Annotated in this window: 56 protein-coding genes and 10 pseudogenes; 18 read left to right on the top strand and 48 right to left on the bottom strand. The window is 60.0% G+C overall.

From position 1 onward, the window contains the following. Positions 1-216: 216 nt before the first annotated feature. Both J6497_RS29670 and ftsZ read left to right on the top strand, forming a co-directional pair. Positions 217-393: a hypothetical protein gene (locus J6497_RS29670; protein WP_225707788.1), complete on the top strand. Its 177-nt coding sequence runs from the start codon at positions 217-219 to the stop codon at positions 391-393. Positions 394-541: 148 nt separating this feature from the next. Next, on the top strand, positions 542-1,618 hold the full coding sequence (ftsZ, locus tag J6497_RS29665) for a cell division protein FtsZ (protein ID WP_225707787.1): 1,077 nt from the start codon (positions 542-544) through the stop codon (positions 1,616-1,618). Between the two features lie 655 nt (positions 1,619-2,273). On the opposite strand, the gene J6497_RS29660 is transcribed toward ftsZ, so the two are convergent. Both J6497_RS29660 and J6497_RS29655 read right to left on the bottom strand, forming a co-directional pair. Beyond that, positions 2,274-3,302: an IS110 family RNA-guided transposase gene (locus J6497_RS29660; RefSeq protein WP_225707786.1), complete on the bottom strand. Its 1,029-nt coding sequence runs from the start codon at positions 3,300-3,302 to the stop codon at positions 2,274-2,276. A gap of 48 nt (positions 3,303-3,350) precedes the next feature. Then, positions 3,351-3,908 carry a hypothetical protein gene (locus J6497_RS29655; protein ID WP_225707785.1) on the bottom strand — a complete coding sequence of 186 codons (558 nt, stop codon included), beginning with the start codon at positions 3,906-3,908 and terminating at the stop codon, positions 3,351-3,353. A 160-nt stretch (positions 3,909-4,068) separates the two neighbouring features. Between J6497_RS29655 and J6497_RS41325 the strand changes: the two genes are divergently transcribed. Then, positions 4,069-4,197, top strand: a complete 129-nt coding sequence (locus tag J6497_RS41325) for a hypothetical protein (RefSeq protein ID WP_283845282.1) — start codon at positions 4,069-4,071, stop codon at positions 4,195-4,197. A gap of 131 nt (positions 4,198-4,328) precedes the next feature. Here J6497_RS41325 and J6497_RS29650 read toward each other — a convergent pair whose 3' ends face one another. From J6497_RS29650 to J6497_RS42130, 6 genes and pseudogenes are all read right to left on the bottom strand, one after another. Beyond that, entirely contained in the window at positions 4,329-4,490 is a 162-nt protein-coding gene (locus J6497_RS29650) for a hypothetical protein (protein ID WP_225707784.1), read from the bottom strand. A gap of 165 nt (positions 4,491-4,655) precedes the next feature. Then, complete coding sequence (locus tag J6497_RS41320; protein WP_283845280.1) at positions 4,656-4,787, bottom strand: hypothetical protein; 132 nt, start codon at positions 4,785-4,787, stop codon at positions 4,656-4,658. A 170-nt stretch (positions 4,788-4,957) separates the two neighbouring features. After that, on the bottom strand, positions 4,958-5,233 hold the full coding sequence (locus tag J6497_RS29645) for a hypothetical protein (protein WP_225707808.1): 276 nt from the start codon (positions 5,231-5,233) through the stop codon (positions 4,958-4,960). Between the two features lie 424 nt (positions 5,234-5,657). Next, complete coding sequence (locus tag J6497_RS29640; RefSeq protein WP_225707783.1) at positions 5,658-6,572, bottom strand: LysR family transcriptional regulator; 915 nt, start codon at positions 6,570-6,572, stop codon at positions 5,658-5,660. A gap of 1 nt (position 6,573) precedes the next feature. Further along, on the bottom strand, positions 6,574-6,999 hold the full coding sequence (locus J6497_RS29635; RefSeq protein WP_225707782.1) for a threonine/serine exporter family protein: 426 nt from the start codon (positions 6,997-6,999) through the stop codon (positions 6,574-6,576). 130 nt (positions 7,000-7,129) lie between these two features. After that, positions 7,130-7,768: pseudogene (locus J6497_RS42130) on the bottom strand (threonine/serine exporter family protein); the annotation flags it as partial. A gap of 221 nt (positions 7,769-7,989) precedes the next feature. Here J6497_RS42130 and poxB point away from each other — a divergent pair. Then, positions 7,990-9,726, top strand: coding sequence for a ubiquinone-dependent pyruvate dehydrogenase (poxB, locus tag J6497_RS29625; RefSeq protein WP_225707807.1), 1,737 nt, complete (start codon positions 7,990-7,992; stop codon positions 9,724-9,726). A gap of 526 nt (positions 9,727-10,252) precedes the next feature. Here the strand turns inward: poxB and J6497_RS29620 are convergent. Together J6497_RS29620 and J6497_RS29615 are read right to left on the bottom strand one after the other, a co-directional pair. Further along, a complete protein-coding gene (locus J6497_RS29620) occupies positions 10,253-11,278 on the bottom strand; it encodes a reverse transcriptase domain-containing protein (protein WP_225707781.1) in 1,026 nt (341 codons plus the stop codon). Between the two features lie 617 nt (positions 11,279-11,895). Then, on the bottom strand, positions 11,896-12,486 hold the full coding sequence (locus J6497_RS29615; protein ID WP_225707780.1) for a hypothetical protein: 591 nt from the start codon (positions 12,484-12,486) through the stop codon (positions 11,896-11,898). A 125-nt stretch (positions 12,487-12,611) separates the two neighbouring features. Between J6497_RS29615 and J6497_RS29610 the strand changes: the two genes are divergently transcribed. After that, a complete protein-coding gene (locus J6497_RS29610) occupies positions 12,612-12,755 on the top strand; it encodes a recombinase family protein (RefSeq protein WP_225707779.1) in 144 nt (47 codons plus the stop codon). Positions 12,756-12,897: 142 nt separating this feature from the next. Here the strand turns inward: J6497_RS29610 and J6497_RS29605 are convergent, their stop codons facing one another. The 3 genes from J6497_RS29605 to J6497_RS29595 are packed head-to-tail and all read right to left on the bottom strand — an operon-like array spanning position 12,898 to position 16,299. Beyond that, positions 12,898-14,097, bottom strand: a complete 1,200-nt coding sequence (locus J6497_RS29605; RefSeq protein ID WP_225707778.1) for a hypothetical protein — start codon at positions 14,095-14,097, stop codon at positions 12,898-12,900. Between the two features lie 30 nt (positions 14,098-14,127). Beyond that, positions 14,128-15,483: a hypothetical protein gene (locus J6497_RS29600; protein WP_225707777.1), complete on the bottom strand. Its 1,356-nt coding sequence runs from the start codon at positions 15,481-15,483 to the stop codon at positions 14,128-14,130. 27 nt (positions 15,484-15,510) lie between these two features. Next, complete coding sequence (locus J6497_RS29595) at positions 15,511-16,299, bottom strand: autoinducer binding domain-containing protein (protein WP_225707776.1); 789 nt, start codon at positions 16,297-16,299, stop codon at positions 15,511-15,513. Between the two features lie 433 nt (positions 16,300-16,732). Here J6497_RS29595 and J6497_RS29590 point away from each other — a divergent pair. Then, positions 16,733-17,729: pseudogene (locus tag J6497_RS29590) on the top strand (IS3 family transposase); the annotation flags it as partial. A gap of 138 nt (positions 17,730-17,867) precedes the next feature. After that, a complete protein-coding gene (locus J6497_RS29585; RefSeq protein WP_225707775.1) occupies positions 17,868-18,305 on the top strand; it encodes a hypothetical protein in 438 nt (145 codons plus the stop codon). Here the strand turns inward: J6497_RS29585 and J6497_RS29580 are convergent, their stop codons facing one another. The 17 genes and pseudogenes from J6497_RS29580 to J6497_RS29505 form a co-directional block, all read right to left on the bottom strand. After that, complete coding sequence (locus J6497_RS29580; protein ID WP_225707774.1) at positions 18,306-18,476, bottom strand: transposase domain-containing protein; 171 nt, start codon at positions 18,474-18,476, stop codon at positions 18,306-18,308. It lies immediately after the preceding gene. Continuing rightward, positions 18,422-18,943: an IS66 family transposase gene (locus tag J6497_RS29575; RefSeq protein WP_225707773.1), complete on the bottom strand. Its 522-nt coding sequence runs from the start codon at positions 18,941-18,943 to the stop codon at positions 18,422-18,424. The genes J6497_RS29580 and J6497_RS29575 overlap by 55 nt, the downstream gene beginning before the upstream one ends. 30 nt (positions 18,944-18,973) lie before the next feature. Further along, a complete protein-coding gene (gene tnpC / locus J6497_RS29570) occupies positions 18,974-20,617 on the bottom strand; it encodes an IS66 family transposase (protein ID WP_225707806.1) in 1,644 nt (547 codons plus the stop codon). Between the two features lie 31 nt (positions 20,618-20,648). Next, positions 20,649-20,996: an IS66 family insertion sequence element accessory protein TnpB gene (tnpB, locus tag J6497_RS29565; RefSeq protein ID WP_225707772.1), complete on the bottom strand. Its 348-nt coding sequence runs from the start codon at positions 20,994-20,996 to the stop codon at positions 20,649-20,651. Further along, positions 20,993-21,388: an IS66-like element accessory protein TnpA gene (gene tnpA, locus J6497_RS29560; RefSeq protein ID WP_225707771.1), complete on the bottom strand. Its 396-nt coding sequence runs from the start codon at positions 21,386-21,388 to the stop codon at positions 20,993-20,995. The genes tnpB and tnpA overlap by 4 nt, the downstream gene beginning before the upstream one ends. A gap of 29 nt (positions 21,389-21,417) precedes the next feature. Then, positions 21,418-21,690 carry an IS66 family transposase gene (locus J6497_RS29555; RefSeq protein WP_225707770.1) on the bottom strand — a complete coding sequence of 91 codons (273 nt, stop codon included), beginning with the start codon at positions 21,688-21,690 and terminating at the stop codon, positions 21,418-21,420. Between the two features lie 111 nt (positions 21,691-21,801). Beyond that, positions 21,802-22,989 (bottom strand): SGNH/GDSL hydrolase family protein, encoded by a 1,188-nt coding sequence (locus tag J6497_RS29550; protein WP_225707769.1) that lies wholly within the window; start codon positions 22,987-22,989, stop codon positions 21,802-21,804. A 32-nt stretch (positions 22,990-23,021) separates the two neighbouring features. After that, positions 23,022-24,026 carry an SGNH/GDSL hydrolase family protein gene (locus J6497_RS29545; protein ID WP_225707768.1) on the bottom strand — a complete coding sequence of 335 codons (1,005 nt, stop codon included), beginning with the start codon at positions 24,024-24,026 and terminating at the stop codon, positions 23,022-23,024. Positions 24,027-24,121: 95 nt separating this feature from the next. Continuing rightward, a complete protein-coding gene (locus J6497_RS29540; RefSeq protein ID WP_225707767.1) occupies positions 24,122-25,957 on the bottom strand; it encodes a carbamoyltransferase family protein in 1,836 nt (611 codons plus the stop codon). Between the two features lie 3 nt (positions 25,958-25,960). Beyond that, positions 25,961-26,113 carry a DUF5989 family protein gene (locus J6497_RS29535; RefSeq protein ID WP_225707766.1) on the bottom strand — a complete coding sequence of 51 codons (153 nt, stop codon included), beginning with the start codon at positions 26,111-26,113 and terminating at the stop codon, positions 25,961-25,963. Positions 26,114-26,120: 7 nt separating this feature from the next. Further along, positions 26,121-26,522: an SxtJ family membrane protein gene (locus J6497_RS29530; RefSeq protein ID WP_225707765.1), complete on the bottom strand. Its 402-nt coding sequence runs from the start codon at positions 26,520-26,522 to the stop codon at positions 26,121-26,123. A gap of 952 nt (positions 26,523-27,474) precedes the next feature. Then, on the bottom strand, positions 27,475-27,639 hold the full coding sequence (locus J6497_RS29525; RefSeq protein WP_225707805.1) for a transposase domain-containing protein: 165 nt from the start codon (positions 27,637-27,639) through the stop codon (positions 27,475-27,477). A gap of 81 nt (positions 27,640-27,720) precedes the next feature. After that, positions 27,721-27,894, bottom strand: a pseudogene (locus tag J6497_RS41035) (IS66 family transposase); the annotation flags it as partial. Positions 27,895-27,902: 8 nt separating this feature from the next. Further along, a pseudogene (locus J6497_RS41030) lies at positions 27,903-27,965 on the bottom strand (hypothetical protein); the annotation flags it as partial. A gap of 139 nt (positions 27,966-28,104) precedes the next feature. Beyond that, positions 28,105-28,419 (bottom strand): HipA domain-containing protein, encoded by a 315-nt coding sequence (locus J6497_RS29515; protein ID WP_225707764.1) that lies wholly within the window; start codon positions 28,417-28,419, stop codon positions 28,105-28,107. Positions 28,420-28,457: 38 nt separating this feature from the next. After that, entirely contained in the window at positions 28,458-29,318 is an 861-nt protein-coding gene (locus J6497_RS29510) for a HipA domain-containing protein (RefSeq protein WP_225707763.1), read from the bottom strand. After that, a complete protein-coding gene (locus tag J6497_RS29505; RefSeq protein WP_225707762.1) occupies positions 29,315-29,605 on the bottom strand; it encodes a helix-turn-helix transcriptional regulator in 291 nt (96 codons plus the stop codon). Before J6497_RS29505 ends, J6497_RS29510 begins: the two co-directional genes overlap by 4 nt. Before the next feature lie 463 nt (positions 29,606-30,068). Here J6497_RS29505 and J6497_RS29500 point away from each other — a divergent pair, with 463 nt between their 5' ends. Further along, a complete protein-coding gene (locus J6497_RS29500; protein WP_225707761.1) occupies positions 30,069-30,662 on the top strand; it encodes a hypothetical protein in 594 nt (197 codons plus the stop codon). Between the two features lie 159 nt (positions 30,663-30,821). Here the strand turns inward: J6497_RS29500 and J6497_RS29495 are convergent. Further along, positions 30,822-31,400: pseudogene (locus J6497_RS29495) on the bottom strand (transposase family protein); the annotation flags it as partial. 32 nt (positions 31,401-31,432) lie between these two features. Between J6497_RS29495 and J6497_RS29490 the strand changes: the two are divergent. Continuing rightward, positions 31,433-31,777: pseudogene (locus tag J6497_RS29490) on the top strand (metal ABC transporter solute-binding protein, Zn/Mn family); the annotation flags it as partial. 144 nt (positions 31,778-31,921) lie between these two features. Here J6497_RS29490 and J6497_RS29485 read toward each other — a convergent pair. The 3 genes and pseudogenes from J6497_RS29485 to J6497_RS29475 all read right to left on the bottom strand — a co-directional run bounded on the left by J6497_RS29485 (position 31,922) and on the right by J6497_RS29475 (position 33,947). Then, positions 31,922-32,479 carry an LbetaH domain-containing protein gene (locus J6497_RS29485; RefSeq protein WP_225707760.1) on the bottom strand — a complete coding sequence of 186 codons (558 nt, stop codon included), beginning with the start codon at positions 32,477-32,479 and terminating at the stop codon, positions 31,922-31,924. 192 nt (positions 32,480-32,671) lie between these two features. Next, a pseudogene (locus tag J6497_RS29480) lies at positions 32,672-32,885 on the bottom strand (thioredoxin reductase); the annotation flags it as partial. Between the two features lie 131 nt (positions 32,886-33,016). Further along, positions 33,017-33,947: pseudogene (locus J6497_RS29475) on the bottom strand (hypothetical protein). Between the two features lie 248 nt (positions 33,948-34,195). On the opposite strand from J6497_RS29475, the gene J6497_RS29470 reads away from it, so the two are divergent. The 6 genes from J6497_RS29470 (at position 34,196) to J6497_RS29445 (ending at position 42,905) form a co-directional block, all read left to right on the top strand. Further along, positions 34,196-35,422 carry a GTP-binding protein gene (locus J6497_RS29470; RefSeq protein ID WP_225707804.1) on the top strand — a complete coding sequence of 409 codons (1,227 nt, stop codon included), beginning with the start codon at positions 34,196-34,198 and terminating at the stop codon, positions 35,420-35,422. 170 nt (positions 35,423-35,592) lie between these two features. Further along, the gene (locus J6497_RS29465) at positions 35,593-36,294 is read left to right on the top strand and encodes an ABC transporter ATP-binding protein (RefSeq protein WP_225707759.1); all 702 of its coding nucleotides are present in this window, start codon (positions 35,593-35,595) and stop codon (positions 36,292-36,294) included. Continuing rightward, positions 36,294-37,811, top strand: coding sequence for a DUF3526 domain-containing protein (locus J6497_RS29460; protein ID WP_225707758.1), 1,518 nt, complete (start codon positions 36,294-36,296; stop codon positions 37,809-37,811). The genes J6497_RS29465 and J6497_RS29460 overlap by 1 nt, the downstream gene beginning before the upstream one ends. After that, positions 37,705-39,120 (top strand): DUF3526 domain-containing protein, encoded by a 1,416-nt coding sequence (locus J6497_RS29455; protein ID WP_225707757.1) that lies wholly within the window; start codon positions 37,705-37,707, stop codon positions 39,118-39,120. The genes J6497_RS29460 and J6497_RS29455 overlap by 107 nt, the downstream gene beginning before the upstream one ends. 171 nt (positions 39,121-39,291) lie before the next feature. After that, entirely contained in the window at positions 39,292-41,439 is a 2,148-nt protein-coding gene (locus tag J6497_RS29450) for a TonB-dependent receptor (protein ID WP_312010384.1), read from the top strand. 2 nt (positions 41,440-41,441) lie between these two features. Continuing rightward, positions 41,442-42,905: a PepSY-associated transmembrane domain-containing protein gene (locus J6497_RS29445; RefSeq protein WP_225707755.1), complete on the top strand. Its 1,464-nt coding sequence runs from the start codon at positions 41,442-41,444 to the stop codon at positions 42,903-42,905. Between the two features lie 411 nt (positions 42,906-43,316). Here the strand turns inward: J6497_RS29445 and J6497_RS29440 are convergent, their stop codons facing one another. The 5 genes and pseudogenes from J6497_RS29440 to J6497_RS29425 form a co-directional block, all read right to left on the bottom strand. Continuing rightward, positions 43,317-43,478, bottom strand: a complete 162-nt coding sequence (locus J6497_RS29440) for a transposase domain-containing protein (protein ID WP_225707803.1) — start codon at positions 43,476-43,478, stop codon at positions 43,317-43,319. Positions 43,479-43,579: 101 nt separating this feature from the next. Then, a pseudogene (locus J6497_RS41315) lies at positions 43,580-44,046 on the bottom strand (IS66 family transposase); the annotation flags it as partial. Then, the gene (locus J6497_RS41310; RefSeq protein WP_283845265.1) at positions 44,021-44,299 is read right to left on the bottom strand and encodes an IS66 family transposase; all 279 of its coding nucleotides are present in this window, start codon (positions 44,297-44,299) and stop codon (positions 44,021-44,023) included. The pseudogene J6497_RS41315 and the gene J6497_RS41310, both read right to left, overlap by 26 nt. After that, positions 44,250-44,510 (bottom strand): annotated as a pseudogene (locus J6497_RS29430) (transposase); the annotation flags it as partial. The pseudogene J6497_RS29430 and the gene J6497_RS41310, both read right to left, overlap by 50 nt. A gap of 142 nt (positions 44,511-44,652) precedes the next feature. Next, positions 44,653-45,789 (bottom strand): autotransporter outer membrane beta-barrel domain-containing protein, encoded by a 1,137-nt coding sequence (locus J6497_RS29425; RefSeq protein WP_225707754.1) that lies wholly within the window; start codon positions 45,787-45,789, stop codon positions 44,653-44,655. A 260-nt stretch (positions 45,790-46,049) separates the two neighbouring features. Here J6497_RS29425 and J6497_RS29420 point away from each other — a divergent pair, with 260 nt between their 5' ends. Both J6497_RS29420 and J6497_RS41660 read left to right on the top strand, forming a co-directional pair. Further along, positions 46,050-46,433: a recombinase family protein gene (locus J6497_RS29420; RefSeq protein ID WP_249793794.1), complete on the top strand. Its 384-nt coding sequence runs from the start codon at positions 46,050-46,052 to the stop codon at positions 46,431-46,433. Further along, a complete protein-coding gene (locus J6497_RS41660) occupies positions 46,361-46,522 on the top strand; it encodes a recombinase family protein (protein ID WP_312010386.1) in 162 nt (53 codons plus the stop codon). Before J6497_RS29420 ends, J6497_RS41660 begins: the two co-directional genes overlap by 73 nt. 257 nt (positions 46,523-46,779) lie before the next feature. Here J6497_RS41660 and J6497_RS29410 read toward each other — a convergent pair whose 3' ends face one another. The 5 genes from J6497_RS29410 to J6497_RS29390 all read right to left on the bottom strand — a co-directional run bounded on the left by J6497_RS29410 (position 46,780) and on the right by J6497_RS29390 (position 52,144). Then, positions 46,780-46,953 (bottom strand): hypothetical protein, encoded by a 174-nt coding sequence (locus tag J6497_RS29410; RefSeq protein ID WP_225707753.1) that lies wholly within the window; start codon positions 46,951-46,953, stop codon positions 46,780-46,782. A gap of 209 nt (positions 46,954-47,162) precedes the next feature. Then, entirely contained in the window at positions 47,163-48,203 is a 1,041-nt protein-coding gene (locus J6497_RS29405; protein ID WP_225707752.1) for a 4-hydroxythreonine-4-phosphate dehydrogenase PdxA, read from the bottom strand. 213 nt (positions 48,204-48,416) lie between these two features. After that, complete coding sequence (locus tag J6497_RS29400; RefSeq protein ID WP_225707751.1) at positions 48,417-49,526, bottom strand: substrate-binding domain-containing protein; 1,110 nt, start codon at positions 49,524-49,526, stop codon at positions 48,417-48,419. A 3-nt stretch (positions 49,527-49,529) separates the two neighbouring features. Further along, positions 49,530-50,618, bottom strand: coding sequence for an ABC transporter permease (locus J6497_RS29395; protein ID WP_225707750.1), 1,089 nt, complete (start codon positions 50,616-50,618; stop codon positions 49,530-49,532). Between the two features lie 11 nt (positions 50,619-50,629). After that, positions 50,630-52,144, bottom strand: coding sequence for a sugar ABC transporter ATP-binding protein (locus J6497_RS29390; RefSeq protein WP_225707749.1), 1,515 nt, complete (start codon positions 52,142-52,144; stop codon positions 50,630-50,632). Between the two features lie 207 nt (positions 52,145-52,351). Here J6497_RS29390 and J6497_RS29385 point away from each other — a divergent pair, with 207 nt between their 5' ends. Continuing rightward, on the top strand, positions 52,352-53,017 hold the full coding sequence (locus J6497_RS29385; protein ID WP_225707748.1) for a GntR family transcriptional regulator: 666 nt from the start codon (positions 52,352-52,354) through the stop codon (positions 53,015-53,017). A 105-nt stretch (positions 53,018-53,122) separates the two neighbouring features. Here J6497_RS29385 and J6497_RS29380 read toward each other — a convergent pair whose 3' ends face one another. The 4 genes from J6497_RS29380 to J6497_RS29365 form a co-directional block, all read right to left on the bottom strand. Next, on the bottom strand, positions 53,123-54,049 hold the full coding sequence (locus tag J6497_RS29380; protein ID WP_225707747.1) for a YncE family protein: 927 nt from the start codon (positions 54,047-54,049) through the stop codon (positions 53,123-53,125). Next, a complete protein-coding gene (locus tag J6497_RS29375) occupies positions 54,042-54,989 on the bottom strand; it encodes an SMP-30/gluconolactonase/LRE family protein (protein ID WP_225707746.1) in 948 nt (315 codons plus the stop codon). The genes J6497_RS29380 and J6497_RS29375 overlap by 8 nt, the downstream gene beginning before the upstream one ends. Before the next feature lie 239 nt (positions 54,990-55,228). Further along, on the bottom strand, positions 55,229-55,723 hold the full coding sequence (locus J6497_RS29370; protein WP_225707745.1) for a substrate-binding domain-containing protein: 495 nt from the start codon (positions 55,721-55,723) through the stop codon (positions 55,229-55,231). Between the two features lie 5 nt (positions 55,724-55,728). Beyond that, positions 55,729-56,026, bottom strand: a 298-nt coding sequence (locus tag J6497_RS29365; RefSeq protein ID WP_225707744.1) for a transposase, incomplete at its 5' end; no start/stop codon positions are given.

The raw sequence follows: 56,026 nt of genomic DNA, 5'->3' as shown, positions 1-56,026 counted from the left end.
CATTGAGGCGCTGACATATGTCGCACTTGGTCCCGGCTGAAAATCTCACCGGAGGCCGCCCGATCGGTTGCCAAGCGGCTCCGGTTGCCGCGCGCACTTTCGGATAATGGCAAAGCACTAGTGTACGTTGATCTCGCTGAAATAAGGCATACTCCCTGCCCACGAGGTGGTCGTCGGGCGGGCGACATCGTCCCATTAGTGGAAAAGATTGAGGCGTTGCAGGCGGAAATTGTGCAGCTCGAAGCAAGGGCAGCCGGTCACCGCGCAGATTTCGAGTGCGAACGCGAGCGTGCCGAGCGCCTGATGGTTGAAGTGCAGGCGACCGCAGAGACCATGGCCGCTAGAGAGGCGACGGCGCGGCTTGAGGACGAGGTGGGCTCTACGGACCGGTGACCGAGTTGGCGCCTCGATCGACAGCCACGGACAGGCCGCACGTCGACTAGGATATCTAGCTGCGACCCTGGTAGAGCCAGACCGCAAGGCTCGTCGGTAGCAATCCGGGTCCGCTATTCCAGCGTGCCGGAGAAATCGTGAGGTAAAATTGACCGACATCACCGACATTCGCGAGATGAAAGCCCGTATTATTGTGTTTGGGGTCGGTGGCGCCGGAGGCAATGCCGTCAACAACATGATCGCGGCCGGGCTGGAAGGCGTCGACTTCGTCGTCGCCAATACCGACGCACAAGCGCTCACCATGTCCAAGGCCAAGCGCCTCATCCAGTTGGGCACAAAGGTGACCGAGGGGCTTGGCGCCGGCTCCAACTCCAAAGTAGGGTGCGCCGCGGCCGAAGAGGCAATTCATGCGATCCAGGATCATTTGACCGGCGCAAACATGGTGTTCGTTACCGCTGGCATGGGCGGCGGTACCGGAACTGGGGCGGCGCCTGTTATAGCCAGGATCGCGCGTGAACTTGGCATTCTCACCATCGGTGTCGTCAGCAAGCCCTTCCACTTCGAGGGCCAGCGCCGTATGCGCGTTGCTGAAGCGGGCATTGCGGAACTGCTGAACGCGGTTGACACCCTGCTGATCATCCCAAACCAGAATCTGTTCCGAGTGGCCAACGAGAAGACCACATTCAACGATGCCTTCGCCATGGCCGATCAAGTGCTCTATTCGGGTGTGGCCTGCATCAGCGACCTTATAGTCAAAGAAGGTCTGATCAATCTCGATTTTGCCGACGTTCTCTCCGTCATGCGCGAGAAGGGCAAAGCCATGATGGGCGGGGGTGAGGCTTCTGGCGAGAAGCGCGTGCTCACAGCCGCTATAGCCGCGATCTCCAATCCATTGATCGAGGATCCCTCGCTCAAGCGCGCCAGTGGCCTCATAATCTCAATCACCGGCGGCAAGGACCTGACGTTATTCGAGGTCGATGAAGCTGCTACCCGCATTCGCGAAGGGGCCGACCCGGACGCCAACATCATCATCGGCGCCACTTTCGATGAACGCCTGGAAGGTCTCGTCCGTGTCTCGGTGGTGGCAACTGGCATCGATAATCTGGACTCGGCGAATAAGTCGATTGCTGGGACAAGCATCTTCCAACTACCAAATGATTCGAAGTCGCAATTCGATGCAGCAATGTTGAATCCACCGAGGATGCGGCAAGCGGTTCAGGCTTGATGATTCTGACCGAGCTGTGCTGCGTGAGTTTCTGCTCACGTCGACAACCGACTGCAGGAGAATTTCGGAATCAAGTTTCGATCCCATGCGGAATCGAATCGCAGGGATCCCCAAATGGACGTTGTATCGACAGCCGGTGTTGGCGCTAGGCCAGAACGAAAATCGTCCAGTTTTCGTCATGCACCTCGAATCGACAGACAACGAGTGCGCCGATCGCAGGGTCTTGTCCGTCGCAACGTAGGCGCGCGTTCATGCGGGGTCCTTCTTCAGGATCGACCGTGACCAGAACATAGGGTGTCATTCGGCCCTTTAATTGCGGTTGATTGTCAAGCGATCCTTCTGGTTTTGCCTCCGGCACGACGGTAGCGCTCGCGCCGTCGGAGCTGGCCAGGGTTGCGGAGACGGCGCGAGCGCGGTTGATATATGATTGTCAGCCAAGCGTCGCACGCGCCCCGACCGGCTGATGCCATCGCTGGGGTCATGGTCCTTTCCGAGGTCGCGCAGCGCCTCATGATGATGTCCGGGGCGGACGCCTCAACGTCTGCAGCGGAGTACGGTCGAGCCGCCACCAGCCGAATGAACGAGGTCGTCACAACCACCGTCCCAGCGGGACATCGCTAGTCCGGCGGACCGGACCAGGAGCTGATAAATAGGATCAGGCTTCCTTCGCCTGACCCCAGTCGAACGATGTGCCATCGACCCAGATGCAGTGAAGAACTAAGGCGATCTTCCGCGCAATGGCGACCTTTGCCTTCCTCATGCCGATCCGCTTTGCGAGCTTCATGCCCCAGGCCTTGAGGGAGGACCATTTCTTCGTTCGATAAAGCAGGACGGTAGCGGCTTCAAACAAGTAGGTTCGGAGAAGCCGGTCGCCCCATCGAGAGATCTTGCCAATGGTGTCTGTTGCGCCGGACTGACTGCGCCGCGGTGTAAGGCCCAGATAGGCGCCGACGGCTGATGCCGATCGGAAGCGCGATGGGTCATCAATCGTATATCGGAACGTTAAGGCCGTCACCACGCCGACACCAGGAACCGTCATCAGGCGGCGCGCGGTCTCGTCCAGTTTTGCCAGTCGGCGGACCTCGTCATCGAGCTTGCTCTGTTGTTGGCAGACGTTCTCGTGGATCAACAGGAGCGGCGATATCACGCCGAGCAGTGGATGATCGTCACCCAAGGTTTCGCGGACCTGGTTACGGAACTGCAGGCCGATGGCGCGTGGGAACAGCAATCCGTATTCTTTGATCAGACTGCGGATCTGGTTCTCAATATCCCGCCGAATGGTCACGAGACGAGATCGCGTAACGAGTATTGCGCGGACCTTTTGACTTTCTTCGCTCTTGACCCTTACCTCTCGATACCAACCGACCCGCACGAGTTCGGCGAGGCCTCGCGCGTCGTTCTGATCGCTCTTGTTCATGCGGACCGACAAAGCTGCATGCGCATGCCGAGCGTCGATCCAGACAACCGGCAGATCAACCCTGCGGAGTTCATGCCATAGCGAACTTGCCATCGCACCCGTCTCAAAGCTGATGCGCTCGGCATGAGGCGCATGTTTGCGAAGCAAATTGGTCAAAGCGCCCGGATCAGATTTTACCTTTCCTTCGAAGATCACTTGTCCCGTCTCGCCGACCACACACACTGCGGTTTCTCTTTGCGAGACGTCCAACCCAACGTATTGCTTCATGGCAGTTGCTCCGAATCGGTTATTTGCGGGAGCTCGACCATACCGTGATCATTTTGTTGCCCGAGCCCCGGCCGCAATTACGTCATCGTCTGCAATATTGGCTCTCGCACCGTCGCGATCGGTGCACCGGCGATGATCATCGTCAGCCGGGACGCCGGCGGGAAGCTGGCGAGGCAGTACGCCGTGCCGATACATCCCATGAACACGAGCAACGCGACAGGCGCGCAGGCTCGGCTCTACAGCCCTGAACAGCGCCAGGATCCAGAACACGAAGCCCGCGTTGAGCACCACCGCTACCAGCCGGGTTCTGACGAGCCCGCGGTACGCCTCCTCCGGTGTGAAATCGATCCCCTTCAGGCGGATCCACTGGACCAGCCGAAGGAGACAGATCGCAAGGAGAGCGGCCGGCAACGCGAATCTCAGCCATGGCGACACCGTAGACGGGAGGACCAGCCCTACGCTGATACTGTCGACGAGCAGCACGGTGTAGAGAACCGGCACTTGCTTCCGGAGCACACGAAATTGTTCCATGAGCAGCGAACGACCGAGCGGATCGGTCAGGTCGCCCACGCTGAAAGCGGTACGGAGTCGCGCAAATAAGCTCATTGAGATTGCCCCAGCCGTTCCACAGGCTAGGGCCGAGAGGCGAAAGACGCGTAAAGGCGCTTGGTGGTCTTCGGCATTAACGGCGCCGCTGCAATTGCGTAGAACTTGTCCCCTTCGCAGGTGCCGAACCTCATCCGCTACAGCACGGCCTCCGAGTGACATGGCTCAAAGCGAACGGCCGGGTCTGGTTCTCGGATTGGGCCGCATCAGTCGCTTCGGCGCCCATGCCGTGGTGGCTGCCGGCAACCTGCACATCTTCGACAAGGCATCGGTCAAGCTCACTCAGTGACGTATTTGTTTGACGCGAGTCAAAGCGTTCCGGCGAGCGCGCGGCATAGAGTGCATTCCTGCGTACGCTGGGCCGCAACTTCATCGGCCCGCCGCACTTGGGCAGCCCCTTGCCATCGAAAGAGCCGCCGGTCAGGCGCCGCTTTTCGCATGCGCCTGCCGCGCGCTCGGGTCGCCGAGCAGCGTCGTCGTGTTAGCCAGATGCAACGAACCGCAGGCTGGACACCACACCGACACGTGCGTGTCCGCGGCGCCGATGGCCGGCGTATTGTCTAGCTCGTGCTGCACGTTCATTCCCGTCTGCGGCACTTGAACTGGATCGGGCGCTTCATGCGCAGAATATGACGCAGGAGGCGCCGCCGCGACATTGCGGATGTTCACTTAAGGGACAACGCGGTCGAAGCCACTACGAGCTCACGCCCGAGGAGGCATCCGCGAGGCGCGGCACCGCAGCGCGCACTACTTCGCCGGCGGCTTCAGCGGACTGTCCACCCACTTGCGGGCTGCGGGGTCGTGCAGCGGGTCGTCATCGCAAAGGGTGCAGACGTAGCGCTCCCTCCCCGCACCGGCGTCGTCCTTGACGAGCTTCATGGGCCTTCCGCAGACCGGGCACGCTGTCCGGATCGGATACAGCACCGCCATGTCGAATTTTCCTGCCGCCGGCAGCTTAGGCCCGCCGGACGCGCCGACACAAGCGCATGCCGGAAAGTTGTCCGGGGCAACGTCATGGCGCTCGCGCTACTTGACTCTCCGAATTCGAGCTATTCAACTCCGGGCAGTGATGTCGTGGGGTTGCGTGATGGAGCAGGAGTTCTATCGGGGTCTCGCGCATCACCGGCGTCCTGGTCGCCAAGGCCGAGAATGCGCTCGCCGTCGCTAAAGACGATCACGCGAACCCGGTCGAAACGCGGGTCGGCGAGAATCTCCCGAATACGGTGCCGGTTCGGATAGCTGAGAAACAGGCCGCGGGGTTTGCGCCAAATCTCGCTGAAGCGCTGGCAGCCTTCGCCAACGGTCGGCGTATAGACTAGAGGCAGGAGCTCTTCGATATGCTACACGAGTAGGACCTAAAACAGGGTTTCGTTCAAATCCTGCAGATCGCGCAGGAAGGGGATATCGCTCGAAATCGGTCTCGAAGCTGCGCACCGCCTTGAGGCGTCGGCTCACCTGCTCTTCGAGCGTGCCGAGATGGGGCGGAAGCAGGCCATGCAGCCGAAACGCATCGCGCTCTTCCTCAGTGAAGGCCGTACCCTTGTTGAACAGCGGCTGATTGATCAGGTCGAAGCCGGTGAGATCTGTCGCTGCCGGATCGTCCAGGCCGGGTATCGAGAAAGTTGTCATGTCACACCTCCGTTCGTTCGCCGACGTGGCGATGCATGCAAGGATGGGGAAACCGGGTCGATACGTCCAATATCCGGCTTCCGCGAAATCGATACGCGGAAAGTATGACCGCGGCGGCCTTCAGCGGGTTGTCCGTCTCCTATGCGCCGCGCGCCCCGACTGGCGCGCCAACTCGACGAAGTTGCGGACGGCGGGCGAGTGATCATCTCGGCGGTAGGCCAGGCTGATCGGCGCGACGGGACCGTCGCCTTTTATTGGCAGGTACCGCACGCCTTCCGCCCGGATCCGGTCAGTCGACTGCGGCACGATCGACACGCCGAAGCCGGCGGCGACCATATAGACGATGGAGGGGATCTGCGGCGCCTCCTGCCCCAGATTAGGACTGAACCCCGCCCGCTGGCAGGCCGCAATGATGGCGTCGTGTAAACCGGGACCGATCGCCCGCGGGAAAAGAATCAGAGTCTCCTGCGCAAGCGCGGCGACGGGCACCGCATCCCGGTTCGCAAGAGAATGGACGGCCGGCAGCACGATTAGCATCGGCTCCTCGATTAGAGGAAGGATTGCAAGTTCTTCGCTGTCGCTGATCGGCGGCCGGATGAACGCCGTGTCGATCTCGCCGGTGCGGAGCTCCGAGACCAGTTGTGGCGTATTGCTCTGTTGGGGCGAGAGAAGGACACCGGGATAGCGTTCCCGGTAGGCCCGGATGATGCCAGGAACGAGCGGCTGGAAATATGTCGCACCGGCGAAGCCGACGTGAATGCCCCCGCTCTCGCCGCGCGCGCGGCTCAGCACGCTGGCCTTTGTCCGCTCGACCTGATCGAGGATGCGGCGGGCGTCATCCAGCAGCAGCATCCCGGTTTCGGTGAGCTCGATACCCCGCGTCAGACGACGGAAGAGCCGTGTGCCCAACTCGGTCTCCAGTTGCCGGATCTGCAGGCTGAGCGGCGGCTGCTTCATGCCGAGCCGTTCGGCCGCGCGGGTAAAGTGCAGCTCCTCGGCCACGGCCACGAAATACCGGAGATGCCGCAGCTCCATTTCAGCCCTGCCTATGGATGTCGTGCAAGGCCCAGGCCTTGTCCGTCAGGATTCGGGCGACGCCCAAGTCCATTGCCATGGCGCCGAGGATGAAAGCGGCCTGGACGCCCGTCTTGAGCGCCGCAATCACATCGCCGCGATTGAACAATGTCATCGTGTCGTAGGCGAGGAGGCCGGGAATCATAATGCCCGGCACGGTCAGCGCAATGCGCGGTTTCTCCACGCGCGGGCCAACCCAAGTCGCCGCCAGCCCGACGACGAGAGCACCGAGGAAGGTCGCCGACGCGAGCGCCAGCCCGGCATCGTGGAAGGACAGCCGCAGTAAATTGCCGACGACTGCAAGGCCACCGACCGCGAGCGCCGCGCGCCATGTGCTGTTGTAGAGAATGGCAAAACCCGACGCCCCCGGCGAAACTTGCGAGCGCATCGATCAGAGTTGTCCAGGCCGGACCGCCGCTGGTCGCCCCCGGGATGGTCGGAACCAGTCCGGCCGCCCCCGTCACCAGCCCCAGTCCCGCAGAGCCGGCCAGCAGAAGCATGAAGCCGTAGGCGATGCGCGTCAGGCCGGAGGTGAAGTGGAGCCGAATCAGATCCAGCAATGCCGTTACAAGCGGAAATCCGGGCACTAGGAACAACACGGCCGATATGAATCCTGCTGCGTCGTCGAGCCGCCCCGGGCTCGTCCACAGCACTACCCTGGCGACCATCCAATAAAGTGCCGAGGCGACCACGGCGCATAGGGCCGAGACGAACAGCTGGTTGAGGCGGCAGCCGAGCAGAACGACGCGCAGCGCCTGACCGGCCGCGGCGCTTACGGCGGCCACGCAGCACGCGATGAGACCGCCGCCGTTCAGCGCCGCGAATGCACCGCAGGCGGTGCCGACGGCGATTGCAGTAACGGGAAGAGCATGCAACGGCGCCATGCGCTCCACATCATCAAGCTGAGCATCGATCGCGGCTGGGCTTGCTCCGACATCCACCTTCGCCACCAGCCGATCGAGCACGGCAAGCCGATGGGCGTTGAGGCCCATAAGGGTGTTTTCACGCACTAGCGTCACCACGCGATCGGCGCGTGTCGCCGTAGCGGCGATCCCGTTCAGCGTGACATGCGTGTCGAGCGTCTCGAGCCCGAGCTTGTCAGCCAACAGGTTCATGGCCTGAGTTACGCGAAAATTCGTCGTGCCGCTTCGGAGCATAAGCAAACCCAGCCGCACGACGACGCGTAACGCGTCGACGAGCATGGATTCGGCTGAATTCCGAGCGGTCTCGCTATCCATGTTATGCGCCATCACCCCACACAGCCTACGATACCGCAAAAGTATGAAAGACACCTAGCCGACATATTGGACCTAACGACGCCATCACTCCATTTCGGTTAGGTCGGACGCGTCCTTGCGTCGGCACGGCAAAAAGGAGCCTGGTCATGAAGACGGTCGCGGATCAATTTGCGGAAACCCTCTCTGCGGCGGGCGTCAAACGAATCTACGGTATCGTTGGCGACAGCCTGAACGGGCTGACCGATGCGGTGCGTCGCCAGGGCAAGATCGAATGGGTTCATGTCCGGCACGAGGAAGTGGCGGCCTTCGCGGCCGGCGCCGAGGCCCATCTGACCGGCGATCTGGCTGTGTGCGCGGGCAGCTGCGGGCCGGGAAATCTGCACCTGATCAACGGATTGTTCGACTGCCACCGGTCGCGCGTGCCGGTGCTCGCGATCGCGGCGCATATCCCCTCGCCCGAGATCGGCTCCGGCTACTTTCAGGAGACGCATCCGGAAAGCCTGTTCCAGGAATGCAGCCATTACTGCGAGCTGGTCTCCGGCGCAGCACAGATGCCGCGGACCTTGGAGGTCGCGATCCGAACGGCCATCGGCAAGGGCGGTGTGTCGGTCGTTGTGATTCCCGGCGACGTCGCATTGCAGCCCGCCACCGACGCGCCGGCCCCAAATCCCGACAATCTGCTGCCGCCGAGGGCGGAGGTCGCACCATCCGCGGCGGATCTGCAGAAGCTTACCGATCTGCTGAACGGCGCCAGCCGGGTCACGGTCCTGTGCGGATCGGGTTGCGCCGGCGCGCATGAGCAGCTCGTTGCACTGGGCGAGCGGCTGAAGGCGCCGATGGTTCATGCACTCAAAGGCAAGGAGCACGTCGAGTGGGACAATCCCTATGACGTCGGCATGACCGGACTGATCGGCTTCACCTCCGGGTACTACGCGATGAACGACTGCGATGCGCTGCTCATGCTCGGGACAGATTTCCCCTATCGCCAGTTCTATCCGCGAGGGTCGGCCCGCCTCGCGCAAGTCGACCTGCGGCCGGAGCAGCTTGGGCGGCGGGCGCCGATCGATGTTGGCCTCGTCGGCGATGTCCGGCTGACACTCAAGCTGCTGCTGCCGCTGCTCGAGGAGAAGCAGGATAGCCGCCATCTGAACAAGGCGCAGAGCCATTATCGCAACACGCGCAGGGCGCTCGACGACCTTGCCGTCGGCACGCCGGGCAGGAAGCTCATCCACCCGCAACAGGTGGCCAAGGCGTTGAGCGACCTCGCCGCCGAGGACGCGGTGTTCACCTGCGACGTCGGACTGCCGACCGTCTGGGCTGCGCGCTACCTCGCCATGAACGGCAAGCGCCGGCTGATCGGCTCGTTCTGGCATGGCTCGATGGCCAATGCCATGGCGCAGGCCGTGGGCGCACAGGCGGCCTTCCCGCAGCGGCAGGTGATCTCGATGTCCGGCGATGGCGGTTTCACCATGCTGATGGGCGACTTCCTCAGCCTCGCGCAGTTGGGACTTCCGGCGAAGGTGGTCGTCTTCAACAATGGCGCGCTCGGTTTCATCGAGCTCGAGCAGAAATCGACGGGCTTCCTCGATACCGGCACGGAGCTGCGCAACCCGAACTTCGCAGCAATGGCCGAAGCGGTCGGCATTCGTGGCATTCGGCTCGAGCACGCAGCCGATGTCGAGCTGGGTATTGCGGCCGCGTTGGCCCATGACGGGCCGGTGCTGATCGATGCCGTGGTTAATCGCCAAGAGCTCGCCATCCCGCCCAAGGTGACCACCGAGATGGCCAAGGGCTTCACTCTCTACATGGTCAAGGCGATCCTGAACGGCCGCGCGGATGAAGTGCTCGACCTCGCACGCACCAATCTTTGGCGCTGACACTGGATCGAAGAGGACGGATCAGTCTACTATCATCCTGACGGCTCTCGTGCCCATCCTGTTCGTCGCCGCTCTGGGCTGGCTGGCGGGCCGCATGAAGATATTCGGTCCGGAAGCAACTGTTACGCCCACATTCGCCCTGATCCCAACGCGTGGCGGTTCGCGACACCCGCTTCGTGCGACAGAGAGCACGCATCCGCGATCCGCTGCATAGCGTGAGCGTTGCCCTCCGAAGGCAAAGGTCACACGTTCGAATCTTGTCGGGTGCGCCAGCAATATCAGCAGGTTACATGCTACTTGCGGAGCTTAGCAACGTTCGCTGTCCGCAGCATGGATCCGCGTATCCTGTTCTAGCTGCGTTCGGGGTGGGCATCGCCTCTACGCCTTTGGAATTCCAGTTCTCCAATAGCCAACCGACAAATTCGCTTGCCGAGTTTTTCTGTCTCGGGAGCTAACCCGTATGCCGACCAGAAACACCGTAGCCGATCCAATACCCTCAGCACGTCGTCAGCGGTGCTCGCCTCAATTAGTTGCCCGGTGAATTCCAATTCTTTCCACCTTGAGACGCTGCTCGGAGTGAAACCCTCGCTCGCTGACCGGCGTTCGCGGGCTTGAAGTAGATACCGAGGAATTCGAACGATTGCCCGGCGAGACGAGTTCGATCGGTAAGACGATATGGACCGGCGCGATGCGTTTCGAATGCATTCTTTAGACTTTCTACCAGGTCGCCTGCGTCTTGGTTGTGCGGCACGAAGCTACCCCAATTGTCAGAATAAGCGTGGATACAACGTAGCTCCAGGAATAGGTCGGCTATCTCCCTAAGAACATCGGCCATCACCATTTCTGCCACCAACGACGAGGCGGCCAATCCCTGAGGTAAGCCGCGCCGGTCCGTCGTAGAACCAATTCCCTTAAACGTCATACGCCAGTTATCCATGAACAACGTGCTGCGTATTACGGCCTTGGGCGCTGGTATTGCCTCCTCGACATATTCGCGCGAGATCGATCCGAAGAAGTCGACCACGTCGAATTGAACGAACATTGTATTTTGCATGTGCGGCTCGTTCATTGTTTGCCAGAGGCTCTTGCAAGCTGCCGCCCACCCCCGGCGCAACGCAAATTGCGAAGGGTGTAAACTTGCAAAAGGCTTGACGGCATTCACGAAGAGCATTTGCTTCGCAACGCCGAATTCGTCTGGAGAGCAGACTAGCCGAAAGCCGCCGCTCTTTTTTGGTTCAGCATGAATGATGACGCTGGCGGGCGCGGGATCTGCAAGCCTCTCCGCAGTCCGCCAAGCGCGAGCGACGTTCACTGGAACGGAAGCGGGTGAACTGCCTTTTGCGCGTTGTTGCTGACGCTGCCGCCGACGAACCTTCCACTCAGCTTGACAAGCGGCAACAAAGCGGGAAGCAAGACTTTCGAACAAACGTGTTTGATATTGCCGCGCAACGCGTGTGCGCCCACGTCGGTGCTCTCTTGTGGCTTCCTTCGACCACCTTCGAACTAGCTCCAGACAATGACGCTTCATTGCGTCATTTTCAGCTTCATTCAAGGAAGTAGGGTCCAGCCGCGCGCAGCAGAGCCCCCGATATACATCAGGCGCAGCGCGAGCGGTTCGAGCCATTTGTGCGGTATTGAGCATGCAGGCATTGTACTGAAGCCCCCGACAGCAAATCAATCATCGCAGATTGTTTGCACTTAGCAGCTTCCATATGCACTGCGGCCTTCATAGCTCGTCTTACGCGTCCTCGATGTAAGACAACTTTGTAAGACGTAGCATTGCAGGTCCCTGCAAACGCGACTTCTAGCGTCTTGTTACCCGTTTCTTCTTGGCAGGAAGCTCGGGACGATGGCCGCCCCTTGCAAGCAGTGTTGGCGGCGAGATGATGCTTGCAACCGGCGACCTCGCACTGAGGGTCTGGTCGCCGCAGTGAAGCCGACAGGAGCTGCCGAGCTGTCATCAGGTCGTTCGTGGGAGACGACATCTCAGCCTATTGCGAGCGCGCCCGGCTCGGGATCGAGGACGTCAGGAGTTCGACCGGCGTTCTCTGCCGAACAATCGGATACTGCTGATTGGGTCTGAAGGTTCGTTAACCTGCTCGGCGGTTGCAGGAACCTGCAATCCAGATTGCTTCCGTATTCATCGCGTATCGAAGGCGATGGAGCTCGCTAGCTCGCGCCGAGCCCGAGATGCGAACTTAGGTTTTCGGCCATTTTCTGCGCTCTGAAGTCAAGAAACTCGTCAAAGGCCTCCTTTCTAAGCAGGTCCTCTCTGCCGACAAAGAATAGCTGCTGCGAAGCGCATTCGCGCTGGTTCGCCTTCAAGGAGCGCCACACATCGAAAGGATCGCGGTCGCCGAGCTCCGCGTTATCTGCTTGAGAAAGAACGGCGTAGTTGGCGGCTGTATTCAAGAGGTCGACGGGAATGTCGAACTCCTGCATATGCTGTTTCGGGAAGATATGGTGAACCGCTAAGGGATCTGCTTGGAGGTTCTCATGCAGAACATGTCGCAATAACCGACCAGACGGCCAACTCTTGGCATCATTTGCATAGAGGAAAGCGAGGTAGGCTTGCATAAGAGGCGAATACAAGCCCGGTGCGTTCCGCACGTCTTCTTTCCGAATCTTAAATAGTCGGTTGTTCGGAATACGGTCAAACAGCATGCGACACGATTTCACTTGATCACCCTTTGCTTTCGCAATCGCATTTACGAAGCCGTTGACGGCGGTTTCGGAGGACCCGCGAAACAGACTGCGCAATCCGGAGATCAGCAGATACCGACGAACATATTCAGCATCCTTGCCCTTCAGCGATATCCTTCCGCTCTTCGCGAGCAGATAAACAATAGGGATGAGTGCGTTGGTAGAGGGAAGCCACCGACGAGTTGTCCATCCGAAGCGACGGCACGACCTCTGCCGGCAAAATAGCTGCGGTGCTTAACGAACGGGGTATTACAGCCCCTCGTGGGGGTGCGTGGTCGCCAGCACAGGTGCGGCGCGTTCTCTCACGAGCCGCATTCGTCGCCTAAATCGGCAACTTTGCCAGCAACAAAACCGTGAAAGCGCACAGACCCCCTCCCCCTATGTAGCAAGACAAATTTGCTCGGGAAACCTTCCAAAAAGGCTCGTGCACCGGTCGCGATTGATAGCACGCGTATGAGAAGCATCCACTTAGGCGCGGATGCCCGCGCCTTCGATGCCGTGGTAGCCGGCCTTGATGTAGAGGATCACACCGAAGTCGCCCGGCTTGCCGCCGTCGGCAGCCGGATAGTCGATCTCGCCGATCGCGTGGTATGGATAGCCTGCGCCGATGATGCCCTTTCTCGGGCGCATCTTCAGCATGTCGAGGCCGTGAAAGCGGATCGTCACGCCAAGGTCGATCGCGATCTTGCGCACTGCGTTGCCGAGATCCTCGAATCCGTAATCCGGATCCTGGCCGGCGTCGACCACGATGATGTGGCGGCAGCGCCGGCGGACCATCTCATACAGGCCGAGATTTTCGAAATGGCCTCCGTCGGACAGATAGACGTAAGGGTTCTCGTCGGTTGTGAGCCCGAACGTCTCGTCGACCAGCGGACGCAGCGCGAATGCGGGCCCAGGGAGGTGATACGTTTGCGCGCCCTCCGCGCCCGGATTGCCGAACCACCAGCCGAGCCGCACGTTGAACAACGCGAGCAGGAAGGTGATCGCCGGCGAGGAGTGATATCCCATGTTGGGACTGGCGGCAGCACCCGAGATCGCTATCGCGGTCCCGAGCGAGATGCCCTTCTTGCCGCCGTATTCGTCGCTACGGCGATAGGCCTTGCAGGCGCTGCCGGAATGCAGCGGGCTCACGGTGAACGACTCGGCCTTGCGCTCCTGCCAAGACAAGTGACGGGTCGAGACGATGTTCAGCGCCATGTTGATGACGTAAAACGGGCGCCACTCCTTCATATCGCGCTTCGGCCAGCTCCCGTCCGGTTTCTTCGGCCACAGCGCGGCCATCGCGGGGTTGTCATCCTCGTCAAATCGGCTGAACGCGTCCGGATTGCGCAACGGCCGCGATGCGCCGAGAAATGCCCGCGTGAGCCGTTTGCGATAGATGGCGTGAAGCGAGAAGCGATTGATGCTGATACATGCAGACGCGATCCATGTGACGACGACCGCAACCGCAAGCCCGATCAGCAGCGGACCGAAAATCGCGAACCAACCGGGCGAGAAGATGTCGAGGCCTGGGCGGTACGCGTAGCTGGGTGGGGCGAGCCAATCGAGCACGGCGGCGACGAAGAGAATCACGAGGGTCGCAATGATCGGTAGCGCGAAGACGACAAACCAGAGGCGCTTGAGCTCGGCGCGGCGGGACGCGATGAGCGCCGCAATGCCCGTGATCACGAGCCCGATCAGGATCGGCTCCGTCGTCTCCTATCCCTCGGGCGCGAGCGCGCGCCACGGGTCTATGGCGAACGTTTTCGCCGGCCGCTGCAGGACGAATGCGAGCACAATCTGCAGGAGAGTGACCACGACGGTCGCGAACACCGGTCCGACTAGCACGTACAGCCACCACCGGCGCATTTTTTGGCGCTTGGCCACTGCATAGATGATCGCGCCCGCGATAACAAGGCCGAGCACCAGCACGGCGAACCGCACCCAGCCGAGCGGGACGAAGATCTGGACCTGAGGGTAGCGCAGCAGGATGACGAGCGAATCTTTGAGCAGCAGTGCATCAAGCGCGGCGGACAGGAATATGAGCAGGGCGGCTGCGAACAGCGGCGCCGCAATCCCGAGAATGATCCCGATCGAGAGCATTGGTTTTGCGCCCCTTGCCGCCGCGCCCCTTCCGGGCGTCAGCGAGCTTTTGCCGATCAGCGCCGTGAGGACGCCCCCCACTCCGCCAAGCGGGCCGATCCATGCGCTGATGGCCTGGCCGAGGCTGGTCAGCACGAGCGAGCCCGCGAAGATCAGGAACGTGACCACGAACCAGCCGAGTGCTGCCACGAGGTACCAGCCGGCCGTGCGCCCGAGCCACTCCCGATCGCTATCGGAGTCATCCTGCCAGCCGATGTCGTTGGCAATTCCTCGTACGCGCGTGCCGGACTGCGCGATCGTGTCGTGCGCGGGGCGACCGCTCTGGCGCTGATAGCTGCTCAGCCCGACGAAGATCATTGCAGGAGATTGCGCAGCCAGATCGCGATTCCGGCCCAGGTGTCGCCCGAGAGTGCGCCGAGCTTTGGGGTCAGATAGTTGCTGTAGCCGCAGCCAGCCCAGCGCATGCGGCTCGACGTCCGGGCCGGACGGGCGGCCGACCAGGTTATTGCGCATGGCCTCGAAGCTTACGCGGTAGCGCCATGCCGATAGCCAGCTGCCGATGTATCCGCCGCCGGACACAGTTGACAAATAGCGCAGCTGCGCGAGGAGCGAGCTTTGCGGCTCGGCGACAGAGTTTTGGCGTGCCAGCGCCCCCTGCGTTGCCTGCCGCGCCGCTTCAGCCTCGTGTGCGGCCTGCGCCGGCGCTGCGGCCTCCTGTCCAGCCTGCGGCGCCTCCTCCTGCACGAGCCCGTGCCGGGCCGGCGTCCCTTCGAACATGTTGCGCCGCGACTTGTGCGGCCGGGGATGAGTGGCGAGCGCCTGAATCACGCCGAGACCGAAGGCCGCGCTGCGGATCCCGCCGCCGGACAGGCAGAGCGCGGCTCGGTCGAGCTGGCGAAGCGCTCGGTAGAGCCCGAGCCGCTCGGCGAGGCTGCCGGCGCAGTCGTCCCCGTCCGCAAGCCTCTTCCGCAACTCGCGCGAAATGGGAGGATGTGGTGATTAGGACAACAAACCGCGTCGCAACGCCTCGGCGACGCACTGGGCAATAGATGCTGCACCGAGCTTGCGGCGAGCGTTCTCGAGATGAAAGACTACGGTGCGCGGTGAAATCTGGACCAGCACCGCGATATCTGCGACAGTTTTTCCCTGCGCGGCCCATGCAAGGCATTGGCGCTCGCGCTGAGTGAGTTCACTTCCGGCAGGTTTATCGGTAGAGGGTATGTCGAGTCTGCCGGCGACATGACTGTGAAAATACAACCCGGCGAGTTGTACGAGGTCCTTCCAGTCGGCCACGAGCCGCTCGGGGTGAACGTCGCGATCGTCCGTGGCCAACGTAAAGGCGGCCATCCGTCCAAATCCGCCCCTGATCGGCGCAGTGATGCCTGATCTGATGCCGAAGGTCGCCGCTTCATCGAAGAACCGGCGCTGCTCGCGGTTTCCGACCGGGGCTGAGCCCACTCCTCCCCAACCGAACAATGCGTGCTCAACCCGCGCGCGGCGCACCACAGGATCGAGCTGTTGATATCCAAGCTGGAAGTAGCGGCTGGTCCAGGACTTTGGATAGGACGAGATCAACATCGGCGTGTCGCCGGTCAGGCGCAGATAGGCAAATCGCTGGAAACTGAGCCTTTGTGTGAGACGAGTTGCGACACGCTCTAATTCAGCCTCGTTGCTTGCGGTTTTGATACTATCAACGAATTCCTGGAAAATGCTTTCGACCGGGCTCATTCCGACGCTACCCTCTTTGAACACAAATAGCACGTGCTTCCCAATGATCTCACAGCGCATTTGGCGATGTCCGGCCTAGTAGGTCGTACGACCTCCCGACCTATATAGATACGTCCGCGGCGCCGCGCGTCCGAGCTGGACGCGCACAGGAAGACTCTGCCCGTCCGCCAACGCGCTTTTGGAAATGCCATGCCCCTATGCTTAGGCTAGAACTTTGTGCGGACGCAGGTATCGTTGGGAGGCAATGGGCCGATGACAGACATCAATTAATGTGATGGACCGTTCTGATTTGGCGATGGATTTGTTCGAACGGCTCTGCCGCCACTAAGTGGCCCATTACCTGATCAAGATTCGCACCGATGCGATATCGGCCAAGCCTGGAGGCAAAGGAATATGTCTGTACGTAACGTATAGACTGTGTCTTTATTCCGTCTGACCTTGCCCCTTCTTAATCCAGTTTGAAGTTCGCTCTGGCCCAGGCGAGGACCAGAGCATGAAGCGCAGTCGCTTTTCGAAAAAGCAGATCATCGGAATTCTGAAGGAGCACGAGGCCGGCATTTCGGTCACCGATCTGTGCCGGAAGCACGACGTCAGCGACGCCAGCATCTACAAATGGAATGCCAAGTTCGGCGGGATGGAGGTCTCGGAGCCCAAGCGGCTGAAAAGGCTGGAGGATGAGAACGCGCGGCTGAAGCGGCTATTGACCGATGCCATGCCGGACAACGCAGCCTTGAAGGATCTCTTGGGAAAGAAATGGTGACGCCCGCGGCCAAGCGGAAAGCTGTCGCCCATCTGCGGGAATCCTTCGGGATGAGCGAACGGCGGGCGTGTAAAGCCATCGGCTGTTGCCGCATGACCATGAGATAACATACGACCCGGGCGGACGACGCCGGCCTTCGCCAGCGCATGCGAGCGATCGCCCAGGAGCGCCGTCGCTTCGGCTATCGGCGCCTGCATGTGCTGCTTAGGCGGGAGGGCCATGTGATCAATCACAACAAGCTGTTCCGGCTCTACCGGGAAGAGAGGCTCGCGGTACGCCGCCGTGGCGGCCGCAAGCGGGCGATCGGGACCCGGGCGCCGACGACAGTGCCGATAGCGCCGAACGACCGCTGGTCGCTCGACTTCGTATCGGATCAGCTCACGGACGGCCGCCGCTTCCGCATCCTGACCGTGGTCGACGACTGCACCCGCGAATGTCTGGTGCTGGTGGCCGATACTTCGCTCTAAGGCACCCGGATGGCGCGCGAACTGGACCGGCTGGCAATTGAGCGCGGCAAGCCGAAGATGATGGTCAGCGACAACGGCAGCGAACTGACCAGCAACGCCATCCTGACATGGGCCGATCAGAGCCGTGTTGCATGGCACTACATCGCGCCGTGCCTTCATCGAGGGCTTCGGCCGGCCTGCGGGATGAATTGTTGAATGAGACGCTGTTCACGTCGCTGGCTCAGGCCCGCGTCGCACTCCGATACTGGCGGACCGATTACAACGTGAGCGTCACGAGAGGATCACCGTGCCCGGCCTCGACTTGCGCGGAATGCTTTGGATTGCCCGATCGAGGTGCTTGACGCTGCCGTTGCGTGATGATGGGGTGATCGCAGGTTGGCGCGGGCAACGGGGACCTCGGAATGACCAGCGAGTCGCAGCTACGCGAGAAGCTTCGGAAGATCGAAGCGTTGTTTGCGGGTGCCGGAACTGCGGGTGAGCGCCTTGCGGCGGAAGCTGCGCTACAGCGGGTGCGTGCCCGGGTCGAGGAGCTGGCTCGCCACGATCCGCCGATCGAGCAGCAATTCTCACTTCCTGACCAATGGTCGCGGCACCTGTTCTTGGCGCTTTGCCGCCGGTACGGGCTGCGGCCGTTTCGATATCACCGCCAGCGACGCAACACGGTGATGATCCGTGCGTCACGAGGCTTCGTCGAGAAAGCTCTGCTGCCGGAGTTCACCGAGCTGGAGAGGGCGTTGCAAATCTATCTGCACGAGGTGACGCTGCGCGTGATCCGCGAGGAGATCTATGACGACACCAGCGATGCGCAGGAAGTTCCAGATGCCCTGCCGTCGAACTGATCAGGCGGCGAGCTTTGCCTGCGAACTATCGCGCTCCACCTTCCAATTCCACGGCAACAGCATGTGCAGCTGATTAATCTTTGTACGTCCGGAGACGATGCGCTCGAGAACATCGGTCAGATAGTGCCGCGGGTTGATGTCTTGCAGCTTTGCCGGGTTGATGAGCGACATGGCCCATGTCTCGGCGCCGCCTTCACTGCCGATGAACAAATAGTTCTTCTTTCCAGGCCTATCGCCTTAATGCTGCGCTCGACCGTATTGCTGTCTATTTCAATGCGTCCGTCATCGATGAAACGCGTCAGGCCGTCCGAATGGTTGATGGTGTGGCGGATGGCTTTGCCCAGACCGGACTTCTTCGAGACTTCCAGCAGTCGCGCCTCGAGCCAGGGTTTGAAGTCCTCGATCAGCGGCCTGGTGTCGGTTTGCCGCACCGCAGCCCGATGCGTCGCCGGCAGACCGCCGATGCGATCCTCAATGGCGTAGAACATCGCGATCCGTTGCAGCGCTTCCGCGGCAGTCGGCGACTTCGTCGCGACCTGAACGTCCCAGAACTTCCGCCGCGCATGCGCAAAGTAGAACGCCAGCTGCACCGTACGCATACGACGAAGACCGCCTGATTGACGCATGCGCGCGGGCACGGCGAGCTCTATGATGGTGTTGCGTGAAGGTCAGGCGGCCTGCTGATCGGCGGGCTTGTCGGCTTGGCGCAGGAGCTTCCATTCCCAGGGCAGCAGTTCGTGCAGACGCGATGCGGAAAGATCGGCGATACGGGCGAGGACGTCGGCGAGCCAGGCCTTGGGATCGACGTCGTTGAGGCGACAGGTCGTGATCATCGTCAGCATGATGGCGGCACGGTCGGCACCACGCTGGCTGCCAGCGAAGGTCCAGTTGCGCCTTCCCAATGCGATGCCTCTCAATGCGCGCTCAGCGCAATTGTTGGTCAAGCAGATCCTGCCATCGTCGAGGAAGCGGGCGAAGTCGTCCCAGCGCCTGAGCATGTAATTCATGGGCTTCAGGACCTCGGAGGAGCGCGAGAGGGTTTCGCGCGCACGCAGCAACCAGGCGTGCATGTTCTCGAGAAGCGGCTTGCTCTTTTCCTGGCGCACGGCGCGCCGCTCGTTGGCGCCGCGGCCGTTGATGGCGCGCTCGATCTCGAACAACGCATCGAGGCGTCTGACCGCCTCCAGCGCGATCGGCGAGACCGGTTTGCCCTTCTTACCTTCCCGAGCATTTTTCTCGATGTCAGCCAGCTCGAAGAAGCCCCGCCGCGCATGGGCAAAGCAAAACGCCGGCGTAATCGGCAGCACTTTCTTCTGCGGGTCGAACAGCGGCTCGAAGCCGTTGTAGCAATCGGCTTGCAGGATACCGGCGAAGGCGGCCAGATGCTTCTGGGGATGCTCGCCTCGTCGGTCGCTCGAGGCGTAATAGACCGCCGCCGGCGGCGCAGGCCCGGCGAAGGGCCGGTCATCCCGCGCATAAGTCCAGATCCGCCCGGTCGTGCACTTGCCATTCGCCAGGATACGGATGGTGGTGTCGTCGCCATGAAGGCGCTCGGCAGCGAGCACATGGTGTTCGATCAAGTGGAAGAGCGGCATGACGGCGAAGGTCCCGTGGCCGACCTGGTCGGCCAGCGTCGACAACGGCAGGTCGATCCCCTCGCACTTGAGGCGCGCACTCTGGCGGTTGAGCGGGATATGCATGCCGAACTTGTCGAACAGGATCGTCGCCAGCAATTGTGGGCCGATGAAGCCGCGCGGCGTGGCATGGAATGGCGCGGGCGGCTGGCTGATCTTCTCGCAATCGCGGCAGGTGAACTTCTCGCGTACCGTCTCGATCAGCTTGAAGCGGCGCGGGATCTCCTCCAGCGTCTTGGTCACATCCTCACCGATCTTCGCCAGCCGCGATCCACCGCAGCAGGCACAGCTCGTTGGAGCCTCAATGACGACGCGCTCGCGTTCGATGTCATCCGGCCATGGCTTGCGCACCGGCCGCTTGCGCATGAAGGGGCGGACGTTCTGCGTCTTCGCCGCTGCGGCCTGCGCGGCAAGCTCATCCTCGCTCGCCGTGGTGACGAGCTCTTCGAGCTCCAACTCCAGCTGCTCGAGCAGCCGTGCCGTGCGCTCGGAGCGCTGGCCGTACAGTTCGCGTTTGAGCTTCTCGATTCGCAGCTCGAGATGCGCGATCAGCGCCTCGTTGTCCGACAGCTCCGCCCGCGCGCTGGCAGACACCGCCTCGGCTCGCAGCCGCGCCTCACGCTCGGCCTGCAGCGCCGCCAGGGCACTCGCAAGGTCCGATGGAAGCCATTGAATCAGATCACGCCGCAGATTCAAACCGTAAAAACGGCTATCCGACCCGCGTCGGACGATGGGTTTCTTGTGGGTGCCTCCAGTCGATGCCGGACAGCAAGTAAGACAACTGCGCCGGCGAGATCGATACCGCGCCATCCGCCGCCGAAGGCCAAATAAATCGCCCCCGCTCCAAACGTTTCGTAAATAGGCAGGCCCCCTGGGAGTCGTGCCAAATCACCGTCAGCAGGTCACCTCTGTGACCGCGGAAGCAGAATAAATGGCCGCCCAGCGGGTCCTTGCCAAGCACTTCCTGAACCTGCAGCGCCAAGGAGGGAAATCCTCTGCGCATATCCGTGTAGCCGGTCGCCAGCCACACCCGCACGCCCGTCGGGATCGGGATCATCGGCGCTCCAGTCCGCGAGCAATTCGAACCACCGCCTCGACGTCCGCGCCGGGACCGAAGACTACGCGCAGCCCTTTTGGGCTCACGATTTCGATCTGGCCTGCCTCGACAGCTTCCGTCGTTGGGGGCGTGCTCGGCGCAACTATCGCAGGGACGAATGTCGGGCCGATCGACCCCTCTCCAGCCCGATGATTGGAGGCCAAAGCCTTGCGCCAGTTCAGCAGAAGCTGACGTGAGATCCCGTACCGGCGAGCGGTCGCCGAAACCAGTCGTGGCCCCGCGAAGCTCTCCTCTACGATCCTGAGCTTCTCCGCACTCGTCCAGCGTCGCCGCCGACCGGTCTCCACCACCTCTATGCGGCTCAGCACCGCACTGTCCTTATGCACGTCCATAAGGACAGTCAGCTACGCAACCGACCTTTTCACAAGGCGGCCTTGCTCGGATACGTACGCTGCACCAGACGGCCGCCGCTCTTGATCAGGCCCTTGTAGGCGGCATAGCCGTCGACCTGCAGGATGCCGTTGTAGTCCCCGAACAGCTGCTTGGCGCGGATCGCCTTGCGATCCTCGGCAAACATGTAGACCACCGCCGGCGGCGCCAGGCCCCTCCACGGACGGTCATTGGTGGCGATCGCCCAGAACTGGCAGACTTTGGTCCTGCCTGCTCCCGTCGCGACCACCACCCAATCGGGCAATCCAACCGCCAGGCGAACTCAGGATTGGATAAAACTGGGGGCAAGGTCAGGCATGGCCAGCTAGTTAACGCATCGACTTCAACTTATTTCGCCACTCCGAGACGGTGTTGTTCACTTCGCGGGAGCACATAGTGCCAATATGTCGGCTGCAATTTTCCGAGATATCCGCTCATTTCCGTCCTCGCCATAATGCCCGGCGTTTATGTAAATTGGGCTGGCAACATCGGAAAAGATAGTACGTAGATCGTGAATCAGGTTTCGCCCTAAACTCTCATATTGTCTCTTGACCAACTTGCTTCTCATCAGAGAGTAAAGATCACTTTTTCCTGGAACCCGTTTCTCTGATTTTAGAAGCTGATCCTCTTCATATTTTGTCCTCTGTATTTTATCGGCCAACTGGGGCTCAAGGTAGAATAATGCTTTAAAAGATAAGCTCCTTGAAATCGCCTCTATAAACCGAACATTCCCTAGATAGACATCTAGAGCTCCGTCGGACAGCACGTCCAATTGTTTCGAGCACCCTACGTGCTGTTTTTTGCCAATGAGCAGTCTTATCAGTGCCAAGTTTTCTAGCTTTATATTTATACGCGCTTTTGCCTCTTTCTCAGAAGATATTCTTTCGAGGTTTGAGCTGCCGAACGGAACGCCCGGTTTTCCTTCATAACATGCGGAGCTAGCGTCGACCCGTCCGCCGTAAAAGACCACCAAGTCGGGAGCATTCCGCTTTCTTAATTCGAGAACGAAGCGAATCAAGCTTTGGGTAGTTACATCCCCAATGACTGCATAATTTGTGACCTTGGCGCTGATTCCATTTTCGGCTAACATTTTGGCGACAAGGGAGGGAATGGTGAAGTCATCCCTAGATCCAACCCCCCACAAAGTGGACCCGCCAAAAAAAAATATTTTTAGCCTGGTACTCTTATCATCGTTGATTGCCTCGGAGTTCCACGTTCTTCTGGTGCCTTCGTTTACATTAATAAATTTACCCGTATAGTTTGGTTCGCGTGATTGCGTATATGGAGCCCACGGCAATCGCCGATCCCCAGCATCGATGAGTTCTTTGAAGTACTCTTCCGCTAAGTCGGCATTTGCATATGCGCCAGAACTTGCAGCCTTAACGGCACTTTGAATTTCTTTTTTGTCAGCCCTCTGGTAGTAAGAGGTCAGCGATATTTCTAGAACTATCATCAAAAGAAGAACAACACCAAGTATTACCCATATTCTCGTCAATAGGGCGGTTAAGCGAATAACCCTCTTCCTCGCTGCGGATGTTCTCAGTAGCGCATCATTTGCTTCCATGGGTGTTTTCCGCGGAAGGGGACTCTTTCAATTTACAGAAACCTTCGAAAGTCGTCGGAAATTTGGGTCACTAAGACCTTCATAATTGCGTCCGCATAAAGTCCGGCCGCCTTACCATTTGGGTGGGAGTCTGTTTTCGTGACCCAGAGTGATTTTGGAGCTTGATTTTCCACAGACGGAAGAAGGTCCAGAAATGGGATACCGAGAGCTTTCACTTTGGAGGCAACGACACTCGTTATATCTTGAAGAGGATACGGGGACAGCTCGTGTAGTTCCGGATAATTAACTACAATAAGTTTGATGTTTCGAGCCTTACAATAGTTCGCAAGTTCTTTCAGGCTACTCTGTGCAACCAACCAGCCGGGTTGATTCTCTTGATAAAGATCGCGGTAGTACTGCTGCCAATCAGCCTTGCCGAAGAATGTTCGCATTAGGACGTCGAAACGCCCCGCAATGAATACTGCTGAATAGAAGTGCTCTAGAAAGAAATTCTTCGTCCTTCGCGGTGTTGGTTCTGCATCATTGACAAAATAGTTCAGTACGACGATCTCAGGCTTATATACGTAAGCCTTTTTCATGAAGTACGTTGCTTCCATCGCTGTGTTAGCATTTCCAATCCCTGTATTTATAACCTCGAATCTATTTTCCTTCGCGTTCAGCAGTCTTTCCAATCGAAATGATGTGACGTCTTCAGGTCTTGCGCCCCATCCAAACGTCAAGGAGTCGCCCAGCATCATGATTCGAATAGCGCCATTCTCTTTCTGAACGGAATGTTCGCGATCGCGCCAACCTGCTGAATTGATCGTTATTGGCACCCCCATGTAAACTCCATTCTTTCCAGGGATATGTTCGTGCCCTACACCGGGTATGTCACTGGCCCTTTTCAGGTCTTTGGCGTAACGCCACATTTCGATGTCAAAATTGGTACCGTCTGTCTCAATCAAACATGCGTAGAGTTCTAATAGGCCGGCAGCCACAATCAGGCTAATAGCTATTGAAAATATTCCGAAGATTGCGTTTTTGGTTTTTGTATCCATGTGGGATGGCTTCCTCGAAATGCGTGCCGAAGTCCTGCGTACAGGAGATAGAAATCACGACGCCTGGCGGGCGCGCGGTCTGAACGCCTCACTTTTCAATCGAGTTCATAGCAACTACGATAGTCCTTCATTAACGCTCTCCTCTGGTCTTCCTTTCGTAAGATCGAATTGCCGACGACAAGCAGTTCAATCTCTGTTCCCATGAAACAGCGGAACGCATCCTCTGGCGTGCAAACGATCGGTTCCCCTCGCACGTTGAACGAGGTATTCACGAGAACGGGGCATCCGGTTAGCTCCTTGAACTTCGATATCAATCTATGAAACCGCGGATTGGTCGTGTTATGCACAGTCTGCACCCGCGCCGAGTAGTCCACGTGTGTGACGGCCGGAATTTCCGAGCGCGCGACGTTCAATTTATCGATGCCGAACAGCTGCTTTTGCTTTTCTGACATCGGCAACTGCTTCGTGCTCATCACGTCGGCCACCAGGAGCATATATGGGCTGTCGGAATCGAGCTGAAACCATTGCGACACGTCCTCTCGCAAAACACTCGGCGCAAATGGACGGAACGACTCGCGATACTTCACCTTGAGGTTTAGCTGCTTCTGGACAGTCGGTGAGCGGGGGTCAGCAATGATGGAGCGTCCGCCGAGCGCTCGCGGGCCGAACTCCATCCGACCCTGCATCCACCCAACCGCCTTACCGTCGACGAGAGCATGTGCGACATTGTTAATCAGTGCTTCATCGGATTCGGTCGTGAATACCGCGCCGGCCTTTCCTAGACTCTCTTCGATTTCGCGCTGACTGAACTCTGGTCCGAGATACGCGCCGTTCATGCCGTCGCCCGAATGGATGCTCCTGGGCTTTTCAAGCATGAGATGGTAGGCAGCGAGTGCTGCGCCCACTGCGCCGCCGGCGTCGCCGGCAGCCGGCTGAATCCAGATGTTGTCGAAGAGCTTTTTCCGCAGGAGCTTTCCGTTTGCAACACAGTTAAGCGCGACCCCTCCTGCGAGGCAGAGATTTCTCTGCCCGGTTGTGGTCCGGATTTCTTTTGCAAGCTTTAGGACGACCTCCTCGGTAATGGCCTGAATGGAGGCCGCTAGATCCATCTCCCTCTGCGTCAACCTACTTTCCGGGCGTCTGGCCGGACCACCAAATAGCGTCTCGAAGCGACCATTGGTCATCGTTAGTCCGGTACAGTAATCAAAGAAGCTCATGTCCAAGCGAAATGACCCGTCCTCCTTGATGTTGATCAGGTGCTCCTTTATCAGATGCACATACTTAGGCTCGCCGTAGGGTGCCAGTCCCATTAGCTTGTACTCACCGGAGTTCACCTTGAAACCGGTGTAGTAAGTGAACGCTGAGTACAACAAGCCAAGAGAATGCGGAAAGTGAATCTCCTTGTAGACCGATAGTTCCTTTCCCTTACCGATCGCAAGAGAGGTTGTCGTCCACTCTCCGACACCATCCATCGTTAACACTGCGGCTTCGTAAAATGGCGATGGGAAGAACGCCGACGCGGCGTGACTGAGATGGTGCTCTGAAAAGCGGAGTCGTCTCGACCAATCAATATCACTCCCAAGATGTTCGTTCAGTGCCTCCGTAATCAGTGTTCTTTGAAACAGCTTGTCCTTTAGCCAAACCGGCATTGACGTTGCGAAGCTCTTAAATCCCTTTGGCGCGAAAGCTAGATAGGTTTCAAATATCCGCTCGAATTTGCTAAAGGGTTTGTCGTAGAAGACTACATAGTCGACGTCGGCTGGACATAGCCCTCCGGCGCGGAGGCAGTAACGAGCCCCATGGGCAGGAAAGCTTGGATCGTGTTTTTTCCGCGTAAAGCGCTCTTCTTGCGCGGCCGCTACCAGTTCGCCGTCTGAGACGAGACAAGCAGCAGAGTCATGGTAGTAAGCTGAGATACCCATGACATTCATTGGTCAAAACAGCGTGTAAACGAACGGCGCAACGACAGAGCCTTGTGCCAGAATCAGCAGAGCGGCTATGACAACCATGAGAACAATTGGGGGTGCGAGCCACATCTTTTTGCGAATTCGCATGAAAGCCCAGAGTTCCTTGATGAAGAGATACATATGCGCCTCAGAACTGGTGTGTGAAGGACTGACCTGTCGGACCTGGCGGGTTACGACTGATCCAGTAACTTGCAACCGGTCGTCGCTTCAAATGAAGCTCATCGCGCCCGAGCAAGCGAGCGACGAAGGAGATTGGTACTAGAAGCCCGAAATAGATGATGCCCAGAACCAGCGGGCTGACTATCCGTCCTAGCAACTCGCCGAAGTAGAACCAGAGTAGGTTGAGCGGCGCGAGAATTCGCGGAACGGTCAATGCTATGCCGCCGAATGTGACACTGATCGCAAAGAGCGACACGTAAGCGGCAGCGACGTGTCCCTTGATGGCCGCGTATGCGCCCAACGCAAGAAATACGGCGCAGAATGTGAGGCCGAAGCGTCGATTGGACGGCAGTTTGGCCGGGACTCTCATGCTATGCCCCCGCTATGTATCGTGGCTCAAAGAATGGCCGCGCGGAACGTACTCCGCTACAGTAGCGATCTGAGCCAGCAAAGTTCAATCCAGCAAGACTGGACAACGTCCTTACCTTGGCAAAGCGGTTATCACTTGGCATAGGCTCCATCCTGCCAGCCCTCGTAGACGAGGCCCATTCGAATGGATGTCAACCTCAAGGAGTTTCTACCAGACCTGAGCCTCGCAATCTCCTCCAAGAATTGGTAGAGGCCATCGTCGCGTGCAGCGAGACCGAAGTTTGGACCACACAGAACTAGAGTTTTGCGCGATGATGCGTCGGTGTTCGGCTTGGCGCTACAGGTACATCCGCTCGGCTTCGAGTGCGGCGTGAATCGCCATCGGTTCAACCGCCCGGAGAAGCTCCCTCGCAACAGCGGGCTCAATCCGCACGCGTCACTCCCACTTTCAAATATGATTTAGAATGCAGGCTTATGCGGCGGCTCACTCTCGTTGCCGCTATGGCCATGCGTGATGGGAATTCGTGGCTTCTTCCCGACGACATCGATTTGAAGCGTACGCGTACGACGAAGACCGCCTGATTGACGCATGCGCGTAAGCGGCAAAGAGATCCCGTCTGGCGGATGGGGTGAGCGATCGGGTATCGGCTGCTGAGTCTGTAACCCGATGTGAGCTTCTATGTCTGCGCCTAGTTCTGGAACTAGAACCTTCAATATGATCGAAGCGGTCGCCGACCGTCTCGAGGGAGCGCCGCGGCAGCTTCGCCGACGCTGGTCGGACGAGTTCAAGGCACAAGTTGTGACACCCTAACGCTTCAGCGCATTGCCAACGGCTGGCCGAGCAGCGAAATCGATGCGCTTATGCCATGGAACCGCGCCGCCTGAACGGCCTCAGCTTGCCCCTTACGCATGCGCGCGGGCACGGCGAGCTCTATGATGGTGTTGCGTGAAGGTCAGGCGGCCTGCTGATCGGCGGGCTTGTCGGCTTGGCGCAGGAGCTTCCATTCCCAGGGCAGCAGTTCGTGCAGACGCGATGCGGGAAGATCGGCGATACGGGCGAGGACGTCGGCGAGCCAGGCCTTGGGATCGACGTCGTTGAGGCGACAGGTCGTGATCATCGTCAGCATGATGGCGGCACGGTCGGCACCACGCTGGCTGCCAGCGAAGGTCCAGTTGCGCCTTCCCAATGCGATGCCTCTCAATGCGCGCTCAGCGCAATTGTTGGTCAAGCAGATCCTGCCATCGTCGAGGAAGCGGGCGAAGTCGTCCCAGCGCCTGAGCATGTAATTCATGGGCTTCAGGACCTCGGAGGAGCGCGAGAGGTTTCGCGCGCACGCAGCAACCAGGCGTGCATGTTCTCGAAAAGCGGCTTGCTCTTTTCCTGGCGTACGGCGCGCCGCTCGTCGGCGCCGCGGCCGTTGATGGCGCGCTCGATCTCGAACAACGCATCGAGGCGTCTGCCTTCGCCGCTCCGCGCAGTATCGTCGACGATAATTATTCTGCCGGGAGTAACGTTTGCCCCTTTGTGCTCCGAGAACCAAAGCGCGGGCCTTCAAATTGGCTGAAGGGCATCAGAAAGAGAATCACGAGAATCCGGGAGGTTGAGCGGCGGGAGCCGCCTTCTCGTCTTCCTCCGGCTCGTCTTTGAGATCGTTCTTGAGGTTCGACAGCATGCTGCGGCAGGTGCTGGCGATATATCCTTCGATCTGCTGGTACGTCGGGGACGTCTTGGCCGCATTCATTTCGGCCACCACGCCGGGCAACGCGTCGAGAACCGCTTGAGACAGCGCGGCGACTCTACGTTTCACCTGGGTGGCTGACAGCGCGTTTTCCTCGGCGAAGCGATCCCAGTGTCTCGCACCGATGTACCGGCCACGATTCTTCCCGGCGATCTTCATCGCGAGATTCCTCGTCACGCCCTCGTAGATCTCCCCGTTCATAACGTCGTAGAGCGGAGCCATCGTCCCGGACCGGATTGCTTCGTCTGCGGATTCCATTCGTACTTCAGATGCGGAATGTAGCCGGTGGCCTGGCAGAAATCCTCCTGATGGATCCTGCGAACGCGCCCCCTTTGGACCGGTCTGTCGTAGCGTTTGACCAACAGGTATTCGACGTCCTCCGCCTTCCCTATCGAGCATTCCGCCACTGGCAGCTTCACCGCAGCGGCTAGGCGAAGGCAGAAAGCCTCGTTCTCTACGGCGGAGTGGAATCTCTTGTTGGCCGGCTTGAGAATGTGGGTCGTCGGCATCCCGTCCAACGCTAGCCCTTTTGCGCCGTCTGGATATTGGACCACGGGCAACTTGTCCTGGGCGCCGGCCAAGGACATGTGAATGCCCTCTTCTCCGACGAGAAACGGTCTCTCCGGAAGCTTTCGAATGGTCTCTGCCAGCTCGGCTTCGGTCAGCTTCCGGTATCTCGGATTCCGCTTTCGCCTCTCGTCTACAGGACGGGATATCTCGAGTGCCCCGGGGAGGTCTTCGCCCATCTCTCCCAGCAGAGCGAAAACGTCCGTTTCGGGGATCCGAAGGATCGCACCGATCGTCTGGAGGGTGCGGCCCTCCGGAAGCAGATTGAGGAACCAAGTGTAGACGACGTCCGGCTCGTGCAGGCGACTAGCCAGCGGCATACGTGTGGAAACCGGAAAGCTATTGGGGTCCGACATCCACGCTTCTTCGTAGACGAATTCGATATCTTGGACGGCCTCAGTTCGTCGGCGGATGCGACCGATCAACCTGTCCTCGTAGCGAACGTCGAGACTGTCGCCGGCTGCGGCCGGAGCGTTTTCCTGGATTCTCATCGGGATGGTGCCGGGTTATCGGGATCGAAGATGCCGCTGTCGTCGTCCGCCGATTGGGAAGGCGACGGGGGAGCTGGCGCCATGTTGGCTTGGAGCGATATCCCGAGCGCCTTGAGCAGTCTGATTACCAGGCCGATTTGGCTGGTTTCCTTTCCGCCCTCGATATCGACTATGAAACGCACCCCCACGTTGGCGGCCAATGCAAGGTCCTGCTGCCGTAAGCCCAATGAGTTCCGCCGCTGGCGAACCAAGGTTCCGAGGGTCGTCGTATCCGGAATATCGGCCATGGTGATTTTCCCGAGCGGGAATATAGGCCGGATCTAACTCGACTTCAATAACTAGTTTTACCGAGCGGGAAAATAGGCGGTCGACGGACAGCCAAATTATCCATATTTTACCGAACGGGAAAATTCAGTGAACAAGCGGCGGATCTGACACGAACTTTACCGGGCGGGAAATCCACTGGCTCGACGAGGACCAGCCTTAGCGGCCGTTCCACGGCGGATGGCCGCGGTGCTCTGGTCTGGTGCTGCTGCTGGCGGCAACCGTGTTCTCCGCATGAGGTCTCAAAGCTACCGTAAGAGGCGATCCCAGTAAGCAACGAGTTTCTTTCCCGGCTCCCGGGAAACCACTGGAGGAGAAGCGAAGGTTTAAAAATAATACCCACAAATCAGGTAGATATACCGAAAATGCATGATTTTTGCATGAAATAACTTGCAAAACAGTCAGTTTTGACTTATATTCCATGCCATGACGAAGCTGGAACAACTCAAGAAACATCTGAAGCCGGGCAACGCCTATCGGCGTGCGGATTTGGCCCGTTGGACGACCTCTGTCGATCGGCATCTCAAGCAGCTGGTTGAGAGCGGTACGCTCAAGAAGCTTTCGGGCGGGCTCTACGCTTATCCGAAGGAAACCGTGTTTGGTCCGGCGCCCGCCTCAGACAAGGAAGTTGTTGGTGCCTTTCTGAAGGACGATACATTTCTGTTGGCTTCGCCGAATGCCTACAACAGTCTGGGAGTGGGCACGACGCAGCTTTACGACAAGACCGTCGTCTACAATCACAAGCGCCACGGAGAGTTTCAGCTAGGCAATCGCAAGTTTGCGTTTCGCGTGAAGCCACGCTTCCCGAAGTCGCTTACGAAGGAGTTTCTGCTTGTTGATCTCGTCAACAACGTTGATCAGCTGGCGGAAGCCAAGGACGAGGTTCTTAAGCGAGTCGAGCAGCGTGCTGCATCGTCAGATCGACGTCGCTTGCGCCGTGCTGTCCGCGAGTATGGAAATGAAAAAGCGAAGAAATTCTTCGATCGCGCGCTAAGAGCGAGCGAGCTGCATGCCGCGTGATTTCCTCCACAATCATCCTCAGTTCGGCGCCGTGGCAAGTGACGCCTGCTTCAGGGGCCCATAGAAGAAGGGCCTCTAATGCCGCACCAGCAAATACTGTGGCACCCATCCACTCCCTAGCGTTGAAGTCTATCCAGTCGACCGTGAAGAATTGAGATTTCAGGCCGGGATGAGCCGCGTTTGGAGGCCGAGCTGAGCGAGGATTTGGCAGAGCAAAAGGCTCAGCCAGCGTAGGAGACGCCGGAAGTTGTAGCCGGCGGCGGCGAGGACGGCGTTGGTGGCATCGCCGGCGCGATGCCAGAGGTAATTGCGGCCCATTCGATGCTCGGACTTGAGATGGCCGATGACGGGCTCGATCGCCGAGCGCCGGCGCAACTCACGTTTGATCTTGGGCGTCACCCGCCGCTTCTGGCCTGATGTGAACACCCTGAATTTGTATTCGGGCGGCGCATTGTGGCCGCGGTAGCCTTTGTCGCCAAGAAGGCACTCGATGATGTTGCCGATCAGCGCTTCCATCTCGGGGATAACGGCTCTGAGCGTATGGCCATCATAGGGGTTGCCGGGCAACGCCTTCACGTGGGTGACGAACTGACCGCCCTTGGCGTGGGCCAGCGTGGTGGCGATGGAGACCTTGACCCCGAACTCGTAAGGCCGGTGCGCCTTGCCCTTGCCGATGCACTCCACTTCCGGCGCGTGCAGCGAATAGACCTTGGGGCCGCGCTGGTGCTGCTTCTGGTCACGCGCGCATCGACCCGATCCCGCGGCAACACCGCAAGATTCTGACCAGCCATGATGCCTTCGGATATCTTGGACGCGATTACGGCATCACGTTCCTGTCGCCGCTCGGCCTTTCCACCGAGACCGAAGCATCCGCAAGCGATGTCGCACGACTGATCGATCAGGTAAGGGCCGAACACGTGAAGTTCTATTTTATCGAGACCTCCAATGATCCGCGGCTGGTGCAGCAGATCGCGAATGCGACCGGCGCGCAGCCGGGTGGTAAACTCTATGCGGAGGCTCTCTCAGTCCGTGATGGACCGGCCCCGACCTATGCCCAAATGTTTCGGCATAACATCGACTTCCTCGCGAAGGCGATGGTACCGCCGAGCAATTGATCCGGCCGTCGCACAGGAGGGGAGAACCCACGGCCATGACCAACGCTGCCGATGAGATGACTCATCAAGGCTAGTGAACATCGCTAGCTAGCCGCGACGAGACGTAGACCAGCAACGCGAACAATGCGGCACATCGAACCTCGCTCAGAAATCATTGCGGAGCTTCCGATAGTCGTGAGCGTGGCCCACATTGGTGCGTGCCACGTGCTCGGAGAAAGTGGTCATGTCGATCGTCACCTGTGGAATGTTGGCAAGGTCAGAATCAGAATGGACGGTCGTCGTGGACGGTACATGGAAGCCAGCCGGAAGATAACAGCCTTCACTGAATTGTGACGTATCGCCGAGCCGTCGCCAATCGTGCAGTTGAACACGACCGAGTTGAAGCCAACAAAGAACATCATCGCCAATCGTGCAAGGCCCATGAATGATTGAACGGTGAGCGATCGAGGTTCGTCGTCCGATCGTGACCGCTTCGCCCGATCTTGAGTGGATCACAACACCATCCTGGATGTTCGTCGCACCGCCGATACGAATCGGTTGCAATCCGCCGTTCTCATCGGTCTCGTCCGCACGGATGACAGCATAAGGCCCAACGAAAACATCCTCCTCGATGATCACGAGGCCACAGATGATCGCGGTCGGGTCGATAAAAGCAGTTTCGGCGATAGTCGGCCAGTCGCCCCTGGGGTTGCGTCGGATCATTCGATATTCCTTATCGGAGAGGCCTCAAAGAGATAGGAGAGGCTTTCGTGCAACCTGAAAAGCTATCGACAAGGCCAGCGTCGCAAAGACGTCGCGCTAAAGGATCGTCATCCATAACAGAAATGCTGGTGAGGCCGAGCTGACCGCAGTAGTCGAGCAGCGATGCAGGCGCGCGGACGTCCATCACTCGCTCTCGATCCACGTCAACGTCCGATACGCCTCAAGCTGCTGTCGGGCCGATTGCGCGATCTCCGCCGGACTGACGCCATCTTGTCCCAGAAAACCGTGCGAATGGCTGGCGAAGCGGTTTCGTCTCAGCCCCGCGTCAATCACCAGACCGCAGGAGCTGGAGAGCGGCGGCCATTCCGGCGAAACTGCCGCCAATGACAATGACATCATACTTCATTTTCAAGTCCTTCTGGAAGGCTAGCCGCTCCGCGCGTCAGCGGGCGAGGACGGCGGCAAGATCGGCGAGCGTGACCTGAGCGAAGCTCTCAAGCACCGCGGCGTCGATGAAATCTCTGTCGAGCGGCGCATTCACGAGTCCTTGCAAATCGGAATAGGTCGTGGCGGGGGTGCCGGATGACTCCGCTTGTATTGACCGAGCACTTGCTCAAGGATTTCTCTTGCCCAGAATTTCGGAGCGCCGATTTCTCTCAGGCAGGAGGCGTTCCAATATGGTCCGGTGCGTGATGGTGAGGGGTCGCTCGCTACCGCGTGCATGACAGCGTCGATATCGGCTGCGCGAGGATAAATGTAAAGCGTCGTCGGATCGTCCTTCGTCATCGCGAGGATTTGTCCGACGTCCGATGTCGACCAGCTGGTGCAGCCATTGCTGCGACCACCAGCGTATTCCACCAGCGTACCGAACGGAACGTAACCGTCGTGGTTTGCGTAGGGACTGCGCGTATCCTTTCGAAGGCATACTCCCTTTAACGAGACAGCCGCGTGTCCGCCGATCTCGCGTTGTCTGGCGTTTGCGGTCTCACCTTCTCCATCGAACTGCAGAAATGAACGTATCAAGACCGCATACTGTTTCGCTGAGACCCGGTAGTAGCCTTTGAAAGACGTTTTCGTCTCGCGCGTTACATACGGTCCGCCGGCTGTTAGGTTCGAGTCCATTGCATTGCTGAAGTTCTTCGCGCACCGTCTTCCGTTGGCGAAATCCGCGATGCCTTTCAAATTGCGGCCGCCGCCGTGGCCCGACGAAATGGCGCGAAACGACCTATCGGCTTCGCAGATAATGTAGAACCGACGGCCTAATTTGCCATCGTTCAGACTGTTCGGCCGGGTCGCGTCCATGGCGAAGTAGCAGGGATTTCGTACCGCGCCTTCCTTGATCTTCTGGAAGTAGAGCGCACGCGCCCGGTCGCGCAATCCGGCCTTCGTCTTCGCCAACATGGGCCTCCAACCAGGCCGGGATGTCCGATGATTGCTCTGCCGCAAATGATCGCGGCGACGCAAACATGGCGATGGCGATGGCAAAGAGATAGAGGATATGCAGAGGGATGGTTATCGACGGCACCTGCTCAATCCCTCCTATCGATGCGCCTAGCAATGGAATGTATGGGAATTTCACCGCGCAGCCGCGGAGCGCGCTCCGCCACTGCCGGTTCGTCCCACGACAGACCGAAAACGTCGTTTCATTGCGAACCGCTTGCAATCTTCCAATCGGTGCTGCAATGTAGATGCAACGTTATAACATTACACCACTCGATGTCCAGAACCCCGCAAATCGACAAGCGTCTCCCCGTCACGGTGCTTTCCGGCTTCCTCGGCGCCGGCAAGACCACGCTCCTCAATCACGTGCTCAACAACCGCGATGGCCGCAAGGTCGCGGTGATCGTCAACGACATGTCTGAGGTCAATATCGACGCCGACCTCTTGCGGGACGGCGGCGCCAATCTGTCGCGTACTAACGAGAAGCTCGTGGAAATGACCAACGGCTGCATCTGTTGCACCCTGCGAGACGACCTTCTTCTGGAGGTGCGCAGGCTAAGCAAGGAGGGACGGTTTGATTATCTCTTGATTGAGAGTACTGGAATTTCCGAGTCTTTGCCGGTTGCCGCGACTTTCGATTTTCGCGACGAAGCGGGCGATTCGCTATCCGACGTGGCGCGCCTCGACGCGATGGTCACCGTCGTTGATGCGATCAACCTCCTCAGGGATTATGAGTCGCGTGACTTTCTGCGTGACCGCGGTGAGATCGCGGGCGATGGGGACGAACGCACCTTGGTCGATCTCCTGGTCGAGCAGATCGAATTTGCTGACGTTGTCATCATCAACAAGGCGGCGGACGTAGGAGCAGAGCAGCTGGCCGAGGCGCGGCGTGTCGTTCGTGGACTGAACGCCGATGCGCGGATCATCGAAACGACATTCGGCAAAGCGCCACTCGACTGCATTTTCGATACCGGCCTCTACAGCGAGGAAAGAGCCCAAACTCACCCGCTATGGCACAGGGAGCTCTACCAATTTGCCGACCACAAGCCGGAAACCGAGGAATATGGTGTGCGCTCCTTTGTCTACCGCGCCCGGCGACCGTTCCATCCCGCCAAGCTCCATGTGCTACTTGGTCGAAGTTTCAAAGGTGTGTTTCGAGCCAAGGGGCATTTCTGGCTCGCGACACGCCCAGAGTGGCTCGCGGAACTCTCGATCGCGCGGACAGTGACGCGCACCGAGGGACTCGGGCGATGGTGGGCGGCGGTGCCGAAGGAGCGTTGGCCAAGAGACGAAGGGTCGATGTCGCATATGCGGCGGCATTGGACGCCGACTTGGGGAGATCGCCGACAAGAACTCGTGTTCATCGGCGGCGCAGAGATGGACGAGGCTGCGATCAGGGCTTCGCTTGATGAATGCCTTTACGGATCGGTGACGACCGTCCTTTCGAAATCTCACGCCCGGCTTGATGATCCTTTTCCATCGTGGGGTAAAGCAGCGGTCTGATTTTAGGACCTGCACCAGCTCTTGTATCAAGGGGCGTTGCTTCCTTGAGGAGGCAGCGGTCTCGAATCTGGCGAATCTCCCACGATTTCATCCGGCACAGTTGCAGAAGGATAGTTCCGGCCATGGTGGATTTCAGGGCTCTACAGTCTCTGCGTTGTTAGGAGTTTCACATGCTGACAGCCGAACATCTTACTAAGCGCTTTGATGGCCTTCCAGCGGTCGACGATCTCTCCCTGACCGTCGCGCCCGGCGAAATTTTTGCACTGCTTGGCCCCAATGGGGCCGCCAAGACGACAACAATTAACTGCTTCCTCGGCTTCCTGACACCGGACCAGGGTCGGGTATCGATCGACAGTCTCGATGTCGGAACGCACTCGCTCGATACCAAGCGTCGCCTCGCCTACATCCCAGAGCAGGTCAACTTCTACAGCCATTTCTCCGGCGTCGAAAACCTGGCCTATTTCAGTGAGCTTGCCGGCGCTCGCCACGACGACGCGGCGCTGCGGAACTTTTTGTCCGAAGCCGGCCTGCAAGCCGACGCTCATGACCGCCGCGTAAGCGGCTATTCGAAAGGCATGCGGCAGAAGGTCGGCATCGCCATGGCGCTCGCCAAGAGTGCGAAGGCACTTATTCTCGATGAACCGACGAGTGGCCTGGACCCCAGCGCGTCGCACGAGTTCACCGTTCTGCTGCGACGGTTTGCTGGGAGCGGCGCCGCCGTGTTGATGGCGACCCACGATCTCTTTCGTGCCAAGCAAGTCGCAAGTCGGGTCGGGATCGTACGTGCCGGTAAGCTCGTGCATGCGCTCACCGCGGCCGACCTCAGTCATGCCGATCTCGAAACGCTCTATCTTGAAACGATGGCGTCCTGATGGCCATGATTGCGACCATCGCCCGCAAGGAATTCATCGAACTCATCCGCGACGGCCGTTTCCGCTGGACCGCCGCGATTGTCTTAGGACTCCTGGTGACGGCCCTCATGGCTGGCGGTTACTACCAGCGCGATCTGATCACGCAGCAGCGCGCTGCACAGGCCGCCGATCAGGCGCGATGGTATGCGCAAGCCCCCAAGAATCCGCATTCTGCTGCGCACTATGGCCTCTACGCCTTCAAGCCCCGCTTCGCCCCGGCGTTTCTCGACCCGGGCGTCGAGCCCTATACGGGGATCGCAGTCTGGCTTGAGGCGCACAAGCAAAACGAACTGATGTTTCGACCAAGTGAGGACGCGACCATCGCGCAACGCTTCGGCGACATGACGGTTGCGCTCGTGCTGCAAATCGTGCTGCCACTCGCCGTTATCATGCTTGGGTTCAACGCGTTTGCGGGCGAGCGCGAGCGTGGCACGCTGCGCCAACTTCTCAGCTTGGGACTGAGGCCGCGGGACCTTGTTATCGGCAAGATGTCGGGTTTCACCGCTGCCGTGGCATTCATCGCGGCGCCGGCAGCGCTGCTAGGCGCAGCGACCCTCGCACTGATCGGGCCGGCTGGTGGCGAATTGCGATTTGCTCTGCTGGCCATAGCCTATGTGCTCTACCTTGGCATCTTCCTGCTCCTCACTCTGGCCGTATCTGCGCGGGCACCCTCGTCGCGCTTTGCCCTCGTGATCTTGCTGGCGTTTTGGGCGGTGAATTGTCTGCTCGCACCACGCCTGGTATCGGATTTCGCGGCGGAGCGTCATCCGCTGCCGGAGGGCGTTTCGTTCAAGGCCCGACTACAGGCGGCGCTACACGACCCCGCAGGCACGTCGGCAATGATGAAAGCCCGCACCGCCGCACTGTTTAAACAATACGGCGTGACGCGCGAGCAGGACCTGCCAGCGAATCTCGCGGGCTTGAGCCTTCAGGTCGGCGAGGAGCACGGCTACGAGGTGTTCGAGAAATTCTACAATGAACTCTACGCGCCTATGGTAGCTCAAAACCGCCTGCTGCAGCGCGCCGCTGCATTCTTTCCCCAGCTCGGTATCCAGGCGATCTCGATGGGGCTTGCGGGCACTGATCTCGCCCAGCATCGCGATTTTACTCGCGCGGCGGAAGAGCATCGGCGGGTGGAACTCAAGATCATCAATGATGACATCCTACAGCATCCCGTGAAGGCCGGAGATGTCCATCTCGGTGATCGCGAATTATGGGCGAAAGTACCGGCATTTCATTATCAGGCGCCCAGCATCGGCTGGGTGCTGTCGAACCACTCGCTCACACTTGTCCTCCTCCTTCTCTGGTTTGGATTCGCTGCCTGCCTCGCCTGGACCGGTGCGGCGCGCCTCACCCCGCTTAGGTATTTCCATGTTCAAGACCGTCTTTCGGTGGGAGCTTCGGGCGCTGCGACGGGATCCCGCATTCTGGGTAGTGCTGATTTTCGGAATTGTCGCACTTGGCTTCGCGCTCGTTAACGGCGAGCGCTGGCGTTCGCATTTGAACGGCGTGCGTGCTGCGGCTGCCCAGCAGGACATTTCGGCTTGTGCAGTTGCTCGGGCGAGCGCGACTCGTATCAATAGTGGACAGCAACTTGCGACCTTCTTCGATCCACGTAACGCCTATGTCTATGCGAATTATCTCATGTCGCATTACGCGGTTTTGCCGGCGACGCCTCTAGCGGCCTTTACCGTCGGCCAAAGCGACCTCCTGCCGTCGGCACTGCCGCTTGCCCCTGGTCGCCTGCCTTCGCTCACAGACAGTTCCGAACCCGAGAATCCACATCGTCTTCTGATCGGCCGTTTCGACCCCGCATTTGCCGTGATCTTTTTGTTCCCGTTGCTGATCATGGGACTAGGCTACGCGTTGCTCGCAGGCGAGCGGGAGCGCGGCACTCTAGCGCTCCTGCTGGCGCAGCCATTGACGCTGGGAGCACTGTTCGCCGGCAAGATCATGCCTCGGATCTTACTGATTGGTGGGTTGCTGGTGTCGTTCATCGTGATTTGTGCAGTCATCGTCCCCGTTTCCACCTGGCCCCGCCTTGCGCTTTGGTCTGCCGTCGCGATCGCCTACGCTGCATTCTGGTTTGCCTTGACCGCGGCCCTTGTGACCCGCCCCGGTGGTACGGCCATGCACGCCGTGACTCTGGCAGCAGCGTGGCTCGCCCTGACCCTATTGGTACCCACCGGTATCAATCTTGCTGTTAAGACGATGGCGCCGGTACCCTCTCGGGTCGAACTGATTCTTGCTTCGCGTGCCGCGACTGATAAGGCTACTGCCCAGCGCAGCAAGCTCCTCGGTGCGTTTTATGAGGATCACCCGGAGCTTGCTCCTGCTGGTGGTGATGGCCTGCACGGCGCAGACTTCATCACGCTGCAGCTGGTGACCGGCCAGAGGGTGGAGCGCGATCTTGCGCCTGTCCTGGCTCATTTCTCGGATCAACTTGCCCGCCAGCAGCGCCTGGTGGAGAAGCTGCAATACCTTTCACCGGCGCTGCTCGCGCAATCGGCGTTCGCCGACGCAGCGGGAACGGGCCCGGCTCGCTATGCTTGGTTTTTCGAGCAAGCGCGCGCGCATCATTCGGAATTGCGAACGTTTTTCGAGCCGCGAGCGTTGCGCAAAGAGAAATTTGCCGCCTGGGATGACGTGCCCGGGTTCGATTACGTGGAGGAACCGATTATCTCTGTCGTCACGCGTCTTGCGCCTGCCGTCGGCGCACTTCTCTTTGTGGCACTCGGCTTTGGTCTTCTCAGCTGGCTGGCGCCGCGCCGCCAAATTGTCGCGTAGTCATGTGCGGCTGTAACGATCGATTGCGCCACGGCCTTTTCTTCATATGAGTCTGTGATGAGCGATAATTGTATAGCTACACGATTTGGCGCAGTGCTAGTCATCGCCGTTTTCGTTCCCGCCGAAAGTTGGTCACAAACCGCAGGCCCAATCCAGCTGGAGGCCATTGTGGTGGAACGGAGCGCCGCGTCCACGCGCGCACGGCGTGCGAAGAGCGACAACGCCACCCGCGCCGCGCGTTCTCACCACCATCGCAGCATTGCCGCTAATACTGGCGCACCGGTTGCCACGCCCACCGGCCCGGTGGTTTCCGTGCCGACCCTTAACCTCACCGGCACCACATCGACCGGCAGCCGTCTCGGCCTCACCCGCCTGCAGACACCGGCCAGTGTCGAGGTGATCTCCGCCGAGACCATGGCCGAGCGCGGCCAGCAGAACATCCTCGCCGCGGTGACGCAGAATGCCACGGGCTTCACCGCCGCCCCTGCACCCGGCAATGGCAGCATCGCATTCAACACCCGCGGCTTCACCGGCAATGGCACCGTGATGACGCTGTATGACGGCACCCGCCTGTATGTCGGCTCCGGCACGCTCACCTTCCCCTATGACACTTGGTCGGCCGAGCGCATCGAGGTGCTGCGCGGACCGGCTTCGGTGATGTATGGCGAAGGGGCCATCGGCGGCGCTGTCAATGTGATCTCGAAACTGCCGCTCTGGGTACCGCGCAACCAGGCCGAGATTTCATTCGATACCAACATGCGGCGCCGTCTCGCCGTGGACAGCGGCGGGCCGGTGGGCAAGGACGTCGCTTACCGCATTACCGCGGTCGGCAGCATGTCGGATGGTTGGATCGATCGCGACCGCCAGTCCGATGTCGAAGTTCATGCCGCCGTGCAGGTGAAGCAGAACGAAGACGTCACCTGGACGATTTCGACCGATTACGGCGACCGCAGCCCCTCGCGCTATTTCGGCACGCCGCTGATCAACGGCAAGCTCGAGACCGCGCTGCGCTTCCAGAACTACAATGTCGGCGACAGCACCATCCGCTATCAGGACAGCCAGAGCCAGGTGAAGACCGAGTGGCAGGTGAGCGATGCGATCACGCTGCGCAACACGCTGTATTACCTCAACAGCCAGCGCCACTGGCGCGATGAAGAAAGCTACATCTACAACTCCAAGACCGGCCTGATCGATCGCGGCGGCGGCAACTATATCGAGATCCTCCACGACCAGGCGCAGATTGGGGACCGGTTCGACGCCACCTTCCGCGGCCACATCTTCGGCATGGTCAACGAATTCGTCACGGGCTTCGACATCAACAACATCGCCTTCACCCACACCAACAACTCGCCCTATGCGGGTTCGTCGTCGGTGCCGCTGTTCAATTTCAATCCGGGCTCGTTCTACGCGACCACATCGCCGACGGTGCCGGGTTTCAACACCACCACCAACCAGTATGGCGTGTTCGCGGAAAATCGCCTGGCAGTGACCGAGCATCTGTCATTGATATCGGGCATCCGTCAGGACGAGCCGACCGTCACGCGCACCAACCATGTGACGCCCGCCAACAGCTATGAGAAGGCGTATCACGCAACCAGCTGGCGCGCCGGCGCGGTCTATACGCCAATCAAGGATCTCGCTTTCTACGGCCAGTATTCGGTCGCCGTCGATCCGGTGAGCAACCTGATCACCAGTTCGGCGGTGAACAGCACCTATCAACTGTCCAGGGGCAAGCAGGTGGAAGTTGGCGTCAAGCAGTCGTTTTGGAACGGGCGCGGCGAGTGGACCCTGGCTGGCTATGAGATCGTGAAGAACAATCTACTGGCACGCGATCCGAACAATCTGGCCGTGACCTTGCAGGTCGGCCAGCAATCGTCGCGCGGCGTCGAGGCATCGGTCGGTTTTGCCCTCGATCACGGCTGGCGCATCGACGCCAACACCGCATTCCTGCGCGCGAAATATGACAACTTCGTCCAGTCGGTCGGCGGCCTGCCGGTGAACTATGCCGGCAATGTGCCGGTCAACGTGCCGCAGAGCGTCTCCAACGTCTGGGTAACCTGGGCTTTCGCGTCGAACTGGTCGGCCAATGCTGGCGTGCAGATCGTGGGCAAGCGCTATGCCGACATCGCCAATACGCTGGAAATGCCGGCCTACAACGTCGTCAATGCTGGCTTGCAGTGGAAGCCGGATCTGAACACGACGGTGTCGCTGCGGGTCTACAATCTGTTCGACACGGTCTATGCGACTTCGGGCGGCACCAATCAGTGGCTGCTCGGCATGCCGCGCACGGCACAACTCGCGGTTAATGTGAAGTTCTGAGCGTGCCACGCGGTCTCACACGCAAACTCCGGCGGTGGCTGTATCTCACCCACCGTTGGATCGGCATCGCCACTTGCCTGTTCTTCGCCATGTGGTTCATCTCCGGCGTGGTGATGATGTATGTCGCGTTTCCCGGCCTCTCCGACACAGAGCGACTGGCGGCGCTGCCCGACATCGCATGGGAGAAGGTGACGCTGTCGCCCGACGATGTGATGAAGACCGCCGGCATCCCACGCTATCCGCGCGACCTCCGCCTCGCCATGATGGATGACGAGCCAGTCTACCGGATCACCGGATGGGATGGCAAACGACAGTCGATCTCCGCCGTCGATGGACGCGCCATCACTGCGATTTCCGAACGGCAGGCGCTCGCCATCGCCGCACATCATCCGGCGAGCACGTCGCCGCGGCTTGCAGGAATGGTCGATCGCGACCAGTGGAGCGTCACTGCGCGCTACGATCCGCTGCGGCCATTCTATCTGATCAATCTCGGCGATGACGCCGGCACCGGCCTCTATGTCTCGTCGTGCTCCGGCGAGATCGCGCTCGACACCGCCCACCGCGAGCGTGTCTGGAACTGGCTCGGCTCGATTCCGCACTGGATCTATCCCACCGTGCTGCGCAAGGACGGCCCACTGTGGCGGTCGGTGGTGCTGTGGATCTCTGGCATTTGCCTGATCGTCGGCATCACCGGCATCTGGATCGGCATTTTGCGCGTACGCTTGAAGCGGCGCTATGCGAGCGGCACCATCACGCCGTATCGTGGCTGGATGGCGTGGCATCACGTCACCGGCCTGATCGCCGGTATCTTCGTGCTGACCTGGATGTTCTCGGGCTGGCTGTCGCTCAATCCCGGCGAATACTTTGCCAATCGTAACACAGCGCCCGAGATGATGCAGCGCTATGCCGGCCACGACGCGCCGACCATCGCGGCGAATCTGCCGATACCGGGACAAAATGCAGTTGAAGCCCGCTTTGTCTGGCTCGACGGCAGCCCGATGATGATCCTCGCATCGCGCGATGGCATACAGGCGCCACGCAATATCGTAACCGGCGACATCGTAGGACTGCCACAAGATCGCCTCTGGGCTGCCGCCGCAAAGCTGCTGCCACATGATCACCTCGCCGAAAGATTAACCCTCGAGGACTACGACGCTTATTGGTACGCGCATCACCACGACCGCGAATTGCCGGTGCTCCGTGCGGTGTTTGATGATGCGGCGAAAACGTGGTTTTACATCAGCCCCGTCACCGGTGACATCGTCGGCCGCATCGACAATAGCCGTCGCACCTATCGCTGGATGTTCAACGCGCTGCACAGCCTCGATTTCAAATTGCTGCTGATGTATCGCCCGACCTGGGATATCGTGGTGTGGCTGCTGTCGATACTCGGTACCATCGTCTCGGTCAGTGGTGTCCTGATCGGCTGGCGATATTTGCGCTTGGATTGGCGTCGCGTGAGATAGAAATTATCGGACTGCAGGTCTTCGATCGCGGCGAAGCTCATGGCGTCAATTGCCGCTTCGGTTATCAGAGCCGGCCCGCATTCGCCGGTCCTGGGCGGAACAACACTTTGTTTCCGCCGCGGGGGAAGCCGGTGCTCGCGTCGGCGCGTCGCTGGTCATGCAGACGCGATGCATCAGTGAACAACGTAGGCAGGACTATTCGCAAGTGTGTCTAAGATGGTCGGCAAGAAGCTTCGAGTTCGTGGAGTATGGGACGCTCGATCATTATGCTGTCCAACCCATCTCACGGTTCAGTTGCTGCTCCGAAGCTATCCTGTGGTCGTAGACCAAGAACGTCGGATGACGGCGTTGCCGGTCGGCTTGCCGAACGTGAGCCTCGGAGGACTTCAAGGTAAGCGCCCAGCCCCAACCCTATTGATGCCGGCTTGACGTTTTGCGGAATCGCCATGGCATGAGGTCTTCGATTCCGCTTTGGGGATGGCCGGCGACGATCGCACCTTTGCGCGTTTCTGTGATGTAGGCGACGGGGTTGATGTCGTTGAGCTTACAGGTCGCAACGATCGACGCAAGCAAGGCCCAATTTTCTGCCTCGAACTCATGACCGGCGAAGAGCGCGTTTTTCTGGTCGAGCAGATCGGTCTGACGGCGTTTTCAACCGGATTGGTGTCGAACTCGAGACGCCCGTCATCGAAGATTCGCGTCAGTCCTGGCCAATGATTGAGCGCGTAGCGGATGTCCTTCGCGAGTGTTGAGCCGCTTGAGACATCGACAGCTGTTTTTCAAACCACGGCTTCAACGCGGCGATGATGGGCAGCCAATGTTCCGTGCGCGCGGCCAACCGGATGTCCGGCAACAGGCCGCGGACCGTGGCTTCGATGGCGTAAAGCTGTGCGATTGCGGCCTCGGCGATCGGCAACTTGCTGTTGCGCGCCAATTTGACGAAGCGCCGACGCAGATGGCTCCAGCAACGCACGAGCGTCCGAGCCAGCTTCGAGAGCCGGTCGTACCCGTCGCATTGCAGGAAGCGCCCGTTAAAGCCCGCCAGGAACTGCTCGGAAAAAGCGCCGCTGCGACCGGATGCATAGCAGAACAGCACGATCGGCGGACTTGGACCGCTATGGCCGCGATCGTCGGAGGCAATCGCCCAGAAGTAGCCATTCTTCGTCTCGCCGCGCCGGGGGATCGAGCATCGGCGCCGTGATTTCGTCCATGAACAGACGATCCGCCGTGGCCAGATGGCGGCGCATATGATCCCCGACAGGCTGGAGATGGAAGCAGGCACGGCCCGACCAGTTGCCCAGCGTCGCCCTATCGAGCCGGATGGCTTGTCGCGCATCGATCCGGCCGACGGTAGAACAGCGTATGCTCGCCGAACTTGGCCCCGATCTTGGCATGGAGCGACTTCACATCGATGGCGCGTAGCGCCGCGGCATTGCTGCCCCTGGCCCCGAACACATCGGCGGTCTCGCTCTCAAGCTGGGCTTGCCAAGACGTGATCTGATTGGGATGCACGTCGAACTGCTCCGCCAATAGAGTCAGTGTTCGATCGCCCTTGACGGCAGCAAGCGCCACCTTCGCCTTGAAGGCCGGTGTATGGTTCCGCCGTGCTCATCTGCTCATCGTCTCGCGGGCCAATCTTGCCCGCCGTCAGGAGCCGGCTCTGTGGACTTCCACCACCTACTCCTTGCCGGTCTCCCAGCGCACCAACTGTAATGCTAAGCCTGAAACTCATTGACCATGCGTGTCCTCAGAACTTCACGCTGAAGTTGGCGCTGAGTCCGTTCTGGGTGACGCCTGAGCCGAACTGGCTCTGGTAGGCGATGCCAAGGCTGGTGTTGCTGCAGAGCTGGAAGTCCAGACCGGCTGCGATGAGTGTCACGTCCTTGCCAATGGATGCGCCGGACGCTGTAAAGGCGCTGGAACCGGCAGCAAAACTCGCTGTCGACAGCGGAATGCGGTCACCAACGGCATGACGCCAGCCAAGATCAGTTCGTGCGGTCGTGGCTACGTGGCCAAGTTGAAAACGGGTGGTGGCGCGGATGCCGAGGGTGGAGAGCGTCGTTTCCATCGCGTCGGCGTCAATATCAAGTGCCGCTCCGTTCAATCCCTTCTCGCTAAAACCATCCGTCATGACACGAACATAGGCGAGATTGGCATAGGGCTCGATCAAGGAACGGTCGCTGACATGGAGCCTGTAGCCCAGTTCTCCAAAGATCTGGAAAGTGCCTGCATCGTAATCCGAGATTATGTTGTCGCTGAAGCCCGCAAATGCAACGTTGCGGCTCATCTCCAGATTGTGCCATGTGTCGGCAAGGCCTGAGCGAAAGGCGATGGCCCCGTTTGGCGCAGCCCACTCGGTACTGGCATAGGTCCCGAAGGTGTAGTTGTCGCTGCGGCCTGATGAAGAAAGGGCGTTAACGTTGAAGGTGGAGCGGCTATAACCTGCCAGAACACCGAAACGCCAGTCGTCAAAGACAGTCGCATCGATGCCAGTCATTAAGCCGCCAATGGTGGAATTGGTCTTTGCGGCATTGCTGTCTCCTGATTGCGTCGTCCAGCCGCCAAAGACGGCGCCCCATGCGGCGTAACGCTGCACGTCAGACGGGACGTCAGTGAAGGCCGGGGCGACCCCACCGATGGCGGAGTCGGATTTGCCGCCTGCCTCCTGCTCAGAACCATAAGCCATTACCGCAATTGGCGAGGATGGCGCGCCGCCAAAGGTCTGTTCGAGCCGGTTGTAGACTGCCGAACGGGCATAGAAGCTGTCATTGACACGCGTGCCTTTGCCCGACGCAGAGGCGGACGGCGAAAGCTGACGCAGCGCGGATGTCACCACTGTACCGTCCGAGGCGGAGAACTCGAGTGCTCCGACGAGCGAGCGCATCTGCGAGCAATTCGACGAACGGATACTGAGAGTTCGCGATGGCCCTGGAAGCGGCAGGGGCAGTATTCGTGCTCGGTGTATCGCACTTTCGATAATTGGCCCGCGGGACCGCGAACACCACCGTAGCCCGTGCATCAGATTGAGCCGATGCCAGGAAACGACGTCGCCCCGAAGGCGCTCAATGGGAAGCGGCTAGGATTTGCGAGGCTGACGGGCAAGGGGGCGGACGCACTCGACCGCAGGCGCAGCTAAAGGCCGCATTGGGAACAGCACGAAGGCACAGGTGCCACGTAGGGGTCGCAAAGCTCGACCGGCTCAGTCGCGATGTTCAATTCATCTCTGGCCTGATGGCGCACAAGGTGCCGTTCTTGGTAGCCGAGCTTGGCCCTGACGTTGACCCCTTTGTGCTGCACCTGTTTGCTGCCCTTGCCGAAAAGGAGCGCGCGCTGATCTCTACGCGCACCCGGCAGGCCCTGTCAGCTGCGAAGGTTCGCGGGGTCACGTTGGGAAACCCAAGGCTCCACATGGCCCGCAGGAGCGCGGTGGAAGCCGTAAAGGCGGAAGCGGACAGATACACGCTGCGAACATCCTGCCCATCATTCGCGAAGCACAGAAGGCCGGTGCGAGCACGCTGCGGCAGATAGCGGACGCGCTGAATGCCCGGGGTATCCCAACAGCCCGAGGAGGCCAATGGTACGCTCAATCGGTCGCGAAGATCCTCGAACGGGCCTAAGGGGGAACATGACAGTCGGAGCGTTCTTCGATGGGTAGGTACCAAGCCCTCTCACGGGGGAGGCTTGGGGGCCCTTGGAAAATGAGCCTCTCCGCGCCTACCGGGCTCCTTTCCACGCGAACCGGTCCCCTCGACTTCAAATGGTTGACCTAAAGGCTGCTGCTGCCTCCGCCGAGCTTACAGCTGCAGTGTGTTCTCACGGGCCACGCAAAGTGATGCGGCCGAGCATAGCGGCCACTCATGCGAGGCCCATGGCGTCAGTCTCTCGCCACCACTGTGTCGTAGAGCCCGTAGTGGGTCAACCCCTCGTGACTCTCGATGCCCGTGTACCGAAGGGACGCGTCTTCGTATCGGCGGAACGCGAACACCGCCTGGTTCATCTGCTCGGTGTTGAACAACGCCGGATCGCTCAAATCAGCTTTGTCGCTCAAGAGAGTGAGGTCGCGCTCTCGACCGGCGTCTTCGTGCTCGGGCTCGATCAGGAAAGGCGCAACCGAGGCCAGACAGTCTTTGATGGCGGTAGTGGCATCTTCGCCGGTGTCTCGTCAGTCATGCTCCGATTTCCTCCGTATTGCGCGCGAAGACGTCTGGCAAAACGCGACGAGCGCGCCCCTTCAACTCACAGACCGCTGTAGCGCTTTCACGCAGCGAGGGCCGCTTGTCGGCGCTGTACTCCCATGCGCGCGGCGAGCAGTAGCGCGGCACGACTTGCACCGGGATCGGCAACGCCCTTGCCGGCAATATCGTAAGCCGAGCCGTGGGCCGGCGTGAGCAGCGGAAACGGGAAGCCGCCGAGGAGCGTGACGCCTTGATCGAAGCCGATCAGCTTCATCGCGATCTGCCCCTGATCGTGATACATGGTGAGCACTGCGTCGAATTCGCCCTTGCGGGCGCGCACAAAGACCGTATCGGCCGGCAGCGGGCCATGGCAATTGATGCCTTCGCCGCGTGCGACGACGATGGCCGGCTCGATCGTATCGATTTCCTCGCGACCGAAATTGCCTCCGTCGCCCGCATGCGGATTGAGGCCGGCAACGGCAATCCGCGGCACGGCGAAGCCACCTGCCTTCATTGCCTCGTCCGTCAGGCGCAGTCCGCGCAAGATGTTGTCGCTGGTGATCAGCGGTGCAACGCCCGAGATTGAGACATGGGACGTGACACGCGCATTCCAAAGATGGGGCAGAATGTTGAACTCGCTGGCCACGCCCTTGAAGTCGAGCATCTCGGTCACGAACACGATCTCGTCCTCATAAGCCGGATGTACCAGCCTCATCGCAGCCTTGTTGAAGGGGGTGAAGGTGACGACGTCGAAGCGTCCCGCGTCTGCCAGCGCGAGTGCGCGCTTGAAATTCTGGAGCGCGAAGCCTCCACCTGCCTTGGATATCTCGCCCACGGGAATGTCCTTCGGATCGAGATGACAGAGGTCGAGCAGCAGCGGCCGGTCGTGTTCCGCCGGAATGTCGTCCTCGCTTCCGATTTGGTCGATATCGAGGGATACGCCTGCGACGCGAGCGCCTTCGTCCAACACGCGCCGGCCACCAATGACGAGAATCTGCGCGGCTCCGGTGACCTCGCGATCCCCGAGCAGCGTGGCTGTCAATTCCGGAGCGATGCCGGCTGGATCACCCATCGCGAGCACGATGCGGGGACGAAGTCGGCTCGGTTCAGTCGCGCGACCCATGAATACCTCGCAGTCAAGACAGTTGCCGCGTTGTAGCTCTGGGCACCGTACCGGTAAAGCACTCTGTATGCTGTATGCAGAACTCATTTGCCGAATGAGGCTTTAAACCCCAGCGCTCCGGGAGCGCTGGGCCGTCACGGAAGTCTTCAGTTCTTATTGGAACGTTCCGCGCGGCCGCGGGATCCGACCGGCGACGTCGACGCTTTTCCGAGGCTATTTCTCAAGGCGGCTAACGCCCCAGATCGCCTTGTAATGATCACGGTAGCCGTTGTCTGGATCGAAGATATTCTTCGGGCCGCCGTCGTAGGCGATGTTGCTCGCGGCGACCAGATGGATTCCGGAGACGAAGCCTGACCACGGCTGCTTGTTGAAGGCCCGGTTAAGCTCGTCAACAAGCTGCCAGCCCTGTTCGTTCAAGGGCTCAGGAACGGTGCCCGCCTGGTAATGCTTGGCACGAATGCGCTGGAAGGCCGATTCAGAACCGTCGCCGGCCGAGATCGCCTTCGGCGCGCCATCCCCCTTCATGCCAGCCGCAGCGAGCGATGGGCCCATGAAATCGAAATAGAGATCATTGATCGCGAGCGAGTGGGTCCATTTCGCGCCGTACTTCTGCAACAGCGTCGTGGTCAATTGCGGCATCCGCTGCGAGCTTTCTGCGATCGGAGAATCGACGAACTCGAGCACGGTGCAGCCGCCGCACTTCTTGATCGCCGCTTCCATAGCGCGCGCCTTGAACACGGCGATTTCATACTGCGTGTCGGTGAAGATGATGACGCCGGCCTTGCCGCCGGAATCGGCGATCGCCTGGTAGGCGGCGGTCTCTGACACGTCCTGCGGCGACGTCGTCAAGTTGGCGAAGATTCCCGCCTGGGGCTCCGGCCCAGGCTTGGTGCCGGAATGCCAGCCAACGACGATTGCGCCGGCTTTGGCCGCCGCGTCGAACGCGACCTGCTGCTCCTTGGTGTCGAAGCCGCCGACGACGATGCCGTCGGGCTTGAGCGTCAGCGCCTGATTCATCGCCGCGGTGCGCGCCGAGACCGTGCCCTGCCCGTCGATCACCGTCACCTTCCAGCCGGCAGCCTTGGCGGCTTCCTTGACGCCTTCGGAGGCGCCGAGGATGCCGCCGTTCTTGAGGTCGCCAGCGACGAACACGATCTTCTTGCCGGCTATGGCCTTCGGACCCGTCGTCGGTCCGTCCCATTTGTCGGCGCGCGCCGTTGCAGCAGTGGCCTTCTTGGTCGCCGTGTCGATGTAGTCGTCGGCCCGCGCCGTCGATGCAAAAGCGAGCGCGCAGACGCTCGCCAGCACTATCGTCTTCGTCATGTTTCAGTCTCGCTTGGTCGTCGTTGCGGATTGTGTCGATTCCGTTGGCGGCGGCATCGCCGGCGCGCGAGAGGAAGCCGCGCCACGCCGCCGCTGCGCGTAGCCGGCGATGCCGATGGCCACCAGCAAGGTGACGCCGTTGAACAGCGGTTCGACGAAGAATGATGCGCCGAGCTGCTGGATGCCCGAGATGCCGATGGCCAGGATGGTGACGCCGACGATCGTGCCCCAGACGTTGACGCGCCCCGGCTTGATCGTGGTCGAGCCGAGGAAGGCGCCGACGAGCGCCGGCAGAAGATATTCCAGACCAACGCTGGCCTGGCCGATGCGCAGCCGCGACGCCAGCAGCACGCCGGCAAAAGCGGTGAGCAGGCCCGACGACACGAAGGCGACGATAGTGAAGCGGCGCACTGGGATGCCGTTCAGCGCAGCCGCCTTTGGATTGGCGCCGATGGCATAGAAATACCGCCCGATCGGCAGATATTCGAGCGCGATCCAGAGCGCAAGCGAGAGCGCGAGCACGTAATAGCCGGTGATCGGCAGGTCGAGAAAGATCGATCCGGCAAGCGCATAAAAACCGTCCGGCGCGACGCCGACAACCTGATGTCCCTGCGAGTGCCACATCGCGACGGCATACAAAATGGTGCCCGTGCCCAGCGTCGCGATGAAGGCATCGATTTGCGCGATCTCGACCAGCACGCCATTGAGGAAGCCGACGCAGCCGCCAAGGACCAGCACCGTCAGCACAGCGAGCGGCCAGGGAAATCCAAATTGCGTTTGCAGCGAGATCGCCAGGATATGCCAAAGCACGATGCCATAGCCGACGGTGAGGTCGATCTTGCCGGTGACCATCGGGATCATCACGGCGAGCGACAGGATCGCTATGATCGCCTTGTCGCCGATGATCGAGCGCAGGTTGATCATCGTCGGGAACGTTTCGGGCAACAGGATCGAGAACAGCAGTGCGAGCAGCGCCGCCAGTATGACGAGACCGTAGACCGGCGCGAACCGCTTGAGCTGCTCGAGCCGCGAGGCCTGCGCCAGCTCGAAGCGAGTCGGCTCCAGGGCGGTGGATTTGATCGATGACGCCATTTCTTCCTCCGTCAGGCTGCGCGCGTCGACACCGCCGCGGCGTGGATCAGCCGCTTGATTGTGATGTCATCGTCCGAAAGTTCGGCGACGATCTGGCCCCGCGAGAACACCAGCGCGCGATGGCAGAGCCGCGCGACCTCCTCGAAATCGGTGGAGACGACGATGACGCAGAGGCCGGTGGCCAGCGCCTGATCGAGAAGCCGGTAGATCTCGGCTTTGGCGCCCACATCGACGCCGGCGGTCGGATCCTCTGCAATCAACACTTTGCCGCCAATGGCGAGCCAGCGCCCGACCACGACTTTCTGCTGATTGCCGCCCGACAACGCCTCGATCGCGAGATCGGGTGCGTTCGGCCGTAGGCCGACACGCACGCCGATTTCATAAGCGTTGCCTCCTTCCCTTTGCGGCGACAACAGCGAGAACAGCCGCCGCCCCATCGCCACGGGGTTGAGGAAGGTGTTCTCGCGGATCGAGAGTCCCGCCGCAGTGGATTCATCGACGCGGTCGCGTGCGATCAGGCCGATGCCGGCGCGCATCGCGTCCGCGGGCTCGTTCAGCGCGAGGCGCTCGCCGTCGAGCAGAATATCGCCGGCATGCGCCATGGCGCCGAACAGCGCGCGGCTGATCCGCTCGTGTCCGGCACCGCGCAGGCCGACGAGGCCGACGATTTCCGACGTAGCAATGGTGAAGTCGACAGGGCCGACGCCCGCGACGGCGACGCCGCGCGCAGCGAGCCGCGCGGTCCGTGCGCCGGAGCGCGGCGATCCCTCGAAGCGTTCCAGCGCCTTGCCGACGATCAGCGAGACGAGTTCCTCAGGCGTGGTCTCGGCGACGTTGCGTTCGCCGACCAGTGCACCATCGCGTAGCACGGCGATGCGGTCGGCGATCTCGAACACCTCATCGAGGCGGTGGGAAACGTAGATCATGCCGACACCGCGCGCCTTCAGCGGACGCAATGCCGCAAACAGCCGATGCACCTCGTCGGCCGGCAACGACGCCGAGGGTTCGTCCAGCACCAGCACGTCGGATTTCACCGCGAGCGCGCGAGCGATCGCCACGAGCGATTTTTCTGTCCGGGTCAAGTCGCGCACACGCATGGTCGGATCGAGCGGACAGTCGACCTGAGCCAGAGCCTCCATGGTCGCCCGCTCAGCCGCCCGCCAATCGATGCAGCCGCCACGCCGGGGATAACCGAGCGCGAGCGAGATGTTCTCGGCGATGGTCATCCAGTCGATCAGCCCGAGGTCCTGATGGATGAAGGCGACTGGTTGACGCTCGCCGAATTTCGGAGGGCGATGCCGGTACGGCGCGCCGCGATAGTGGATGGCTCCGTCGCTCGGCTCGACGATGCCGGCCAACGTCTTGATCAACGTGGATTTGCCGGCGCCATTTTCGCCGAGCAGCGCCAAGATCTCGCCCGGACGCAGCTCGAAGGTCACGCCGCGCAGCGCCAGCGTGCCACCGAATCGCTTGACGATGCGGTCGAAGCGGATGAGCGGGGTGTCCCCGCCCCCGTCATTGGGCATGATCGCCCTCTCTAACGGTTATTACTGTATACAGCACTCTATGTGTAGCATAGACCATGCGGGCGAGTTAGCAACAGAAACAGAGCGCGCAACTCTATTTTGCGCATTGCATACAGTGTATCGTGCGCAAACGAATGATTTTCTTGAGATATTCCGCCCAACCTAAGACCCTGACGGAATCTCCGCGCAACAACACATGGGTGCAACATGGCCAAGCAGACCGGCAGCATCGAACCGATTCACCGACGCACGCTGCACGGAGAAGTATTGCCGCGGCTACGCGATATGATCATCGAGGGTGTGCTCGAGGCAGGCACGCGCATCAACGAAACCGAACTCTGCCTGAAGCTCGGCGTTTCGCGTACGCCGCTGCGCGAGGCCATCAAGACGCTCGCCGGCGAAGGGCTGATCGAACTTGTCATGAGCAAGGGCGCTGTAGTCCGGCGCTTCACGCGCAGAGACGTCGCCAATATGCTGGAGGTGATCAAGCTGTTCGAAATTTTCGCGGCAAAGGCTGCCTGCGCGAATGCGACTGATGCGGAGATCAAGGCTGTTGCCCTGCTGCACAAAGCTATGGTGCAGGAATACAAGAAACGAAATCGCTTGGGCTACTATAAGCTCAATCAGGACATTCATTCCGAACTAGTGCGCCTCGGCGGCAATCCGGAGATCGCTGATCTGCACAGCATGATTCAAGCCAGGCTCAAGCGCATCCGCTATCTCGGCAATCAGGAGTCCACCAAATGGGCGGGGGCCCTCGCCGAGCACGAGGAGATGATGAAGGCGCTGGCCACACGCAACGGCAATGCACTTGCCGAAGTCATGGGCCGCCACATGGACCAAACGCTGCTTCGGGTAAGCGATACGTTGTAACGGCTACGCTCTCGCCGATGGCTGAACTGCCTTGGTTACTCCAAGGTAGCAGACGTCATCCTTGGTCGGCTGGGCCATGACAGGAGTTTCCTGCGAGTGACCGTGTCACCTGCGGAAACAGATCGAGACATCTGGCTCTCGCCCGGTAGCAAAGCGGCATATCTCGGAGCAGGATTTGAGATCAATTCGGACCAGTTGATCGTTTTCTAGCGAAATAAAGGCTTCGGCGCGCTCTGGATGAAGCGAGGCGGCAGTGGCTCGCCCACCAAGGTGAAGATACGCCCTCTCGTGCAACGTGGTACGGTCTAGGATCGAGATGCTCTCGTCGACATAGCTGGCGAGCAACAGCTGATCTTCACGGTATCGATAGATACGCGTCCCTTCCCCGCGGACGGTGACCTTGCGGAGCACGCGGCATGTCGCAGTATCGATGTCGGCAATCGTGCCATCGCCACGGTTGAGGACATACAGGCGATCCTCCTCCGGCGACAAGCACAGCCCCTCTGGCTTCACGCCCGGTTCAATTGCGATCGGCGCAATGCCGGAACCGAACGGCGCCACTTTGGTCACCGAATGCGACATGAGGTTGGAACAGAAGACGGACTGGCCATCCCGGCTGACCGCCACGAGGTGGCCCTTCACTCCCCCAGTCCTGACCGCATGAGCGGGACGCGCGTCCGCCTTTGGTTCGGTCACAACGCAAAGGAGATCATCGGCCTCCGCAAGCACAAACAGCCGGCCGCGTGCATCACACTGCAGTCCATGCAATCGTCGGAACGGTCGAAAATCGATTGTATTCGTGATGCGTTGCTCTAACAGGTCCACCACAAAGACCTCTGATCCACCATGTCGTGTATCGGTCGAATTGAAGGCGCCGTAGTGGCCCACATAAGCGGTACGGCCGTCGGGATCGAGCGCGAGTTCATGAGGAAATTCCGGCAGAGCAATGGACTCGATGAGGCGATCCGCTGCCAGATCATAGAACGCGAGCCGATGCGCGCTCTTCTCGACAATAGTCAGGATCTCAGACATCGGCAGGACGATTCCAATCCAGTGTCCGACCAATGACCGATGCACCTCTCGTCTTGACATAAAGGGCGTAGAGCGAGGTCTGGGCGCAGATATAGAGACGATTACGCTTCGGGCCGCCGAAGCAAACATTCGCAACGATCTCTTCAAGCGGGATTGTACCGATGTGAGTACCATCGGACGCATAGCAGAACACGTTCCGTCCCGCCGACGTCCAAAGATTGCCCCGTTCGTCGACTCGAAAACCGTCGAACGCGCCTTCTGAACACCTTGTAAATGCGCGAGGTTCGCTCACCGAGGCTCCGTCCGGGCTGACGCAATAAGCGGTGATGGTAATCGGGAGGCCGGGTACATGCGAGGCACCGGTGTCCCCAACGTAGAGCGTCTTTTCGTCTGGCGAGAATGCGAGACCATTCGGTCTCACGCGATCCCGCACCACTTCAGTGACGGCGCCCGATCCCGGGTCTATCCGGTAAACGTTCGATGCACCTATCTCGGATTCAGCCAGATCGCCCTCATACTCGCTATCGATGCCGTAGGTCGGGTCGGTGAACCATACTGAGCCATCCGACTTGACGACCACGTCATTTGGAGAATTCAGCCGCTTGCCCTCAAAGCGGTCAGCGAACACTGTCACAGACCCATCATGCTCTGTTCGCGTTATGCGCCGAGTGAGATGCTCGCACGTGACCAGACGGCCCTCTCGGTCCGTGGCGTTGCCGTTCGAGTTATTACTGGCGGCACGAAACACCGATACCGACCCATCGGTCTCGTCAAATCGCATCATGCGATTGTTGGGAATATCCGACCAGACCAGATATCGGCCAGCTGGAAAATAGGCCGGGCCTTCTGCCCAACGGCAACCGCTTGCGAGTTGTTCCAGTTGCGCATGATCGACGATCAGAGACGAGAAACGAGGATCATGGACGATAGCAGACTTCATGATTCAACTCTCTTGATGGGCGACCCATTCTCGGTCCCGACCTCCGCTGTGACGGCACTCCGATCCGGAAAGAGCCTGCACATCGTATTCTGTATACAGAACTACATCCGAGGCCTATCGAAGTCAAATGGTGCTAACGACCGATACTTGGACGGCGGAATCTGCGGCAGTTGCAGCAGTGGAATTGGGTTATTGCATGTGGCGTCGCCGTCCGCTTCGGAAGCACCGCTGCGCTCGGTCTATGTGCTTTCACGCTCGAGTGGCAACGCACTGATCTCAATACACTGGGGCGGCAGTTGTGCTCCGCGCAAATCGGCCGCCTTGAGCTCCAAAATGAGTTCGCCTGTCTTCCGTCCGACCACCTGGGCATCGACGACCACTGTCGTAATCGTCGGCGAGGCGGTGCGCGATATCTCGCCAAATCCGGCGATAGCCAGGTCGCGCGGCACCTGTATGCCCCTTCTCTGGCAGGCCGATACAACGCCGAATGCGCAGGGATCGGACACGCAGATCACTGCATTCGTGTCAGGCCACCTTTGCAGGACTTCCGCGAGCGCCTGGGCCCCCTGCGTCATGGTGATCGGCGGTGGGGCAAACGCAAGGAAACGACTGTCATCGATATTCGCGGCCTTGAGCGCATCCTTAACACCCGCGCGGCGCTGCGCGCCGCGAGTGCCCCGGTCATTTGTTTCACCGATAAAGGCAATGTTGCGATAGCCCTTAGCGATCAGCACCGCCGCTAGTGTTGTGACTCTAACGCTTGTTTCGCGCGGGGGACTTTTTCGAGGATTTCACCCGCGGATTTGGTCCAGATAAAGGGCTTTGGGGCGGCGTTGTGGTTTTCCAGGTATTCCATGATCGCACGCTTGAGCTCGGCGACGCTCTCGAAGGCGCCGCGGCGGATGCGGTTTCGGGTGATCTCGGCAAAGAAGCGCTCGACCATGTTGAGCCAAGAGGCCGAGGTCGGCGTGAAGTGCAAATGGAAGCGTGGGTGTGCCTTGAGCCAACGCTTTACGGCTGGTGTCTTATGGCTGGCA

It is taken from the genome of Bradyrhizobium cenepequi (genome assembly GCF_020329485.1).
GTDB classification, from domain to species: Bacteria; Pseudomonadota; Alphaproteobacteria; order Rhizobiales; family Xanthobacteraceae; genus Bradyrhizobium; species Bradyrhizobium cenepequi.
The sequence above is the reverse complement of the archived record's forward strand: the minus strand, read 5'-3'. Positions and strand labels throughout refer to the sequence as shown.

Excerpts from the sequence above, each read along its gene's own strand:
- J6497_RS29585 (WP_225707775.1), top strand. The coding sequence starts at position 17,868 with ATGACCAGCGAGTCGCAGCTACGCGAGAAGCTTCGGAAGATCGAAGCG.
- J6497_RS41325 (WP_283845282.1), top strand. The coding sequence starts at position 4,069 with ATGGCTCAAAGCGAACGGCCGGGTCTGGTTCTCGGATTGGGCCGCATC.
- J6497_RS29400 (WP_225707751.1), bottom strand. The coding sequence starts at position 49,526 with ATGACGAAGACGATAGTGCTGGCGAGCGTCTGCGCGCTCGCTTTTGCA.
- J6497_RS29470 (WP_225707804.1), top strand. The coding sequence starts at position 34,196 with ATGTCCAGAACCCCGCAAATCGACAAGCGTCTCCCCGTCACGGTGCTT.
- J6497_RS29510 (WP_225707763.1), bottom strand. The coding sequence starts at position 29,318 with ATGAGAATCCAGGAAAACGCTCCGGCCGCAGCCGGCGACAGTCTCGAC.
- J6497_RS29385 (WP_225707748.1), top strand. The coding sequence starts at position 52,352 with ATGGCCAAGCAGACCGGCAGCATCGAACCGATTCACCGACGCACGCTG.
- J6497_RS29540 (WP_225707767.1), bottom strand. The coding sequence starts at position 25,957 with ATGAATGTCATGGGTATCTCAGCTTACTACCATGACTCTGCTGCTTGT.
- J6497_RS29635 (WP_225707782.1), bottom strand. The coding sequence starts at position 6,999 with ATGCGCTCGCAAGTTTCGCCGGGGGCGTCGGGTTTTGCCATTCTCTAC.
- J6497_RS29660 (WP_225707786.1), bottom strand. The coding sequence starts at position 3,302 with ATGAAGCAATACGTTGGGTTGGACGTCTCGCAAAGAGAAACCGCAGTG.
- J6497_RS29655 (WP_225707785.1), bottom strand. The coding sequence starts at position 3,908 with ATGAGCTTATTTGCGCGACTCCGTACCGCTTTCAGCGTGGGCGACCTG.
- J6497_RS29375 (WP_225707746.1), bottom strand. The coding sequence starts at position 54,989 with ATGAAGTCTGCTATCGTCCATGATCCTCGTTTCTCGTCTCTGATCGTC.
- J6497_RS41310 (WP_283845265.1), bottom strand. The coding sequence starts at position 44,299 with ATGCCAAGATCGGGGCCAAGTTCGGCGAGCATACGCTGTTCTACCGTC.
- J6497_RS29640 (WP_225707783.1), bottom strand. The coding sequence starts at position 6,572 with ATGGAGCTGCGGCATCTCCGGTATTTCGTGGCCGTGGCCGAGGAGCTG.
- J6497_RS29650 (WP_225707784.1), bottom strand. The coding sequence starts at position 4,490 with ATGAACGTGCAGCACGAGCTAGACAATACGCCGGCCATCGGCGCCGCG.
- J6497_RS29425 (WP_225707754.1), bottom strand. The coding sequence starts at position 45,789 with ATGCGCTCGCTCGTCGGAGCACTCGAGTTCTCCGCCTCGGACGGTACA.
- J6497_RS29595 (WP_225707776.1), bottom strand. The coding sequence starts at position 16,299 with ATGCGCTGTGAGATCATTGGGAAGCACGTGCTATTTGTGTTCAAAGAG.
- J6497_RS29390 (WP_225707749.1), bottom strand. The coding sequence starts at position 52,144 with ATGCCCAATGACGGGGGCGGGGACACCCCGCTCATCCGCTTCGACCGC.
- J6497_RS41320 (WP_283845280.1), bottom strand. The coding sequence starts at position 4,787 with ATGAAGCTCGTCAAGGACGACGCCGGTGCGGGGAGGGAGCGCTACGTC.
- J6497_RS29515 (WP_225707764.1), bottom strand. The coding sequence starts at position 28,419 with ATGAAGATCGCCGGGAAGAATCGTGGCCGGTACATCGGTGCGAGACAC.
- tnpA (WP_225707771.1), bottom strand. The coding sequence starts at position 21,388 with ATGGACGTGCATAAGGACAGTGCGGTGCTGAGCCGCATAGAGGTGGTG.
- J6497_RS29500 (WP_225707761.1), top strand. The coding sequence starts at position 30,069 with ATGACGAAGCTGGAACAACTCAAGAAACATCTGAAGCCGGGCAACGCC.
- J6497_RS29530 (WP_225707765.1), bottom strand. The coding sequence starts at position 26,522 with ATGAGAGTCCCGGCCAAACTGCCGTCCAATCGACGCTTCGGCCTCACA.
- J6497_RS29455 (WP_225707757.1), top strand. The coding sequence starts at position 37,705 with ATGTTCAAGACCGTCTTTCGGTGGGAGCTTCGGGCGCTGCGACGGGAT.
- J6497_RS29525 (WP_225707805.1), bottom strand. The coding sequence starts at position 27,639 with ATGATCACGACCTGTCGCCTCAACGACGTCGATCCCAAGGCCTGGCTC.
- J6497_RS29545 (WP_225707768.1), bottom strand. The coding sequence starts at position 24,026 with ATGGATACAAAAACCAAAAACGCAATCTTCGGAATATTTTCAATAGCT.
- J6497_RS29395 (WP_225707750.1), bottom strand. The coding sequence starts at position 50,618 with ATGGCGTCATCGATCAAATCCACCGCCCTGGAGCCGACTCGCTTCGAG.
- J6497_RS29550 (WP_225707769.1), bottom strand. The coding sequence starts at position 22,989 with ATGGAAGCAAATGATGCGCTACTGAGAACATCCGCAGCGAGGAAGAGG.
- J6497_RS29485 (WP_225707760.1), bottom strand. The coding sequence starts at position 32,479 with ATGATCCGACGCAACCCCAGGGGCGACTGGCCGACTATCGCCGAAACT.
- J6497_RS29405 (WP_225707752.1), bottom strand. The coding sequence starts at position 48,203 with ATGGGTCGCGCGACTGAACCGAGCCGACTTCGTCCCCGCATCGTGCTC.
- J6497_RS29505 (WP_225707762.1), bottom strand. The coding sequence starts at position 29,605 with ATGGCCGATATTCCGGATACGACGACCCTCGGAACCTTGGTTCGCCAG.
- J6497_RS29535 (WP_225707766.1), bottom strand. The coding sequence starts at position 26,113 with ATGTATCTCTTCATCAAGGAACTCTGGGCTTTCATGCGAATTCGCAAA.
- tnpB (WP_225707772.1), bottom strand. The coding sequence starts at position 20,996 with ATGATCCCGATCCCGACGGGCGTGCGGGTGTGGCTGGCGACCGGCTAC.
- J6497_RS29580 (WP_225707774.1), bottom strand. The coding sequence starts at position 18,476 with ATGTCGCTCATCAACCCGGCAAAGCTGCAAGACATCAACCCGCGGCAC.
- J6497_RS29380 (WP_225707747.1), bottom strand. The coding sequence starts at position 54,049 with ATGTCTGAGATCCTGACTATTGTCGAGAAGAGCGCGCATCGGCTCGCG.
- J6497_RS29465 (WP_225707759.1), top strand. The coding sequence starts at position 35,593 with ATGCTGACAGCCGAACATCTTACTAAGCGCTTTGATGGCCTTCCAGCG.
- J6497_RS29460 (WP_225707758.1), top strand. The coding sequence starts at position 36,294 with ATGGCCATGATTGCGACCATCGCCCGCAAGGAATTCATCGAACTCATC.